Source organism: Paenarthrobacter sp. NPDC089675 (genome assembly GCF_044749185.1).
Lineage (GTDB): Bacteria > Actinomycetota > Actinomycetes > Actinomycetales > Micrococcaceae > Arthrobacter.
On the sequence record NZ_JBIVHM010000001.1, the window covers coordinates 56160 to 112458 of the forward strand.

The window sequence follows — 56299 nt, forward strand, 5'->3', positions numbered from 1 at the left end:
GGCTCATTGGCGAGTGGGAAGGACGCGGCCGCCTCGGCAGCGGTGACGAGGACTCGGAGCACTTCGTCCAGCACGTTTCGTTCACGCACAACGGCTTGCCGTACCTGCAGTACAGGGCCGAGAGCTGGATCAGCGACGACGCCGGCGAAAAGTTGCGTCCGTTGACTGTTGAGACGGGCTTTTGGGCCCTGGAACGCGAAATGCAGGAGGGCGACGGCGGTCCCGGACTTGTGCCGGCGGACATCGTCCCTGTGCTCAAGACGGCGGATGAGGTGGAGGAGCGCAGGAACCAAGACGGTGGCTTCGATATCTCTGTGTCCATTTCCCACCCGGGCGGGATCACGGAGTTGTACTACGGCCAGATCAAGGGCCCGCAGATCCAACTCAGCACGGACATGGTGATGCGCGGCAGCCACTCCAAGGAGTACACCGCAGCCACCCGCATTTTTGGCCTCGTTGACGGCAACCTCCTGTGGCGGTGGGATGTGGCGGCGAACGGCAAGGCGCTCGAAGCCCACGCCTCGGCCTTCTTGCACAAAGTGTCCTGAACCTGTTTCCAGACGCTCGTTCAGGGGGTTCACTTAACGTTCCACACGCAACCGGCAAAGGAGCAGTTCGTGAATCCCAACCCCAAGCCCGGAGGGTACCAAGGCCTTAGGGCCGTGTTCTTCAACGGCACCCTGAAGCCTTCGCCGCAACTGAGCAACACGGACGGCCTGATCAGGATCAGCCGGGACATCATGGAGAAGCAGGGCGTGTCAACGCAGCTGTTCCGGACCGTTGACCATGACATTGCCAGCGGGGTCTATCCGGACATGCGTGAGCACGGTTGGAAGACTGACGAATGGCCCGAGATCTACCCGGCAGTCTCGGCGGCGGACATCGTGGTGGTGGCCGGGCCCATCTGGCTGGGGGACAACTCGTCCCAAACCAAGAAGCTGATCGAGCGGCTGTACGCGCATTCCGGCCAGCTCAACAGCAAAGGCCAATGGGCGTTCTACCCGAAGGTCGGTGGCTGCCTCATCACCGGCAACGAGGACGGCATCAAGCACTGTTCCATGAACGTGCTCTACAGCCTCCAGCACATCGGGTTCACCATCCCGCCCCAAGCGGATGCCGGTTGGATCGGCCCGGTGGGTCCCGGCCCCAGCTACCTGGATGAAGGCTCGGGCGGTCCGGAGAGTGATTTCACCAACAGGAACACCACCTTCATGACCTGGAACCTCCTCCACATGGCCAAGCTCATGAGGGACGCCGGCGGGATTCCTGCGTACGGCAACCTGCCCGAAGAATGGAAGGCCGGCACCCGGTTCGACTTCGAAAACCCCGAATACCGCTGAAGCAGCACCGGCTCTTTAGCCGGGAATACCCCGCAGCCCCAAGGACTTCTACTACATATGACTTACAAGAGCCCTCTGTTGTCGCGCCCTGGCGCAGTCGAGGACACCGGCCTGGACGCCGGAGTTGCCGCCCACTATGGCGAGCCGCTGCGCGAGCAACGCGCACTGGCAACCGGAACCGCCGTCGTCGATCTTTCACACCGTGGCGTAGTCACCGTCACGGGGCCCGACCGGCTCAGCTGGCTTAACACGTTGTCCTCGCAGCAGCTCACCAACCTGCAGCCGAACGTCGCCAGTGAACTGTTGCTGCTCAGTGTCCAGGGCCGCATTGAATTCGATGCGCGGGTGATTGACGACGGCGGCACAACCTGGCTGATCGTCGAGGCGGCGGAAGCGGCGCCGTTGGCCGAATGGCTAAACAAGATGAAGTTCATGCTTCGGGTGGAGATCGCCGACGTTACGGGGGAGTGGGCGGTCCTCGGTGCCACCAAGCCGGTGGAGCAACTATCCGGACGCCTGGTGTGGGAAGACCCGTGGCCGCACGTTGCTCCGGGTGGCTACTCCTACAGCCTGGTGCCGGAGGAGTCCCACCCGGGCCTGGAGCGCCCATGGTTCGAGTACCTCGTTCCCGCAGCGGAACTCGAGGCCGCCGTCGAGGGCCTGCCTCTTGCAGGCGCCATGGCAGCGGACGCCCTGCGCATTGCTGCCTGGCGTCCGCGCCTCGGCGCCGAAACCGATGACAAGACCATTCCCCATGAACTGGACCTGATCCGTACCTCTGTCCACTTGAACAAGGGCTGCTACAAGGGCCAGGAAACCATCGCCCGGGTGCACAACCTCGGGCATCCGCCCCGGCGCCTGGTGTTCCTGCAGCTCGACGGATCGCAGCACACGCTCCCCGCCGTCGGCAGTGTTGTATTGGCCGGGGAACGCAAGGTAGGTACGCTGACATCGGTGGCGCAGCACTTCGAGATGGGCCCTGTGGCGTTGGCGGTGATCAAACGCTCCGTTTCAGCGGAAGAGACGCTGACTGTCATGGATGGCGAGGAACCGTACGTCGCAGCCCAGGAAGTGATCGTCGCCCCCGACGCCGGCCAGGTGGTCGGGCGCCAGACCGGATTCCTGAAGGGACCCCACCGATGACCCAGCCCACCGGCCCGGAGACGACTTCCAACGAGGCCTCCAACCAGGCTGATGACGACACCGTGGCCTTGGCCCACGCATTGTTTGACGCCGCACGCGAGGGCAACAACGACCTCCTGCGCAGCTACCTCAACGCTGGAGCCCCGGCCACGTTGACCAACGCTTCCGGAGACTCCCTGCTTATGCTGGCGGCCTACCACGGCCACGAGGAGACGGTGCAGTTGATCCTCCACCACGGCGCCGACGCGAATGCGGCCAACGACCGTGGGCAGACGCCTTTGGCCGGGGCGGTCTTCAAGGGCTACACGGCAGTGGCCCGCGTTCTCCTGGACGCCGGAGCGGATCCCGACGCCGGAACGCCCAGCGCTCGGGACGCGGCGCAGATGTTCGCACGAACGGACATTCTGGCCCTGCTGGGTTAATTCGGCGCCACGGAAAGCCCTGTTGCCCCCGGGCAGCAGGGCTTTCTTGCATCTGCATATTCCACATGGAATAGTTGTGGTGGAATATTTCCCGTAGAAGGATCCTGCCGTGCCGAAAGCCACTGACCTGACGCCGCTGGGTGTCGCTTCCCTGGCGCTTCTTGCAGAGGGGCCCATGCACCCCTACGAGATGTACCAAGTGCTGATGGCCCGTCATGAGGACCGCTTGGTCAAGGTCCGTCCGGGAACGCTCTACCACGCGGTTGGGCGTTTGGCCGAGAACGGGCTCGTCGAAGCGGTCGGAACCGAGCGGGAAGGGAACCGGCCGGAACGTACCACCTACCGGATAACTCCCGCAGGCCATGCGGCCCTGAACGCGCGGCTGCAGGACATGCTCGCCAAGCCTGTCAATGAGTACCCAACCTTTCCCCATGCCATTGCCGAAGCCCACCATCTTCCGGCGGACGTGGTGGGGAAACTGCTGGAAGAACGCCTGACTGGCCTGGATGCCGATCTCGCGTTCCTGACGAGGGCCGAGGAGGCAGTGACGGCCAAGGGCCTCGAACGCAAATATTGGATAGACGTCACCTATCAACAAACCATGCTTCGAACGGAGATCTCGTGGATCCGCGAACTCCTTGTGGAGTTGCGCAGCGGACAGCTGCCCTGGGACAACCCCCAGCCAACTCCGCCCGAACTTTCCAACAAGCCAAAGGAATCCCTTGGAAAACGTAGCTAAGCCGTGGCCGGCTCTCTGGTCACTCGTGGTTGGCTTCTTCATGATCCTGATCGACACCACCATCGTGTCGGTCGCGAACCCCCGGATCATGGAGGGCCTCAATACGGACATCAACGCCGTCATCTGGGTCACCAGCGCCTACCTTCTGGCCTACGCCGTGCCCCTCTTGATCACTGGCCGGCTTGGTGACCGCTTCGGTCCCAAGAACCTCTACCTGATCGGCCTGGTGGTCTTCACCCTGGCCTCGCTGTGGTGCGGCCTTTCCGGAAACGTCACCATGCTGATCGCCGCCCGCGCAGTGCAGGGTTTCGGTGCCGCGATGATGACACCGCAGACCATGGCCGTGATCACCAGGATCTTCCCGCCGGACCGCCGTGGCGCTGCCATGGGCCTGTGGGGTGCGACGGCAGGCATGGCAGTCCTCGTGGGACCGATCCTCGGCGGCGTATTGGTGGACGGGCTCGGATGGGAGTGGATCTTCTTCGTCAACGTGCCCATCGGCATCGTGGCTTTCATCCTCGTCACGCGCTTCGTGCCCAAGCTGACCACACACAGCCATTCCTTCGACATCCTGGGCGTCGTGCTGTCCGCCGTCGGGATGTTCCTGCTGGTTTTCGGCATCCAGGAAGGCCAGACCTACAAGTGGGGAGTCGTCAACGGCGTCATTACGGTCTGGGGACTGATCACCTCCGGCCTGGTGGTGCTGGCGCTCTTCGTGGTCTGGCAGTGGCAGCTTGAACGGCGAGGCGGCGAACCCCTCCTGCCGCTCGGCCTGTTCAAGGACCGCAATTTCTCCCTGGGCAACTCCACCATCATGGCCGTGGGCTTCACCGTCACTGCTTTCCCGCTGCCCACCATTTTCTACTACCAGGTGGTCCGTGGCCTGACGCCTACCCAGTCGGCGCTGCTCATGATTCCCATGGCCGTCATCTCCGGTGGCCTGGCCCCGTTCGTAGGCAAGCTGATCGATCGGGCCAACCCGCGCTGGTTTGCCGCCTTTGGCCTCGTCTGCCTTTCCGGCGCCCTCTTCTGGACGGCGTCCCTCCTCGGGCCGGATATGCCCATCTGGATGTTCCTCCTGCCCAGCGCACTCCAAGGCGTGGCCAACGCGTTCATTTGGGGACCCGTCTCCAACGCGACCACGCGCAACCTTGAACCCCGCCAGGCAGGTGCGGGCTCGGGCGTCTTCAACACCACGCGCCAGATCGGCGCAGTCCTCGGTTCGGCTGCGATTGCCGCCTTGATCCAGTCACGACTGGCAGCGGAACTTCCCGCTGCACCCGGCGGTGCACCGGTCGGCGAGGCCTCCATGACCGGAGTGCTGCCTGAGTTCCTCCACGCTGGATTCTCGACGGCGATGAGCCAATCGATCCTGCTGCCCGCCTGTGCGATCCTGCTGGGCGCGGTGATCGCGCTGTTCTTCGCCAAGCCGAAGTCCGTGAACGGCTGGGGCGGCAAGCCTGCGTCCGCTGCGGCGGACAGCACGATTCCAGCGGAGGACTCCGCAACGCAGGACGCGCGTCAGTAGTCAGAACGGTTCCGCAGGGCGGGCTTCACCCGAGCAGTACGCTCGCGTGCAGCCCGCCCGTTGCGAATCCAAGGCTCCGTGCCATGGCCAGGGCTCCGGTGTTGCTCACATCGGCCTTCCACTGCAGGGTCAGCCCGGCAGCCAGGGCTTCATGGGCCGCGATGGATGCTGCGAGCTTTCCCACGCCCCGGCGGCGCCATGCGGGGGCTACGAGCACGCCCATGTTGGCCAGCAACCCTTCCCATTCGCCGTACGCTCCGCACGCAACGGGCAGTGATTGTTCTTCCTCCGGGTGCATGATCGTGAAGCGGTGCTCCAGGGATTGGAGCCCCACCTCATTCACGTCGTCCGGCGGGCAGAGGGACTCCAAGGCGATGGCCTCCGGATTTCCGCGTGACACGGTCAAGTCTTCGGAGGGCTGGTTCAAGGGAAGGTCGTCGGCGAAAAACAGCGCCGAAGAACCCAACCCGTGCCCGCCGTGCGAGCGGGTCAGGGTCAGGAGCGTGACGTGCTGGGCGAGTTCGGCATCCGGCAAGACGGCGGCCGCGTCCAATGCCCATTGGGGCCCCACCACCGCGGAAACCCCGAACAGGCGCAGGAAAACCACCGAGCCCGCGGATTCGTCGGGAAAGAGGATTCTGTTGGACGGGTCACCGGGCTCCACGGAAGCGGCGGCGACCCGCGCCGCAGCCTTGGCGAAAGCGTCGTCGTCGAGCCCCAAACGGCGAGCCCACGCCAGCTGGATGATGGCAGCGGACGTGGGCTCAAGGGTCATGGATTCAGCCTAGCCGACTAGCCGAACAACACCGACGCTTCGTCGTAGCGATGCTGCGGCACGGTCTTCAGCTTGCCAAGGGCCTCTTCGAAACCCACGTGGGAGATGTCGGTGCCCTTGAGGGCCACCATGGTTCCCCAGCGTCCATCCACTACCGAGTCGATAGCGGCCATGCCCAGTCGGGTGGCCAACACGCGGTCGTAGGCCGTGGGTACGCCGCCGCGCTGGATGTGGCCGAGGATCGTTGCTCTGGTTTCAATACCGGTGCGTGCTTCGATCTCCGGTGCCAGCTGGTCCGCGATGCCGCCCAGCCGGGGGCGACCGAACGTATCCAGGCCGCGCTCGGAGTGCGGGGACTCCATATGTTCGGGTACAAAGCCTTCGGCCACCACAACCAAGGGCGCACGGCCACGGTCGTGGGCTTCCTGCACCCACTCGGCGATTTGCTCGATGCTGACCTTCTGCTCGGGGATGAGGATGGCGTGCGCGCCCGAAGCCATCCCGGAATGCAGTGCGATCCAGCCGACGTGGCGGCCCATCACCTCGGCGATCATGCACCGGTGGTGGGACTCGCCAGTGGTGCGGAGCCGGTCGATGGCTTCCGTGGCGATTTCGACGGCGGTATCGAACCCGAAGGTGTAGTCGGTGGCGTCGAGGTCGTTGTCCACGGTCTTGGGTACGCCCACGATCTTCAGCCCGGCATCGGTGAGGCGTTTGGCGGCCGCCAGGGTGCCTTCGCCGCCGATGGCGATGATCGCGTCGATGCCAAGGCGTTCCATGTGGTCTTTGATGACCTCGGGACCGCCGCCGTTCTCGAACGGGTTGGTGCGGGAGGTGCCGAGGATGGTGCCGCCCTGTTTGGCGATGCCGCGGACCATGGTGCGGGGAATGTCGATGACATCACCTTCAACCACGCCGCGCCAGCCGTCGCGGAAACCCACGAACTCCTGGCCGTGGATGGCGATGCCCTTGAGGACAGCACCCCGGATCACTGCGTTGAGTCCGGGGCAGTCGCCACCGCTGGTAAGAATGCCAATTTTCATGTTTGCTCACTCATGGCTTGGAGGAATACGTGCCGAGCGCCACGCTGAGCTCCCCACGATTGTAGACGTGCATGTGGGGTGGGACACAAATAGTGACTTTTGGTCCCGGGAGTGCGGTGTTGGAAATCTGCCGGAAAACAAGGAAAATCGCCCCGCCTGATGGCCGAGCGCTTCCCTGTGGATCCCCGAACTCAGCGAGAGCGCTGGTTGATGAAGGATTCCAGCGGAATCTTGCTGTTCTGGTCCGGCAGGATGAGCCAGGCCAGGAGGTAGAACACAATTGCCGGGCCGGGCAACAGGCAGAAGAGCAGGAAAGCAACCCTCACATACGCCACATCCACCCGGAGTGCTGCCGCAATCCCTCCACACACGCCGCCCAACCAGCGCTGCGGTCCACGCTTCAGGCCGAAGCCCCTGACGATGCTGAAGAACTTATCCATGGCTACACACTTCCTTGTTCGTGTTGCTTTGTCACTTGCCGTGGTCCCTTGCGTGCAGCCAACAGGCCGCCGACCACCAGCGCCGCGCCTGCCCCGATCATGAGCCCGATCAGGACGTAGGTCCCGTTGAGCGCGATCCAGCCCATGGACGAGACCAGCAGGAGGGCAGCCAGGGCTATCACGATCAACCCCCACACCACCGTTCCGATGCGCGTCTGCCGGGTCTCGCCGTCGGAATCCGCTTCAACCTTGTAAGTGGGCTCAAGATGGGGCGTCAAGGGAATCTCCCGCAGGCCGGGCGAGGGGAGGGCTTCCGTGGGTCGGGTTTCCCGGGGAAGGGACTCCGTACGGGCTTCCGACGCCGGGACCCGCGGTTCGCCTTGTGCGCCGGGGTTTTCGTTCGGCTGGTTGGTGCTCATCAGTTTCCTTCCTTGATGGTCACGTTGCTGAAGGTTCCATCGATCTTGACCACGAGGTTGGCTCCGGGCTTGCCCGTGTTGTAGAACGTGCTGTCATCCTGGAGCCGGCCGCCCCGGTCCGCGCCGTGTTCGTTGAGGTTGCCGAACGTCATATCGGCTTGGACTTCCACGGGGATGTTGTCCGGGATGATGACGGTGACGTTGCTGGCGGTGGCATCCACCGGCACGGTGACCGCAGTGGTAAGCGGCGGTGTCAGGTTCATTTTCCTCAAGTCAACGGTTCCCCTTCCCCCCGTGACGTTGAGGCCCTGGCGCGCCTGTTCGATGCTGGCCGGAGCCCAGCTGACGTCATGGAAGGTGAAGCGGTCGCCGCCCCGTGGAACGACGTTGAAGATGCCGCCAACCACCAGGGCAGCGATGGCCAGGAAGCCGAGGAAACCGGAGGTCCGACCGCGAAGACCCGCAACCAGGATGCCCAGGCCGAGGACTGCGGCGCCGGCGGCGAAGACCACGGAGTTCGCGGAGCCTCCCAAGTCGATGACGTTGCCCGCGTCGAGGGCCTTCAAGGTGCCGCCTGCCAGCAGTGCTGCGCCGGTTGTGACGGCGATGGTCGCAGCTCCGGGACCCTTGCGCTTGGGACGTGCAGGTTTGGGCTGTCCACCCTGTGGCGGATTTGGACCGTAAGGAGGGCGGGGTCCGGAGGGGTTGTAGGGTCCCGACTGGCTGTAAGGCCCTGATGGGGTACTCGCGCCTACGTTGGCGGCGGAGCCGCCAGGAGAGGAGGCAGATGCTCCGGGCTGGCTGGGCTTACCTTCCGTACCTGCACCGTACACCGGAACGCCGGTGTTGGTGCCGGCAGGCCGCGTAGCCGTGCTTGCCGTGCCCACGCCTCCGTAGCCGGCCGCAGGCGCTGACGGCCCGAATCCCGGCGCGCTGAAGTCCTGCCGGTTCATGGGCTGCGCCGCTTTGTGGTTCTTGTTGCGCTGGACCAGGTAGTAGACGAGGTAGGCCACCGCACCCACCCAGAAAAGCGTCCAGAACAGGCCGGGCAGTCCGTTCCAGCCCCATCCCCAGAAACCGCGGCCCAGGCTGGGCAGGCCAATGATCGTGGTGACCAGGGCTCCGGTCATGCCCCCGGACCAGCGGCCTGCACCGGCCTCCTGGACGTGGATGCGGCCGTCCGGCTCCGGCAGGAGCGCCCATGCGAGGCCGTAGAGGAGCACGCCAACGCCGGCGAACAGCGCCAGGACAATGAAGATGCCGCGGACAATGAGCGGGTCGATGCCAAAACGGTGGGCAACACCGCTCGCGACGCCGCCGATCCAACGGTCCGGCCCACGGCGGATGCCCTGGTTGCGGACCCAGTCGAAGAAGTTCTGCTGTGGCGCGGCAGGACCGCTGCCACCCGGGGTCCAGGACCGCCCGGAGGGGTCCTCGGGTGCGCCGCCGGCGGCACCGTTGCTGGTGTTGGGAGCCGACGCGCCGTTGGTGTTGGCGCTTCCGGAGTTCTCGGGGTTCATGCTGTTCGCGTTCATACTTCGATCGTGCCGTTTGGGCCTCCCTGGCCTCTACTGGGGGATACCCTGAATGATCCCTGAGGGACCCCCGAACAACGCCGGATTCCGGTCCGGGCTACCGGCGATCCGTGTTTGGATTGGTACATGAGCACCGCTGTACAACGCCCGCCGCTGGTCCGCCGAAGCGACCGCATGATCGCGGGCGTCTGCAGCGGACTTGCCGCGCACTTGGGCTGGCCGGTCCAATACGTCCGCGTTGGCATGGTCCTCGCCAGCTTCGCCGGTGGTGCCGGGCTGGCTTTCTACGCCTGGTTATGGATCATGGTCCCCACAGCGGATGAGAACGGCCGCCGCAATGCCAAGCGTCCGGCGTCGCCCATTGCTCCCGCGGTGAGCCAGCCGCCGGCTACCGGGAACCGGGGAATCTACGACGCCGGTCCGGCAACTTCCGGTCCGGCCGCACCGCCGGGGCCTGCTGCTTTCGGTACGCTACCGGCATCTCCTCCTTTCGGCTCCGCTTCAGCGGGTCAGGTGGGACCGCCCACGGGCACGGGTCCGGAATTCGGCAGCCCGACCGGGGGAGCGCCGTGGTTCACCTTCCGGCGGATCCAGTACGGGAAGGAAATCCTGCTGGGCGCGGGCCTGCTCCTTGTCGCGGCCATACTGGTCGCGCGGCAATTCGGCGTGGACCTGCCCTTGGGAACCCTGATCCCGGCCGCAGCGATCCTCGGAGGGGCCGCGATCGCCTGGATGCAGCTCGACGAGACCCGCAGGGCAGGCTTGGTGGATAAGACCAAAGCGGACCAGGCCGGTGGGTGGGTCCGGTTGGCTGCAGGGCTCGCGTTGGTGGTTGCGGGGGTCCTCGTGATGGTTTCCGGCTCCGGATCGTGGGAACAGACATGGTTGGCTTTGCTCGCATCGGTGGCTGTGCTGGGCGGGGTGGCATTGGTTCTTCTGCCCTGGGGCCTGAAGTTCTGGAAGGACCTGGAAGCTGAACGGGCCGGCCGGGTCCGTGAAACGGAGCGCGCGGAGATCGCGGCACACCTGCACGATTCCGTCCTGCAAACACTTGCCCTGATCCAGCGCCGCGCCGGTTCGGAACAGGACGTGGTCCGCCTGGCACGCGCCCAGGAACGTGAACTGCGCGCGTGGCTGTTCAGCGATTCCACCAAGGAATCGGGTCTCCTTGCCGCACGCATCAAGGCCGCCGCCGGCGAGGTGGAGGACGCTCATGGCCAGGCAGTGGAAGTGGTGACCGTAGGGGACACGGAGATGACGGAGAGGCATGAGGCCCTCGTCCAGGCTGCCAGGGAAGCGATGCTGAACGCCGCCCGACACGGTGGAGGGACGGTGTCGGTCTATCTGGAAAGTACGGCTGCCGGGACTGACGTATACGTCAAGGACCGCGGTCCGGGCTTCGACATCGACGCCGTTCCCGAGGACCGCATGGGGGTCAAGGAGTCAATCATTGGCCGCATGAAGAGGCACGGCGGTACTGCGAAGATCATCAGCGGCCCGGACGGCACGGAGGTCCGCTTGGCGCTGCCGGCGGAAAATGCGGAGAACGGCGAACCACGCAATGGAGAGGTCAGGTAATGAACACCAGCACTCAGGACGGTACCGGGCGGAGCGTACGGGTAGTCATCGTGGACGACCACACCATTTTCCGTTCCGGTTTAAAGGCGGACCTTGACCAAAGGATGCATGTGGTGGGCGAGGCCGGTACCGTGGAACAGGCCATTGCGGTCATCGCCGAGACCAGGCCGGAAGTGGTTCTGCTCGATGTGCATCTGCCCGGTGGACTCGGTGGCGGTGGCCGTGAGGTTATCGCCGGTTCCTCGGCCTTGCTGGGGACCACGAGTTTCCTTGCACTCAGCGTTTCTGACGCGGCCGAGGACGTGGTTGCCGTGATTCGTGCAGGCGCACGGGGGTATGTCACCAAGACCATTTCCGGGGCCGAGATCTCCGACGCCGTGGTCCGCGTTGCCGATGGGGACGCCGTCTTTTCGCCGCGGTTGGCAGGCTTTGTGCTGGACGCGTTCGGCACGGCCCCGGCAGATATCGCCGATGATGAGCTGGACAAGCTGTCCGCCCGGGAGCTTGAGGTCATGCGCCTCATTGCCCGCGGCTACAGCTACAAGGAAGTGGCCAAGGAGCTGTTCATCTCCATCAAGACCGTGGAAACCCACGTGTCCGCCGTGCTGAGGAAGCTGCAACTCTCCAGCCGCCACGAACTCACCAAGTGGGCCGCTGAACGCCGCCTCCTCTGACCCCCGGTTCCTCTCTCACATCCCGCCCCGTTTCCCCGGTTCCTCTCTCAAATCCCGCCGCTTATAGCGGAACGCTCCTCCACCCGACCAGGGGTGGAGGAGCGTTCCTGCCCAAAGGGGATGGCTATTTGGCCTTGCCCAGGAATTCCTGGATCCGGCGTACGCCCTCGGCGAGGTCGTCGTCGCCAAGTGCGTAGGACAACCGGACGTAGCCGGAGGGGCCGAAGGCTTCGCCCGGAACCACTGCTACCTCAACCTCGTCCAGGATGAGGGCGGCGAGTTCAGCGGAGGTCGTCGGGCGGACGGGACCGTTGGCAGTCTCGAATTCCTTGCCCAGCAGTCCACGGACGTCCGCGTACACGTAGAAGGCCCCGGTCGGCGTCGGGCATTCAACGCCGTCAATCGCGTTCAGGCCCGCCACGATCGCCTTTCGGCGGCGGTCAAAGGCCACCTTCATCTCGTCGACGGCGGTCAGCGGTCCGGTCAGTGCGGCAGCCGCGGCCACCTGCATGATGTTGGAGACGTTCGACGTCGCGTGGGATTGCAGGTTGGTGGCGGCCTTGATGACATCGGCCGGCCCGATCATCCAACCAACGCGCCAACCGGTCATGGCGTACGTCTTGGCGACGCCGTTGAGGATCACAACCCGATCGCCCAGTTCCGGAGCCGCGGTGGCAATCGAGGTGAACTCCACGCCGTCGTAGGTCAGGTGCTCATAGATTTCATCGGTTACGACCCAAAGACCCTTGGCAGCGGCCCATTTGCCGATTTCCGCAACCTGTTCCGGGCTGTATACGGCACCGGTCGGGTTGGAGGGGGAGACGAACAGCAGGATCTTGGTCTTGTCCGTCACGGCTGCTTCAAGCTGCTCAATGGTGACCAGGTAGCCCTGTTCCGGGCCGGCGAACACCTCAACCGGGACGCCGCCCGCGAGCCGGATGGCCTCCGGGTACGTGGTCCAGAACGGAGTGGGAATGATGACCTCGTCGCCCGGATCGACCAGCGTGGCGAAGGTGTTGTACACAGCCTGCTTGCCGCCGTTGGTCACCAGGACCTGGGACGGATCCACCTTGTAGCCGGAATCGCGGAACGTCTTGTCCGCGATGGCCTTCTTGAGTTCGGGGAGGCCGGAAGCAGGGGAGTAGCGATGGTACTTCGGCTGTCCGGCGGCCTCGATGGCAGCCTGGACGATGTAATCCGGGGTGGGGAAGTCTGGCTCACCGGCGCCAAAGCCAATGACGGGGCGGCCTGCGGCCTTCAGTGCCTTGGCCTTGGCGTCTACGGCAAGGGTGGCGGACTCGGCAATGGCGGAGATTCGTTGTGAAATGCGGGCGGCAGGTGTTCCGGCAGACATCTATGTACCGTTCTTCGCAGGCAGCTCGTGGGCTGGATGATGGGATTCGACGTAAACTACCTTATGCTGTTCTGCGGAGCTCCCGGGTGACTGGAAGGCAATGTGACTGATGTTGCTGGTCACAGCGTTTTCAGGCCGCCGGAGCCCCGGAACCGAGCCGGTTCGACTATCGCGAATTTGTTGCGTAGACTGGTTCACCGGTGTTGAAAAGCACCACAGGCTGTTCTGCGGCCTGAAACATGGATTCGATCCATAGGGTAGTGGCGCAATTGGTAGCGCAGCGGTCTCCAAAACCGCAGGTTGCAGGTTCGAGTCCTGTCTGCCCTGCGCAGGCTGTTCCGGCGGAAACGCCGGGGCAAGCGCAGCAACCGTGGCTCTGATCAGGGCCGGGTCAAACGACTTTGCAAGGTGAGTGAGGACCAGGTGACCGAAACAGCTGCCAGCAGCTCGAAGGGCCGTCCTGCCAAGAAAGCCCAGTCCGGCTTCTTTGCCCGGATTGCACTCTTCGTCCGCCAGGTCATCGGTGAACTGAAGAAAGTCGTTGCTCCGACCCGCAAAGAACTGATCAATTACACGCTCGTGGTGCTGGTGTTCGTCGTCATCATGATGGTCATCGTGACTCTCCTGGACCTTGCTTTCGGCACAGGTGTCAGCTGGGTCTTCGGAGGGTCAGGCGCTACGGACCGCTAAGCGGATCTGTCCGCAAGCTGCGTGAAACCCCTGGAATCAGGGATTTTGCGGGGTTTGCGGAATTGAGCCATTTAAATAGGCATGTTAGGCAATGAGGAAGCAGGAGACCAAGTGTCTGAGCAGGAGCTCGAGGTAAACGAGACTGAGCTGGATGAGGCCAAGGATGTCGCAGCAGAGGCTGCGGATGAGTCCGAGGTTGATTCTGCTGCGCCCGAATCTGCCCATGATGACTCCGAAGATGATTTCGAGTCTGACGTAGACGAAGAGTCGGACGACGCCGCTTCCAGCGACGACGAATCCAGCGACGACGACGGCGAAGAAGAGTCCGGTGCCGACGTGCTGGCAGCCGCTGCCGCCGCCGCTCCGGCCGATCCTGCCGAGGAATTCAAGGCCAAGCTGCGCCGCCAGGAAGGTGACTGGTACGTCATCCACTCCTACGCAGGTTACGAGAACCGCGTGAAGGCCAACCTGGAGACCCGCATCCAGACGCTGGACATGGAAGACTACATCTTCGAAATCCAGGTCCCCATGGAAGAAGTCGTGGAGATCAAGAACGCGCAGCGCAAGGTGATCAACCGCGTGCGCATCCCCGGCTACGTCCTGGTCCGTATGGACCTGACGGACGCTTCCTGGGGCGCCGTCCGCCACACTCCCGGTGTCACCGGCTTCGTTGGCAACGCGCACAACCCGGTACCCCTGCGCCTCGACGAGGTCTTCTCCATGCTCGCCCCGGTCTTCGAAGAAGAGCAGGCTGAGAAGGGCAAGCCCGTCAACAAGCAGCAGCAGGCTCCCGTGGCCGTCGACTTCGAAGTCGGCGAGTCCGTCATCGTCAAGGAAGGTCCGTTCGAGACCCTTCCGGCCACGATCTCCGAAATCAAGCCGGAGTCCCAGACCCTGGTGGTGCTGGTTTCGATCTTCGAGCGCGAAACCCCCGTTACGCTCGCCTTCAACCAGGTCACCAAGATCTAGTTGATTCCAAGATTTCGCTTCCTGCCGCCTGCTTAGCGGTGGGAAAGCGGCCGGTCGCCTTGCCATGGCGGCCACCAACCTGGGACGCGCTCCTGTGTCCCAGGAAGCTATTGAGAGAAGGACCCTACATTGGCTCCCAAGAAGAAGGTCACCGGCCTCATCAAGCTGCAGATCCAGGCAGGTGCCGCCAACCCGGCCCCGCCGATCGGTCCTGCGCTTGGCCAGCACGGTGTCAACATCATGGAATTCTGCAAGGCGTACAACGCTGCAACGGAATCCCAGCGCGGAAACGTTATCCCGGTTGAAATCACGGTCTACGAAGACCGTTCCTTCACCTTCATCACCAAGACCCCGCCGGCTGCAGAGCTCATCAAGAAGGCTGCAGGCGTCGCCAAGGGTTCGGCTACCCCGCACACCGTCAAGGTTGCCAAGCTGACCCAGGCACAGGTTGAGGAAATCGCCACCACCAAGATGGAAGACCTCAACGCCAACGATGTCGCGGCCGCTGCCAAGATCATCGCCGGCACCGCCCGCTCCATGGGCATCACGGTCGAAGGCTAGAACCGCCGAGGGCTAAACAGCCTTCACCGCCGGGCAACCGGCAACTGAAACATTGAAATGTCGCAGGATCCTTGCCGGATCCACGACTGTGGCAGGGCCCAGCGCGGTCCGCAGACCACAACTGCACAAGGAGAAACAAGCAGCATGGCAAAGCGCAGCAAAGCATATGAGGCAGCCGTAGCCAAGATCGAGGCAGACAAGGTCTACGCCCCGTTCGAGGCCATCAACCTCGCGAAGGACACCAACCCTTCCAAGTTCGACGCAACCGTAGAGGTCGCCTTCCGCCTGGGCGTTGACCCCCGCAAGGCCGACCAGATGGTTCGTGGCACCGTCAACCTGCCCCACGGCACCGGTAAGACCGCCCGCGTCCTCGTTTTCGCAACCGGCGACAAGGCTGAAGCAGCAATCGCTGCCGGCGCCGACTTCGTTGGTTCCGATGACCTGATCGAAAAGATCGCAGGCGGCTGGACCGACTTCGACGCAGCCGTTGCCACCCCTGACCTCATGGGCAAGGTTGGCCGCCTCGGTAAGGTCCTCGGCCCGCGTAACCTCATGCCGAACCCGAAGACCGGTACGGTTACCCCGGATGTCACCAAGGCTGTCAACGACATCAAGGGCGGCAAGATCGACTTCCGCGTGGACAAGCACTCGAACCTGCACTTCATCATCGGCAAGGTTTCCTTCGACGCCATCAAGCTGGCCGAGAACTACGCAGCTGCACTGGAAGAGGTGCTTCGTTTGAAGCCGTCCGCTTCCAAGGGCCGCTACATCCAGAAGGCCACCGTTGCCACCACGTTCGGCCCGGGTATCACCGTTGACCCGAACGTCACCAAGGTTCTCACCGAAGCGTAAGCTTCGCAGAGCTTGGCTCTAAAAAGGACCGTCCGGCCTGTGCCGGGCGGTCCTTTTGGTTTAATCGGCTGTTGCCCAGGACCTGGTCTTGTTCCGCGTAAGTGCCGGCCTTAGGCTGTGGGGCGTGGCGTCGTCGTCGAACTTTTCACCGCAGGGCGGGCCGGCGGTCCGGCGTATCAGCGTTCCGGTGGATCCGCGGGCGGACGTTCCCGCCGACTTCCGTGCGTTCCATGATCTGCGCGTTGCCCACGAACTGGCGCTTTGGGGCAATGCCGATCGTGCCGCAACCCTCGCCGAGGACGTCGCCTTCTGGCGAGGCAACGAGTACGAGGAACGTCACGTCTACCTCGCCTGGATGGACGGCAGGATTGTTGGTTGCGGCACGCTGACGCTCCCGTTGAGCGAGAATACGACGACGGCGGGTGTGGACGTCCTGGTCGGCGAAGCTTTCCGTCGGCGAGGTTTTGGGTCGGTGATCCTCAGGACGCTGGAGGGTATGGCCTGCGAGGCATCCCGGGTGTCCTTTGACGGCTATTGCGGAGAACCAATCGCCCCTGTCCTGGCGGGAGCGCCGTTACTCAAGGCCAAGTCGGGCAGCGGAGGAGTTCCTGCGGACAGTCCGTCGACCCGCTTTGCGGTGCACCACGGATATTCCCTGGAGCAGGTTGAGACCAGCAGCGTCCTTGCGCTCCCTTTTGACGCTCAGTTGGTTGCCGCCCTTGAAGCCGATGCCTTGGCGCAGTCTGCCGGGTACGTGCTGGTTTCGTGGGAGAAAAGGTGCCCGGACGGTTTCCTCGATGCATTCGCCAGGCTCAAGAGCCTCATGAGCACCGAGGTGCCGATTGCCGGACTGGGGTGGGAGGGCGAGCAATGGGACGGTGCCAGGGTGCGGCAGGAAGAGGCGGCCTGGCAGGCGGGGGGCGTCGATGCCGTGGTGGCCGCGGCTCAACACCTACAGACGGCTGAACTGGCTGCCTACACGGTACTGATCCACCGCGACGCCGCACCTGGCGTTATCCATCAGGAAGACACCCTGGTTGATCCCGGCCACCGTGGCCACAGGCTTGGCATGCTGGTCAAGATTGCCAACCTCCGTGCCGCCGCGGGCAAATGGCCTGACGCCACGTCGGTTATGACATGGAACGCCAGTGAAAACCAGCATATGCTGGCCATAAATATCGCCGTGGGATTCAAGCCTTCCGGCTTTGAAGGCGAATGGCAGAAACGGCTGGGATGACTGTAGACGAGGCGAACACCGTTCATGTCGAGCAAGTGTGGGTACCGGACAACCTGGACGGGCCCGATGCCAAGGACTTCCTGGATGCCGTTGAAGTCGGCAGGCGCGTCCGGATGCAAACGTGGGGGAGTGATGACCTCGCCTACTCGCCCCTGGAGAAGCTGCTCGAATTTTCGGATCCCTATGAGCGCCAGATCATCCTGGTAGCCAAGGTTGACGGGGAAATCGTGGGCACTGTGGACATTGCCCTGCCCTTGGCGGACAACATGGACCTCGCCGAGTTCACCTTGGACATCCTGCCGGAATTCCAAAGGCAGGGCGTAGGCCGCCAACTGCTGGAAGCAGCCGAGGAGTTGGCACGCGCCGAACGCCGCACGATGATCCTGGTGGACACCAACCATCCGGCGACGTCATTGACCGAGATCCCTGAAGACCAGCTGATTCCCGGCAGTGGCCCCGGGTTCGTGCCTGTCAGCAGCAGGGAAGTGGATTTCGCCCAGCGTGCCGGATATACCCTGCAACACATTGAACAATTCAGTTCCTGCATCCTGCCGCTCGACACCAAGCTCGTGGCTGACCTTCAGGCGGAGGCGGAAGAAGCCAACGCCGGGCGCTACGCACTGCACCACTGGACGGACCGATGCCCGGAGCCCTGGCTGGAGGCTGTAGCGGAATTGGAGAACGCTGCCGGAGAGGTAGTCCACGGTCAGGACGATGATGAGGAGCCGGCGGGTATAGAGCCGGCCGATATGGTCTTCGACGCAGCCGTCCTTCGCGAAACCGAAGACGCCGCCCTGACGCAGGGCCGGCGGACGGTGGTAACCGCCGTCGAACATGTTGCCAGCGGCAAGCTGGTGGGGTTGACAACCATCAGCGTGCTGGCACACCGCCAGGACGTGGTGTTCCAGGACGATACGCTGGTATTGCAGGAGCACCGCGGCAATAAGCTTGGGCTGCTGATCAAGGTGGCCAACATGGAGCGCCTCAGTGAGCAATTCCCGGATGCGAGGGTGATCTACACCTGGAACGCTCCGGAAAACCGCTACCTGCTGACAGTGAACAAGCAGTTGGGATTTACGACGGCGGGCGTCACCGGGCTCTGGCAGAAGGAGCTTCCGCAACGTTCGGCAGGGGCTACGACGTCGGACTAGGGACGCTGCCAGCGCCTCGATTTGGAGATGCGTCCCGCCCTCCCGTACCCTTGAAGTACCAAAGACCGTCGGTTGATGGGAATCCACCCTTTCGAGCAAAGCTCAGCTCTGTAGCCACGCCCGTGAGAACAAGGTGAATTTCTTGACGAAGGACCCTGACATAGGGCGGCCAACGCAGGTGAACGAGTTGAGTCTCCGCAGCTAAGCTGTGTTGAGCCAAGCCCCGTGCATCTGCGCGGGGCGTTTTTAGTTTTAGCTCTCGTGAGCGGGGACCCGGAAGACCGGCTTTATTCCCCGGAAGGAGGGTTATGACAACGCCTAGCAAGGTCTCCGCAGTTGCTGAGATCACCAACGATTTCAAGGAATCGACCGCGGCTGTCCTGACCGAATACCGTGGGCTCTCTGTTGCGCAGCTCAAGGAACTCCGTGTTGCTCTCGGCCAGGACACCAAGTTCTCGGTCGTCAAGAACACCCTGAGCGCCATCGCAGCCAAGGAAGCTGGTGTCGATGCATTCGACGGTCAGCTCTCCGGCCCCACTGCGATCGCCTTCATCAAGGGCGACGCTGTCGCTGCTGCCAAGAGCCTCACGGACTTTGCCAAGGCCAACAAGCAGCTGGTCATCAAGACCGGTCTGTTCGAAGGCAAGGCACTTGACTCCGAGGGTGTCGCCGCACTGGCTGCCCTTGAGTCCCGCGAGTTCCAGCTTGCACGTGTTGCCGGTGTCCTCAAGGCTCCTGCATCCGCTGCTGCACGCATCATCGATGCCCTGCGCCTCAAGCTTGAAGAAGAGGGCGGCGCACCTGCTCCGGCCGCTGAAGAAGCACCGGCAGAAGAGGCTGCAACCGAGGAAGCTCCGGCTGCTGAAGAAGCACCGGCTGCTGCCGAAGCTGCATCCGAAGAGAACTAAGTTCTCCCCCCAATCAAACTCCGGTGCATGGATCGGCACGGTCCGGATCAGCACCAACTAATGGAAGGACGCCACCATGGCGAAGCTCAGCAACGAAGAGCTCATTGAAGCTTTCAAGGAACTGACCATCATCGAGCTCTCCGAGTTCGTCAAGCTCTTCGAAGAGACCTTCGAAGTTACTGCTGCTGCTGTTGCAGTTGCTGGCCCCGCTGCCGGCGGTGCCGCTGAAGCTGCTGAAGAGAAGACCGAATTCGACGTCATCCTCGAAGCTGCCGGCGACAAGAAGATCGCAGTGATCAAGGAAGTTCGCGCCATCACCTCCCTCGGCCTCAAGGAAGCCAAGGACCTGGTTGACGGTGCACCGAAGGCTGTTCTCGAAGGCGCCAACAAGGAAGCCGCAGAGAAGGCAAAGGCTCAGCTCGAAGAAGCTGGCGCAACGGTTACGGTCAAGTAACTCGTATTGCTTCGGGAAGCCCCGTCCGGTTCGCCGGGCGGGGCTTCCTGCTGTTTAAGCACCCTGCTGGGAATGATCAGTTGGGTTCGCTGATGTCCGCCACGGTGGCGTTGAGGGCCGCCGTCAGGGCATCGGCGTCAACAAAGGCGCTGCGCCCGTGGGCCCCTGCGCCCATGGAGATACGCCGCCCCGTGATAGTGGCGTCCGCGTAGACCGGCCAGGCCGTGGTGCTGCCCAGGGGCGTGATGGTTCCGCGTTCGTATCCGGTCGCCTCAAGCGCAACGTCTGCGTGGGGGAGGGACAGCTTGTTCACCCCCACCAGTGCGCGCAGTTTGGGCCAGGAGATTTGCCGGTCGCCAGGAATCAGGGCGAACAGGAAACTGCCGTCCCGATGCTTGACCACCAGTGACTTCACGATGTCCGCGGGGCTGATCCCCAGGATGCCGGCTGCCTCTTCCAGGCTCCGCGCGGCAGGACGTTCGACGACGTCCACGTCAAGTCCGCGCGCGGCGGCATCCGCGAGGAACCGTCGGGCGCCGTCTGTTTGCACTTCAGCCATTCGTCAGGACTCCTCGTTAGTCGCGGTAAAGCAGCAGTGCTTCGCCTTGGCCGCCTCCGCCGCACAAGGACACGGCCGCTTTGCCGGAACCGCGGCGTTTCAACTCATGGGCTGCGTGCAGGGCCAACCGTGCTCCCGACGCACCGATGGGGTGCCCAAGGGCAATGGCCCCGCCGTGGATGTTGCATTTTTCCAGCGGGTACTGAAGGTCCTTGAGGGACTGGACGGCAACTGAACCAAACGCTTCGTTGATCTCCACGAAGTCCAGGTCCTCCGTGGTCCACCCGGCCTTCTTCAGTGCCTGGGCAATTGCGTTGGACGGCTGCGAGTGCAGGGAGTTATCGGGTCCCGCCACTTGGCCGGGCTTGCCCACCACGGCCAGGTACTCCAGGCCGTTGTCCCTTGCGAAGCGGCGACTGGCCAGTACGAGTGCGGAGGCGCCGTCGGACAGGGGTGAGGAGTTGCCCGCTGTAATGGTTCCGTCGGTGGCGAAGGCGGCTTTGAGCGGTGCGAGGGTTTCCACCGTTGTGTTGGGCCGGACGCCTTCGTCCTGGGTGAGCACGATCGGATCGCCCTTGCGCTGCTTGACGCTTACCGGAGCAATTTCGACGTCGAACGTTCCGTCCTGGATCGCGGCGGCGGCACGCTGGTGCGAAGCCGCGGCTACCTCGTCCTGCGCGCGCCGGTCGATGCCAAGGGTCACGTTCTTGGTCTCCGTGGAGAGGCCCATGGACTGCCCGTCGAAGGCGTCCGTCAACCCGTCGTGGGCCGCAACGTCAAGTGCCTGGATGGAGCCGTAGGTCCATCCCTGACGTGAGCCGGGCAGCAGGTGCGGGGCGCGCGTCATGGACTCCTGACCGCCGGCGACCACTACCGTGGCGTCACCGCTGCGGATCATGCGTGCTGCGTCGATCACTGCCGTGAGTCCGGACAGGCAAACCTTATTGATGGTTACGGCGGGGATGTTCCAGCCGACGCCGGCGGCGATTGCACTTTGCCGGGCGGGGTTCTGGCCCGCGCCTGCCTGCAGGACCTGGCCCATGACCACGGCATCCACCTGTTCGGCTTTGACACCGCTGGCCGCCAGGGCGGCGGAGATGGCATGCGCGCCAAGTTCGACGGCGGTAAATCCCGCCAACTGCCCGTTGAGGCGGCCCTGCGGAGTCCGGGAAGCGGCAAGGATGACAACGTCGTTGTCGTCAGGGGAGTGGGTCATGGTCTCTCTTCCAGTCCGGTCGTGTTACTGCAAGGCTATCGCGGGGTGCGTGCAGCGGTACCAGTTCCAACGAATGTCCCGGGCCCGGCATTCCGTGTCATAGGTGCCTGCAGCAACGGTGCTTGCATTCACGGACGATCTGGGGTAGACAGGAAGGCTGCTTTGCCGTATTGTAGATATTTGCGTCTTCCCTGTTAACCTTCAGCCTTCATATAGCGGTGGGCTTTACCTCTCAGCTGCGTCAATTGGCATGCCGTCCAAAGCGTGCAAATGCCTTTTGCGGGGCTGGGTCCGGGTCATATAGCGGAACCGGATTAAGTATGCTGCGGAGCACTCCGCAGGATGCAAACGGGGGAGATCTGAAAACGCCTGAAGGTCTGTGGAAGGATCCCTCTTGGTCGCCTCGAGCACCTCTAATAACGAAACCGCTAACACGGCAAGCACCGATGGTGCCACCCGCCGCCTCTCATTCGCAAAGATTCACGAACCCCTGGATGTTCCGAATCTTCTCGCACTGCAGACAGACAGCTTTGACTGGCTGGTCGGAAACGAACGCTGGCAGGCGCGGGTAGCGAAGGCCGTGGAGGAAGGCGACCTGAGCGTCGCCACCACCTCCGGACTTGCCGATATCTTCGAAGAGATCTCCCCGATCGAGGACTTCCAGGGCACCATGTCCCTGAGCTTCTCCGAGCCGGAGTTCGCTGACCCGAAGTACACCATGGCCGAATGCAAAGACCGTGACGCCACCTACTCGGCTCCCTTGTACGTCAAGGCCGAGTTCATGAACAACAACACGGGCGAAATCAAGCAGCAGACCGTGTTCATGGGCGACTTCCCGCTCATGACCGAAAAGGGAACCTTCGTGGTCAACGGCACCGAGCGTGTCGTTGTTTCCCAGCTGGTCCGTTCGCCCGGCGCCTACTTCGAGCGCGCTGCCGACAAGACCAGTGACAAGGACATCTTCACCGCGAAGATCATCCCGTCCCGTGGTGCCTGGTTCGAGCTCGAGATCGACAAGCGCGACCAGGTCGGCGTTCGCCTCGACCGCAAGCGCAAGCAGTCCGTCACCGTGCTGCTGAAGGCCCTTGGTTGGACCGAAGGCCAGATCCTCGAAGAGTTCGGTCAGTACGACTCCATGCGCGCAACGCTGGAAAAGGACGCCACCGAAACCCGCGAGGATGCCCTTCTGGACATCTACCGCAAGCTGCGCCCGGGCGAGCCGCCCACAGTCGAGGCTGCCCAGTCCCTGCTGGACAACCTGTACTTCAACCCCAAGCGCTACGATCTGGCCAAGGTTGGCCGTTACAAGATCAACCGCAAGCTGGGCATCGACCGCTCCCTTGGCGACAAGGAAGCTTCGGTCCTGCACGTTGAAGACATCGTTGCCATGATCAAGTTCCTCGTCGCGCTGCACGCCGGCGAGAAGACCATCATGGGCAAGCGCGATGGCGAAGACCACGAGCTCCGCGTCGAGATCGATGACATCGACCACTTCGGCAACCGCCGCATCCGCGCCGTAGGCGAACTGATCGAGAACCAGGTCCGCACGGGTCTTTCCCGTATGGAACGCGTGGTCCGCGAACGCATGACCACCCAGGACGTCGAAGCCATCACGCCGCAGACCCTGATCAACATCCGCCCGGTTGTTGCCGCGATCAAGGAGTTCTTCGGAACCTCCCAGCTCTCGCAGTTCATGGACCAGAACAACCCGCTTTCGGGTCTGACCCACAAGCGCCGTCTTTCGGCACTTGGCCCGGGTGGTCTGTCCCGTGACCGTGCAGGCATGGAAGTTCGAGACGTCCACCCGTCCCACTACGGACGTATGTGCCCCATCGAAACTCCTGAAGGCCCGAACATCGGTCTGATCGGTTCGTTGGCTTCCTACGGCCGCATCAACCCGTTCGGCTTCATCGAGACGCCGTACCGCAAGGTTTCCAACGGTGTTGTTTCCGACGACGTTGAGTACCTGACTGCCGACGACGAGGCCGAGGTCCTGATCGCACAGGCCAACGCTCCGCTGGATGCCGACAAGCGCTTCTCCGAAGAGACCGTCCTTGTCCGTGCCCGTGGTGGTGGAGGCGAGCCTGTGCTGGTTCCCGCTGCCGACGTCCAGTTCATGGACGTTTCCCCGCGCCAGATGGTGTCCGTGGCTACCGCCCTGATTCCGTTCCTGGAGCACGACGACGCCAACCGCGCACTCATGGGTGCCAACATGCAGCGCCAGGCTGTGCCGCTGGTCCGTTCCGAGGCTCCGTTCGTGGGCACCGGCATGGAGCGCGCGGCAGCTGTTGACGCCGGCGACGTCGTCATTGCCAAGAAGGCCGGTGTGGTCACCGAGGTTTCCGCCGAGCTCGTTGTCATGCTCAACGACGACGGCACTGAGACCAACTACCGCATCAACAAGTTCGCCCGCTCCAACCAGGGCAACTGCTACAACCACCGTGTCCTGGTCAACGAAGGCCAGCGCCTGGAAGTTGGCGGCATCATCGCCGACGGTCCGGCAACGGACCAGGGTGAACTTGCCCTCGGCAAGAACCTCCTCGTGGCATTCATGTCCTGGGAAGGCCACAACTTCGAGGACGCCATCATCCTGTCCCAGCGCATCGTCGCTGAGGATGTCCTCTCCTCCATCCACATCGAGGAGCACGAGATCGACGCCCGCGACACCAAGCTTGGTGCCGAGGAAATCACCCGTGACATCCCCAACGTGTCCGAGGAAGTCCTGGCGGGCCTGGACGAGCGCGGCATCATCCACATCGGTGCCGAGGTCGAAGCCGGCGACATCCTGGTCGGAAAGGTCACCCCGAAGGGTGAAACCGAACTGACTCCGGAAGAGCGCCTGCTCCGCGCCATCTTTGGTGAGAAGTCCCGCGAAGTGCGCGACACCTCCCTGAAGGTTCCGCACGGCGAGTCCGGCACGGTCATCGGCGTACGCGTCTTCGACCGCGACAACGACGACGAACTGCCCCCGGGCGTGAACCAGCTGGTCCGCGTCTACGTTGCAGCCAAGCGCAAGATCACCGACGGCGACAAGCTCGCCGGCCGTCACGGCAACAAGGGTGTTATCTCCAAGATCCTCCCGGTCGAGGACATGCCCTTCCTTGCAGACGGTACCCCGGTGGACATCGTCCTGAACCCGCTTGGTGTTCCGGGCCGTATGAACGTTGGCCAGGTCCTGGAAACCCACCTCGGTTGGGTTGCCAAGACCGGATGGAAGATCGAAGGCGAGCCGGAGTGGGTCAAGAACCTCCCGAACCTGCCCCGTGAAACCGGCCAGACCACCGTTGCCACCCCGGTGTTCGACGGTGCCCGCGAAGAGGAAATCACGGGCCTGCTCGACTCCACCAACGTGACGCGCGACGGCGACCGCCTGATCGACTCCTCCGGAAAGACCCGTCTGTTCGACGGCCGCTCCGGCGAGCCGTTCCCGGACCCGATCTCGGTCGGTTACATGTACATCCTGAAGCTCCACCACCTGGTGGACGACAAGATCCACGCACGCTCCACCGGTCCGTACTCCATGATCACGCAGCAGCCGCTGGGTGGTAAGGCACAGTTCGGTGGCCAGCGCTTCGGTGAAATGGAAGTGTGGGCGCTCGAAGCATACGGCGCCGCCTACACCCTTCAGGAACTCCTCACGATCAAGTCGGATGACATCCACGGCCGCGTGAAGGTCTACGAAGCCATCGTCAAGGGCGAGAACATCCCTGAGCCTGGCGTTCCGGAGTCCTTCAAGGTCTTGATCAAGGAAATGCAGTCGTTGTGCCTGAACGTGGAAGTCCTTTCCACCGACGGAACAACGATCGAAATGCGTGACTCTGATGACGCAGTCTTCACGGCTGCGGAGGAACTGGGTATCGATCTGTCCCGTGCAGAGCCCAGTTCCGTAGAAGAGGTCTAGCAGCCGTTCCGGCAGGCGGCACCAAAAGGCCGCCTGCCGGGCAGCTCCCTCTTTCCGTAACCAAGACTTCAGAATTTAGAGAACAAGAGAGAACAGGGACCATATGTCCAGCGAATCCTCCTTCGGCCTCATGCAGATCGGCCTCGCCACCGCGGAAGACATCCGTGGTTGGTCGTACGGTGAGGTCAAGAAGCCGGAAACCATCAACTACCGCACTCTCAAGCCTGAGAAGGACGGTCTTTTCTGCGAGAAGATCTTCGGACCTTCCCGCGACTGGGAATGCTACTGCGGCAAGTACAAGCGCGTCCGCTTCAAGGGCATCATCTGCGAGCGTTGTGGCGTTGAGGTCACCCGTGCCAAGGTGCGCCGTGAGCGCATGGGCCACATCGAGCTCGCCGCTCCCGTAACCCACATCTGGTACTTCAAGGGCGTTCCGTCGCGCCTCGGCTACCTTCTGGACCTGGCTCCGAAGGACCTTGAGAAGGTCATCTACTTCGCTGCCTACATGATCACCAGCGTGGACGAGGAAAACCGCCACGCAGAACTGCCGAACCTCCAGGTCGAGCACGACCTCGAGAAGAAGCAGTTGGTCGACAACCGCGACAGCGACATCGCCCAGATCGCCCGCGACCTTGAAGACGAGCTTGCCCGTCTTGAGGGCGAGGGTGCCAAGGGTGCCGACAAGAAGAAGGCCCGCGACTCCGCTGACCGCCAGATGGCGAACGTCCGCAAGCGTGCCGACGCCGACATCGAGCGCCTTGAGCAGGTCTGGGACCGTTTCAAGAACCTCAAGGTCGCCGACCTCGAAGGTGACGAAGGCCTTTACCGCGAACTGCGTGACCGCTACGGCATGTACTTCGAGGGCTCCATGGGTGCAGAAGCCATCAAGAAGCGCCTTGAGACCTTCGACATGCAGGCTGAGGCCGAGTCCTTGCGCGACACCATCCAGAACGGCAAGGGCCAGCGCAAGACGCGTGCCCTGAAGCGCCTGAAGGTTGTCAACGCATTCCTGACCACCAACAACAGCCCGCTCGGCATGGTTCTCGACGCCGTCCCGGTGATCCCGCCGGAACTGCGCCCGATGGTCCAGCTGGACGGTGGCCGCTTCGCGACCTCCGACCTCAACGACCTCTACCGCCGCGTGATCAACCGCAACAACCGACTCAAGCGCCTGCTTGACCTCGGTGCGCCGGAGATCATCGTCAACAACGAGAAGCGCATGCTTCAGGAAGCTGTTGACAGCCTGTTCGACAACGGCCGTCGCGGCCGCCCTGTCACGGGTCCGGGTAACCGTCCCCTGAAGTCCCTGAGCGACATGCTCAAGGGCAAGCAGGGTCGTTTCCGCCAGAACCTGCTCGGCAAGCGTGTTGACTACTCCGGCCGTTCGGTCATCGTCGTCGGCCCGCAGCTGAAGCTGCACCAGTGCGGTCTGCCCAAGCAGATGGCCCTGGAGCTCTTCAAGCCGTTCGTGATGAAGCGCCTGGTTGACCTCAACCACGCGCAGAACATCAAGTCGGCAAAGCGCATGGTCGAGCGCTACCGTCCGCAGGTCTGGGACGTGCTGGAAGAGATCATCACCGAGCACCCGGTATTGCTCAACCGTGCACCTACCCTGCACCGCCTCGGCATCCAGGCCTTCGAACCGCAGCTTGTGGAAGGCAAGGCAATCCAGCTCCACCCGCTGGTTTGTGGCGCCTTCAACGCTGACTTCGACGGCGACCAGATGGCAGTCCACCTGCCGCTGAGCCCGGAAGCCCAGGCCGAAGCCCGCATCCTGATGCTGTCCTCGAACAACATCCTGAAGCCGTCCGATGGCCGTCCGGTGACCCTGCCTTCGCAGGATATGATCATCGGCCTGTACCACCTGACCACCAAGCGCGTCGGTTCCGCCGGCGAGGGTCGCGTGTTCTCCTCGGTCTCGGAAGCCATCATGGCTTTCGATGCCCGTGAGCTGCACCTGAACTCCAAGGTCAAGATCCGTCTGGACGACTTCGTACCCTACGCAGGTTGGGAAGCTCCGGAAGGTTGGGAGCAGGGCCAGCCGGCCCTCGTTGAAACCTCCCTGGGCCAGGTCATCTTCAACCAGACGCTGCCCGAGGACTACCCCTGGGTTGAGAACGTTGCGGACAAGGGCGAGCTGTCCCGGATCGTCAACGACCTCGCGGAGCGCTACCCGAAGGTTGTCACGGCGGCCACGCTGGACAACCTGAAGGACGCCGGTTTCTACTGGGCTACCCGCTCGGGCGTCACTGTCGCCATCTCCGACATCGAGGTTCCGGACTCCAAGCCGGGCATCCTTGCCGGTTACGAGAACATGGCTGCAAAGATCCAGGGCCAGTACGACAAGGGCCTGATCGACGACGACGAGCGTCGCCAGGAACTGATCGAGATCTGGAACAAGGCAACCAACGAGATCGCCCAGGCGATGCGCGACAGCCTGTCCCCGATGAACACGATCAACCGCATGGTGTCCTCCGGTGCACGTGGTAACTGGATGCAGGTCCGTCAGATCGCGGGTATCCGTGGCCTGGTGGCCAACCCGAAGGGTGAGATCATCCCGCGCCCGATCAAGTCCTCCTACCGCGAGGGCCTGTCGGTGCTGGAATACTTCATCGCCACGCACGGTGCACGTAAGGGTCTGGCCGATACCGCTCTGCGTACCGCCAACTCGGGTTACCTGACCCGTCGTCTGGTGGACGTCTCGCAGGACGTCATCGTCCGCGAAGAGGACTGCGGCACCGAGCGCGGCCTGGTCACGCCGATCGCCGTTCCGGACTCCAACGGTGAGTTGGTCCTGGACGAGAACGTCGAGAACAGCGCCTATGCACGTACGCTGGCCGTCGACGTCGTCGATGCCCAGGGCAACGTCCTGGCACCGGCAGGCACCGACTGCGGCGACGTCGTTATCGACCAGCTGCTGAATGCAGGCATCACCGAGGTCAAGGTCCGCTCCGTACTCACTTGTGAGTCCAAGGTCGGCACCTGTGCACTTTGCTACGGCCGTTCACTGGCCACCGGCAAGACCGTGGACATCGGCGAGGCCGTGGGCATCATCGCCGCACAGTCCATCGGTGAGCCCGGTACCCAGCTGACCATGCGTACGTTCCACACCGGTGGTGCTGTTTCCGCGGGTGGTGGCGATGACATCACCCAGGGTCTGCCCCGTATCCAGGAACTGTTCGAAGCCCGTACTCCGAAGGGTGTTGCACCGATTGCAGAAGCAGCCGGCCGCATCACCATCGAAGAGTCCGAGCGCCAGATGCGCCTGGTGATTACTCCGGACGATGGCTCCGAAGAGATCGCCTACCCGGTACTGCGCCGGTCCCGCCTCCTGATCGAGGACGGCGACCACGTCAGCGTCGGCCAGAAGCTGATCAACGGTCCGGTGGACCCGAAGCAGGTTCTGCGCATCATGGGTCCGCGTGCCGCACAGAAGTTCCTCGTGGACGAAGTGCAGGGCGTTTACCGCAGCCAGGGTATTGGTATCCACGACAAGCACGTCGAGGTTATCGTCCGCCAGATGCTGCGCCGCGTAACCGTCATCGAGTCCGGCGACTCCGACCTGCTCCCGGGTGAGCTGGCAGAGCGCGCCCGCTTCGAGGACGAGAACCGTCGCGTCGTATCCGAGGGCAAGGCACCGGCTTCCGGCCGTCCGGAACTCATGGGTATCACCAAGGCTTCCTTGGCTACCGAGTCCTGGCTGTCGGCAGCTTCCTTCCAGGAGACCACCCGCGTCCTGACGCAGGCGGCCATGGAAGGCAAGAGCGACCCCCTGCTCGGCCTCAAGGAAAACGTCATCATCGGTAAGCTCATCCCGGCCGGCACGGGTCTCCCGCGCTACACCCAGGTCACTGTGGAGCCGACGGAAGAAGCGAAGGCAAGCCTGTTCACGGGCCCCAGCGCTTTCACCGACTTCTCCTACGACGCCCTGGGCGGCGACGGAGCTCCCGAGTTCCACGCCATCCCGCTGGATGACTACGACCTCGGCAACGACTTCCGCTGACCCGTTCGGCAGTAGTCATTGACTGAAGGCCAGGCCCCGCATTCATCGAGTGCGGGGCCTGGCCCGTTAAAGTTTTGGTCCGCCCGATGAGGCGGGGGAGTGAACCACGACGGCGGCAGCCCCCTTCCGCCGTCGTCCTCCATACACCCGATTAAGGTGCTGGATCAAGCCGTGCTAGACTTTTGGTAATTGTTCTGTGTGGCAGTGGATGAAGGCCGCCGCAACATCATTTTGGTTTTGTTCTCATGATGTTGGGTGGAGCCTGTTTCCGGGTTGCGGGCAACTTGCGCAACGAATGCCGCACTTTTGCACGCCTATCGGAAGTTCCGGCCGGCCGCATGAGCAACGCCAAAGTTCCCACTGAGCACAGGCTGGCGCCAGTGTGTGGGGGCAGAGATCAAACAACGGAGAACACGAAAGTGCCTACGATTAACCAGCTGGTCCGCAAGGGCCGCACGCCGAAGGTCTCCAAGACCAAGGCTCCCGCGCTGAAGGGCAGCCCGATGCGCCGCGGTGTTTGCACCCGCGTTTACACCACCACCCCGAAGAAGCCGAACTCGGCCCTTCGTAAGGTTGCACGTGTGCGCCTTAACGGTGGTGTTGAAGTTACCGCCTACATCCCCGGTGTTGGCCACAACCTGCAGGAGCACTCCATCGTGCTCGTCCGTGGTGGTCGTGTGAAGGACCTCCCGGGTGTCCGTTACAAGATCGTCCGCGGCGCCCTCGACACCCAGGGTGTCAAGAACCGCAAGCAGGCCCGCAGCCGCTACGGCGCAAAGATGGAGAAGAAGTAATATGCCTCGCAAGGGTCCGGCCCCCAAGCGGCCGCTCGTTTCAGATCCCGTCTACGGCTCCCCGTTGGTCACCCAGCTGATCAACAAGGTCCTCATCGACGGCAAGAAGTCCACTGCAGAGCGCATCGTTTACGGTGCTCTTGAAGGTGCCCGCGCCAAGACGGGCGGCGACCCCGTCGCAGCCCTGAAGAAGGCCATGGACAACGTCAAGCCTTCCCTCGAGGTGCGCTCCCGCCGTGTTGGTGGCGCCACCTACCAGGTTCCGGTTGAGGTCAAGCCGGGTCGCTCCACCGCCCTCGCCCTGCGTTGGCTCGTGGGCTACTCCAAGGCCCGCCGCGAAAAGACGATGACCGAGCGCCTCCAGAACGAGATCCTGGATGCCTCGAACGGTCTCGGTGCCGCTGTCAAGCGTCGCGAAGACACCCACAAGATGGCCGAGTCCAACAAGGCCTTCGCACACTACCGCTGGTAAAACTTCCCGGACGCCGCCGGCTCTACCGAGCCGGCGGCGAACGTGTAGTCCATCCGAAAGGGAGACCCCGTGGCACAGGACGTGCTTACCGACCTTAACAAGGTCCGCAATATCGGCATCATGGCCCACATCGATGCCGGCAAGACCACCACTACCGAGCGCATCCTGTTCTACACGGGTGTGAACCACAAGATCGGCGAAACGCACGACGGCGCTTCGACGACCGACTGGATGGAGCAGGAAAAGGAACGCGGCATCACCATCACGTCCGCGGCCGTGACCTGTTTCTGGAACAAGAACCAGATCAACATCATCGACACCCCGGGCCACGTGGACTTCACGGTTGAGGTTGAGCGCTCCCTGCGCGTCCTCGACGGTGCAGTCGCAGTGTTCGACGGCAAGGAAGGCGTGGAGCCGCAGTCCGAGACTGTTTGGCGCCAGGCTGACAAGTACAACGTTCCGCGTATCTGCTTCGTCAACAAGATGGACAAGCTCGGCGCTGACTTCTACTTCACCGTTGACACCATCGTCTCCCGCCTCGGCGCCAAGCCGCTGGTCATGCAGCTGCCGATTGGTTCCGAGAACGACTTCGTCGGCGTCGTGGACCTCCTTGAAATGCGTGCGCTGGTTTGGCCCGGCGACGCCAAGGGCGACGTGACCATGGGTGCTTCCTACGAAGTCCAGGAAATTCCTGCCGACCTCAAGGAAAAGGCCGAGGAATACCGTGCGCAGCTCGTTGAGACTGTTGCAGAGGCTTCCGAGGAACTCATGGAGAAGTACCTCGAAGGTGAAGAACTCACCCTCGAAGAGCTCAAGGCCGGCATCCGCAAGATGACCATCAACTCCGAGCTCTACCCGGTCTTCTGTGGTTCTGCCTTCAAGAACCGCGGTGTCCAGCCGATGCTTGACGCTGTTGTGGACTTCCTGCCGAACCCGCTGGATGTTCCCGCGATGATCGGCCACGATCCCCGCGACGAAGAGAAGGAACTGACCCGTAAGCCTGCCGCTGACGAGCCGTTCTCCGCTCTTGCGTTCAAGATCGCCGCGCACCCCTTCTTCGGCCAGCTCACCTTCATCCGCGTGTACTCCGGTCACGTCGATTCGGGTGCTCAGGTGGTCAACTCCACCAAGGGCAAGAAGGAGCGCATCGGCAAGCTCTTCCAGATGCACGCCAACAAGGAAATGCCCGTTGAGGGCGCTACCGCCGGCCACATCTACGCTGCGATCGGCCTGAAGGACACCACCACCGGTGACACCCTCTGCGATCCGGCCAACCAGATCGTCCTCGAGTCCATGAGCTTCCCGGAGCCCGTGATCTCGGTTGCGATCGAGCCGAACACCAAGGGTGACCAGGAGAAGCTCTCCACGGCTATCCAGAAGCTCTCCGCTGAGGACCCGACCTTCCAGGTCTCCCTCAACGAAGAAACCGGCCAGACCGTTATCGCGGGTATGGGTGAACTCCACCTCGACATCCTCGTTGACCGTATGCGCCGCGAATTCAAGGTCGAGGCCAACGTCGGCAAGCCGCAGGTTGCTTACCGCGAAACCATCAAGCGCGCTGTGGAAAAGGTCGACTACACCCACAAGAAGCAGACTGGTGGTTCGGGCCAGTTCGCAAAGGTCCAGGTCTCCTTCGAGCCGCTGGAAACCACGGACGGTACCTTCTACGAGTTCGAAAACAAGGTCACCGGTGGCCGTATTCCGCGTGAATACATCCCCTCCGTTGACGCTGGTATCCAGGACGCAATGCAGTTCGGTATCCTTGCCGGCTACCCGATGGTGGGCGTCAAGGCGAGCCTGATCGATGGTGCTTACCACGATGTTGACTCCTCGGAAATGGCGTTCAAGATTGCCGGTTCCCAGGTGTTCAAGGAAGGTGCCCGCAAGGCCAACCCCGTCCTGCTCGAACCGCTGATGGCCGTCGAGGTGCGTACCCCTGAGGAATACATGGGCGACGTCATCGGTGACCTCAACTCCCGCCGTGGCATGATCCAGTCGATGGAAGATGCCGCAGGCGTGAAGGTGGTCCGTGCGAACGTGCCGCTGTCCGAAATGTTCGGCTACATCGGTGACCTCCGGTCCAAGACCCAGGGTCGCGCCGTGTACTCGATGACGTTCGACAGCTACGCGGAGGTCCCGAAGGCTGTTGCCGACGAGATCATCCAGAAGACCCGCGGCGAGTAATCCCCCGGTAACGGATGCAATTCCGGTTCCGGGAAGGCATCCCAGCGTGTGTGGCGGGGCCACGGCGAGAGCTGTGGCCCGGCCCCCTGCGCGAACAGACTCGAGGAACTAAGATTGGTTCCTGAATCTGAAATTTCACCAAAACCAAGCCCCCAAGTAGACTTGCTAGAGTTTCTGCCGCGAAAAGCGCGGCCGAGGAGCACGTCACTTGAAATCGTTCTAGGAGGAACCTGTGGCAAAGGCAAAGTTCGAGCGGACTAAGCCGCACGTCAACATCGGCACCATCGGTCACGTTGACCACGGTAAGACGACGCTGACTGCCGCCATTTCCAAGGTGCTGTACGACCAGTACCCGGATCTCAACGAGCAGCGCGACTTCGCGTCGATCGACTCCGCTCCGGAAGAGCGCCAGCGCGGTATTACGATCAACATCTCCCACGTGGAGTACCAGACCGAGAAGCGTCACTACGCACACGTTGACGCCCCGGGTCACGCTGACTACATCAAGAACATGATCACCGGTGCTGCCCAGATGGACGGCGCAATCCTCGTGGTTGCCGCAACCGATGGTCCGATGGCCCAGACCCGTGAGCACGTTCTGCTCGCCCGCCAGGTTGGTGTTCCCTACCTGCTGGTCGCACTGAACAAGTCGGACATGGTTGAGGACGAGGAACTCCTCGACCTCGTTGAAATGGAAGTTCGTGAGCTCCTGAGCTCGCAGGGCTTCGACGGTGACGACGCTCCCGTCGTTCGCGTTTCCGGTCTGAAGGCTCTGGAAGGCGACCCGGTTTGGGTCAAGTCCGTCCAGGACCTCATGGCAGCTGTCGACGAGTCCGTTCCGGACCCCGTACGTGACCGCGACAAGCCGTTCCTGATGCCGATCGAAGACGTCTTCACCATCACCGGCCGTGGCACCGTTGTTACGGGCCGCGCCGAGCGTGGTACCCTCGCCATCAACTCCGAGGTTGAGATCGTTGGCATCCGCCCGATCCAGAAGACCACGGTTACCGGTATCGAGATGTTCCACAAGCAGCTCGACGAAGCATGGGCCGGCGAGAACTGTGGCCTGCTGCTCCGTGGCCTCAAGCGCGACGATGTCGAGCGTGGCCAGGTTGTCGTCAAGCCGGGTTCCATCACCCCGCACACCGACTTCGAGGCAAACGTCTACATCCTTTCCAAGGATGAAGGCGGACGTCACAACCCGTTCTACTCGAACTACCGCCCGCAGTTCTACTTCCGTACGACGGACGTTACCGGCGTTATCACCCTGCCCGAGGGCACGGAAATGGTTATGCCCGGCGACAACACTGAGATGACCGTTGAGCTCATCCAGCCGATCGCAATGGAAGAGGGCCTCGGCTTCGCAATCCGTGAAGGTGGCCGCACCGTTGGTTCGGGACGTGTTACCAAGATCATCAAGTAGTTTCTGCTTGTAGATCGGGAAGTTTCCGGTTCCGGAAGCAACCCAAAGAAGAACCCCATCGCCTCGGCGGTGGGGTTCTTCTTTGTTCCTGCTGGCGCTTCCGTCCACCTGCCTGTAGGCAGGCGGTGACGACGGCGGTGGATCTCACGCCACGGACGGCGTCGGATAATGTTGCTTCAGAGAGAGGAGCAACCATGGAATTCCTGATTTTCCTTGTCATCATTGCAGCCCTTGGCGGCGGCGTCGTTTGGGGCCGAAAGTACTTCCGCAACGAGATCGATCGTGCCAAGCGAATCAACCGCGCCAACAAGAACAAGTAAGGCTTGGAACTGATTTAACCCGGCCGGGCTACGCCTGCCGCCGTCGGGCGCGTTCCAAGGCCCGGAGCCAGTAAAAGGACTCCTTGGGCGTCCGCTCCAAGGAGTCGAAGTCCACGTGCACCAACCCGAACCTCTGGGAGTAGCCCGCGGCCCACTCGAAGTTGTCCAGCAATGTCCAGACGTAATAGCCGCGGAGATCCACGCCTTCGGCTTGCCCGCCCGGTCCTGTGGCCGTCAGTGCGTGGCCCAGGTGTTCGGCCAGGTAGGTGATCCGGTTGGTGTCCTGGATGGGGCCGGTGACGTGTTCCGGTTCGGGGAAACTCGCCCCGCCTTCGGTGATGTACACCGGCGGTAGGCGGTCTCCGTAGCGTTCGTGCATTTCCTGCAGCAACACTGCCAGTTGTTCCGGCGCCTCAGGCCATCCGAAACCGGTGGTTTCATACTCCTGGTAAGCGGCCAGATGGAACGGAACGTTGACCATCTCCTCCGCCTGGCCGGTGGGGATCTCGGCAGGACCGCGGCCGGATGCAACCTTGAGCGGGTAGTAGTAGTTCAGGCCATAGAAATCCAGGGGCTGGCTGATGGTCTCGAGGTCGCCGTCCAGTACCGGCCCCAAGGAGCGGAACCAGGGCCACAACGGAAGTGACGGCTTGGGGTATTGCCCCAAGAGCACTGCGTCGGCGTAGATGCGGTTGAGGATCAGGTCCAGCGCCTCAGCCATCAGGCGGTCCGAGAGGCGATTGCTTGCCGGACGCACCGGCGAATGCATGTTGGACAGGCCGATCGCTCCTTTGACCCCTTCTGCCCTGAGTGCTTTTACGGCCAGGCCATGGCCCAGCAGTTGGTGATGGGCGGCGGGGAGGCAGTCGAACAGCAGTTCGCGGCCAGGGGCGTGTGCTCCCAGCGCATAGCCCTGCAGGGTCACTGAGACGGGTTCGTTCACGGTGACCCATCGGTCGACGCGGTCGCCGAAGTGACGGGCGGCGATGGCGGCGTACTCGGCAAAACGAAGGGCCGTTTCCCGGTTCATCCACCCGCCGGCATGTTCAAGGGGGAGCGGCGTGTCCCAGTGGTAGACCGTAACCATGGGTGCGATGCCAGCGGCCAGGAGCTTGTCAATCAGGCGGTCGTAGAAATCCAGTCCTCGCTGGTTCACGGCTCCCTGTCCATCAGGCTGGATCCGTGGCCAGGACAAGGAGAACCGGTAGGAATCAACACCGAGTTCCTGCATCAGCGCTATGTCCTCGTCCGCGCGGTTGTAGTGGTCGCAGGCAATGGCGGGGGAGCCGCCGTCGACAATTGCTCCCGGCTTTTCGGCGAAGGCATCCCACCCTGACGGACCCCGGCCGTCAGCCGTCAGGGAGCCTTCGATCTGGAAAGCGGCGGAGGCGACGCCGAGCGTGAATCCTGGACGGAGCCGGGCGGCCAGATCTTCCACGGAACCCGTATCCTGGACTGTCATGCTCCATCATCCATACGGGATGGCGGGGCTGGCAATGGCTTGGGCAGGCCCGATTGGCCTTTGGCTTCTATTTCCGGCATACTGGATGAGTTGTTCAAGCGCTTCTTCGCGTCCCGATCCGGATAATGCCGGATGCCAGGGTCCAGGCTGAAGCCCAAACATAACCCTGAACCCCATGGAATGCGGTCGAGTTTGCGTGAAAATCGCGACACGCCCGACCGCGGGGGTCGGTGCGCCGGCAGGTTGAGGAACCCGGAAGTTTCCGGATTCAGCTTGTGCGGCGTGTGGTGGTAAATCCTCAAACGCTTCGGCGGCCACAAGAACAGGTAAGTAAACAGAGCAGCCCTAACTAGAGCAGCACTAGCTGAAAGAGAGTCAGGCGACATGGCGGGACAAAAAATCCGCATCCGGCTGAAGTCATATGACCACGAGGTCATTGATGTTTCAGCGCGGAAGATCGTTGAGACGGTCACGCGCGCAGGCGCAACGGTAGTCGGCCCGGTGCCGCTGCCCACGGAGAAGAACGTTTACTGCGTTATTCGCTCTCCTCACAAGTACAAGGACAGCCGTGAGCACTTCGAAATGCGTACTCACAAGCGTCTGATCGACATCATCGACCCCACGCCGAAGGCCGTTGACTCGCTTATGCGTCTCGACCTGCCTGCAGACGTGAACATCGAAATCAAGCTCTAGGGAGGTGCTGAGAGACTATGACCGCAACCCGTAACGTAAAGGGCCTGCTGGGCACGAAGCTCGGCATGACCCAGGTCTGGGACGAGAACAACAAGCTCATCCCGGTAACTGTCGTCCAGGCTGACTCCAACGTCATCACCCAGCTGCGCAACGCAGAGGTCGATGGCTATGTCGCCGTCCAGATCGGCTACGGCCAGATCGATCCCCGCAAGGTCACCAAGCCGCTGGCTGGTCACTTTGAGAAGGCAGGCGTAACTCCTCGCCGCCACGTCGTCGAACTGCGTACCGCAGACGCCGCATCCTACGAGCTGGGCCAGGAGCTCTCTGTTGAGATCTTCGAAGCCGGCCAGAAGATCGACGTCGTCGGCACCTCCAAGGGTAAGGGCTTTGCCGGTGTTATGAAGCGTCACGGCTTCTCCGGTGTCGGCGCTTCCCACGGTGCCCACAAGAACCACCGTAAGCCTGGCTCCATCGGTGGCGCATCCACCCCGAGCCGCGTCTTCAAGGGTCTGAAAATGGCCGGCCGCATGGGCGCCGAGCGTCACACCACGCTGAACCTCACGGTTCACGCTGTTGACGTTGAGAAGTCGCTGCTCCTTATCAAGGGTGCCGTCCCCGGTGCCCGCGGCCAGGTCGTACTCGTACGTTCCGCCGTGAAGGGAGCCTAGTTAAATGACTAGCACTGTCAAGGTTGACCTGCCTGCAGAGATTTTCGACGTCCAGACCAACGTGCCGCTGCTGCACCAGGTCGTCGTCGCACAGCTCGCTGCTGCCCGCCAGGGAACCCACAAGACCAAGACCCGCGCCGAGGTTTCCGGTGCAGGTCGCAAGCCGTTCAAGCAGAAGGGCACCGGCCGCGCCCGTCAGGGTTCCATCCGTGCTCCGCACATGACCGGCGGTGGCATTGTCCACGGTCCGACCCCGCGCGACTACAGCCAGCGGACCCCCAAGAAGATGAAGGCTGCTGCTCTCCGTGGCGCCCTCTCTGACCGCGCCCGTAACGACCGCATCCACGTTATTGAAGCCCTGGTTGCCGGCACCAAGCCGTCCGCCAAGGAAGCACTGGCGTCGCTGCGTGCAGTCTCGGAGCGCAAGAACCTGCTCGTCGTAATCGAGCGCACCGAAGACGTTGCAGCACTGTCCGTGCGCAACCTCGCAGATGTTCACGTTCTGTACGCAGACCAGCTGAACACCTACGACGTGCTCATCTCCGACGACGTGGTCTTCACCAAGGCTGCTTTCGATGCGTTCGTCGCTGACAAGGCAAAGAACGAGGAGGCCTCCAAGTGAGCGTAACCACCATCAAGGACCCGCGCGACGTCGTGCTTGCACCCGTCGTTTCGGAAAAGAGCTACGGTCTGATCGACGAAGGCAAGTACACCTTCCTGGTGGACCCCCGCTCGAACAAGACCGAGATCAAGCTGGCCGTGGAGAAGATCTTCTCCGTCAAGGTCGATTCGATCAACACCATCAACCGTGCCGGTAAGCGCAAGCGCACCAAATTCGGCTGGGGACAGCGCAAGAGCACCAAGCGTGCAATTGTCACCCTCAAAGAAGGCACAATCGACATCTTCGGCGGTCCGCTCGCGTAGCGGAGACCACTTTAACGAGGAAATAAATTATGGGAATCCGTAAATACAAGCCGACTACCCCGGGCCGTCGTGGCTCGAGCGTAGCCGACTTTGCTGAAATCACGCGGTCGACTCCGGAAAAGTCGTTGCTGCGTCCGCTGCACAAGACCGGCGGCCGTAACAACACCGGTAAGATCACCACCCGTCACAAGGGTGGCGGACACAAGCGCCAGTACCGTCTGATCGACTTCCGTCGTCACGACAAGGACGGCATCAACGCCCGCGTTGCCGAAATCGAGTACGATCCGAACCGCACGGCTCGCATCGCCCTCCTGCACTACGTTGATGGCACCAAGCGTTACATCATCGCTCCGAACAAGCTGTCCCAGGGTGACTTCGTCGAGGCTGGTCCCGACGCTGACATCAAGCCGGGCAACAACCTGCCGCTGCGCAACATCCCCGTCGGTACCGTTATCCACGCAGTTGAACTGCGTCCGGGTGGCGGCGCCAAGATGGCCCGCTCCGCAGGTGCTTCGGTCCAGCTCGTTGCCAAGGAAGGCCGTTTCGCCCAGCTGCGTCTGCCTTCCGGTGAAATCCGCAACGTTGACGTGCGCTGCCGCGCAACCGTCGGCGAGGTCGGCAACGCCGAGCAGTCGAACATCAACTGGGGCAAGGCCGGCCGTATGCGCTGGAAGGGCGTCCGCCCGACCGTCCGTGGTGTAGCCATGAACCCGGTTGACCACCCGCACGGTGGTGGTGAAGGTAAGACTTCCGGTGGTCGTCACCCGGTCAACCCGAACGGCAAGCCCGAGGGCCGTACCCGCCGTCCGAACAAAGAGAGCGACAAGCTTATTGTTCGTCGCCGCCGTACTGGCAAGAACAAGCGATAGGAGCCTGGACACATGCCACGCAGCCTGAAAAAAGGTCCTTTCGTTGACCAGCACCTCTTTGTGAAGGTCGCACGGGAAAACGATAAGGGCACCAAGAACGTCATCAAGACCTGGTCCCGCCGTTCGATGATCATCCCCGACATGCTCGGGCACACGATCGCCGTACACGACGGACGCAAGCACATTCCGGTGTTTGTCACTGAGTCGATGGTCGGGCACAAGCTCGGCGAATTCGCTCCCACGCGGACATTCCGCGGCCATGTTAAGGACGACCGTAAGGGCAAGCGCCGCTAAGGCGCCTGACTTTACGTCTTAGACGAGAGAAGGAAAGCAATGGAAGCCAAGGCAATTGCGCGTCACATCCGCGTAACGCCTATGAAGGCCCGGCGCGTCGTCAACCTTGTTCGTGGCAAGCAAGCGAATGAGGCTCTGGCAATTCTGAAGTTTGCCCCGCAGGCAGCTTCGGAGCCGGTATTCAAGGTACTTCAGTCGGCAATGGCCAACGCACGCGTCCTCGCGGACCGTGACGGCGTTGCATTCGACGACAGCGACCTCTTCATCAGCGAAGCATTCGTTGATGAGGGCCCCACCATGAAGCGGTTCCAGCCGCGTGCCCAGGGCCGCGCGTACCGCATCAAGAAGCGGACCAGCCACATCACCGTGGTCGTCGCAACCCCGGAGAAAGAGGAGGCTCGCTAAGTGGGACAGAAAGTAAACCCGCACGGGTTCCGACTCGGCATCACCAGCGACCACGTTTCGCACTGGTTCGCTGACAGCAACAAGCCCGGACAGCGCTACAAGGACTTCGTCCGCGAGGACATCAAGATCCGCCAGCTCATGTCCACGGGCATGGAGCGCGCCGGCATCGCCAAGGTCGAGATCGAGCGCACCCGCGACCGCGTCCGCGTGGACATCCACACGGCACGTCCGGGTATCGTTATCGGCCGCCGCGGCGCTGAAGCAGACCGCATCCGCGGCGAGCTCGAAAAGCTCACCGGCAAGCAGGTCCAGCTGAACATCCTCGAGGTCAAGAACCCGGAGATCGAAGCACAGCTCGTTGCCCAGGGCATCGCAGAGCAGCTGACTTCCCGCGTGGCTTTCCGCCGTGCAATGAAGAAGGCCATGCAGTCCGCACAGCGCGCAGGTGCCAAGGGCATCCGTGTTGCTTGCTCGGGCCGTCTGGGTGGCGCAGAAATGTCGCGCTCGGAGTTCTACCGCGAAGGCCGTGTGCCCCTGCACACCCTCCGCGCGAACATCGACTACGGCTTCTACGAAGCCAAGACCACCTTCGGCCGCATCGGCGTGAAGGTCTGGATCTACAAGGGTGACGTCACTGCCAAGGAACTGGCTCAGCAGGCTGCTGCTGCTCCGTCCCGTGGCCGTGGAGGAGACCGTCCGGGCCGCCCGGGTGGCGACCGCCGTCGTCGTAACGACCGCCCGGCAGCTGAGGCAGCGACTGCTGCCGTTGAAGCACCGGCCGCTGAAGCTGCTGCTCCTGCAGCAGAAGGAGGACAGGCTTAAATGCTTATCCCACGTCGAGTCAAGCACCGTAAGCAGCACCACCCGGGTCGTTCCGGCGCTGCTACGGGTGGCACCAAGGTCACTTTCGGTGAGTACGGCATCCAGGCCCTGAGCCCGGCATACGTCACCAACCGTCAGATCGAGTCCGCCCGTATCGCGATGACCCGCCACATCAAGCGTGGCGGTAAGGTCTGGATCAACATCTACCCGGACCGTCCACTGACCAAGAAGCCTGCCGAAACCCGTATGGGTTCCGGTAAGGGTTCGCCGGAATGGTGGGTCGCAAACGTCAAGCCGGGCCGGGTTCTCTTCGAACTCTCCGGTGTCAATGAAGAGGTAGCTCGCGAGGCCCTGCGCCTGGCAATCCACAAGCTGCCGTTGAAGGCACGCATTGTGCGTCGCGAAGGTGGTGAATAGAAATGGCAGTAGGGTCGAAGGATCTCGCACCCGCACAGCTGGACGGTTTCGACAACGAGCGTCTCGTTGAAGAACTCCGCAAGTCCAAGGAAGAGCTGTTCAACCTGCGTTTCCAGTCCGCCACCGGCCAGCTGGAGAACCACGGTCGTCTGCGCGCGGTAAAGAAGGACATCGCACGCATCTACACCGTTCTCCGTGAGCGCGAGCTGGGCATTCGTGCCGAGGTTGCCGCACCGGTTGTGGAAGCCAAGGAAGAAAAGAAGTCCAAGAAGGCTGCCAAGGCAGAAGCTGCCGAGGTTGAGGCTGGAGAGGACGCCAAGTGAGCGAGAAGGAAAACGTGACGGAAGCAGCAGCCAGCGCTGAACAGCGCGGTTACCGTAAGACGCGTCGCGGCTACGTAGTCTCCGACAAGATGGAAAAGACCATCGTTGTTGAGGTTGAAGACCGCGTGAAGCACGCTCTGTACGGCAAGGTTATTCGCCGCACCTCGAAGATCAAGGCTCACGACGAGCAGAACACCGCCGGCATCGGCGACCTCGTTCTGATCGCCGAGACCCGCCCGCTGTCCGCTACCAAGCGGTTCCGCCTGGTGGAGATCCTCGAAAAGGCCAAGTAAATCCGACGCCGGCATGTCCGGCATGGGTTACTGGAAGGGCCCGCGTTCCGTATGGAGCGCGGGCCCTTCCGCTTTCTGGCCCGGTTATGGTATGGCCCTAAAGCATGCTAAGATTTTGAGTTTGTATGGCGCCATTTGTGCGTCATCAACCACCTCGTAAACAATCGTGCCACTGCATACTGCCCCGCGCAGGGTTTTCCTGCAAGGGAAGCTGATGCTCGTGGCACGGGCGTTTAGGCCTGTTCTGGCAAAATCCAGGCAGGTCCAGAGACACCCCGATCAACCGTTCCGCAAGGCTCATTCCGTATGCATGTTTTCGGTCTGAGAACCAGCGCGACGCAAGGAGTAAAAATTGATTCAGCAGGAGTCGCGACTCAAGGTCGCCGACAACACGGGTGCTAAGGAAATCCTTACCATTCGCGTTCTCGGTGGATCCGGCCGTCGCTACGCAGGCATTGGCGACGTCATCGTCGCAACCGTCAAGGACGCTATCCCTGGCGGCAACGTAAAGAAGGGTGACGTCGTCAAGGCTGTCATCGTTCGTACCAAGAAGGAACGCCGCCGTGCGGATGGTTCCTACATCAAGTTTGACGAGAACGCAGCTGTGATCCTGAAGAACGACGGCGACCCCCGCGGTACCCGTATCTTCGGCCCGGTTGGTCGTGAACTTCGCGACAAGAAGTTCATGAAGATCGTTTCGCTGGCCCCGGAGGTGCTTTAGTCCATGGCTAAGATCAAGAAGGGTGACCTGGTTCAGGTCATCACCGGCGCCAAGCAGGAACGCGGCGGCGACCGCGGCAAGCAGGGCAAGGTCCTGCGCGTATTCCCGGCTACCAACCGCGTGCTGGTAGAAGGAATCAACCGCGTCACCAAGCACACCAAGGTCGGACAGTCGCAGCGCGGCACCAAGACCGGAGGCATCGAGGTTGTCGAAGCCCCGATCCACGTTTCCAACGTCGCTCTGGTAGACCCGTCGACCAAGAAGCCGACCCGCGTTGGTTTCCGTCTCGACACCGTTGAGAAGGACGGCCGCACCAAGACCGTTCGTATCCGCGTGTCCAAGGCCACCGGGAAGGACATCTAATGACTGAGACTCTCGAGACTCCGGTGAAGATCGTTCCTCGTCTGAAGACGAAGTACGCAGAGACCATCAAGAAGTCGCTGCAGGACGAATTCAACTACGTGAACGTGAACCAGGTTCCCCGCCTGGTGAAGGTTGTTGTGAACATGGGTGTTGGAGATGCCGCCAAGGACTCCAAGCTGATCGACGGCGCTGTCCGCGACCTCACCCTGATCACCGGCCAGAAGCCGCAGGTAACCAAGGCCCGCAAGTCGATCGCACAGTTCAAGCTGCGCGAAGGCATGCCGATCGGTGCACACGCAACCCTGCGTGGCGACCGCATGTGGGAATTCGTGGACCGTCTGGTATCGCTGGCTCTGCCGCGTATCCGTGACTTCCGCGGCCTCAACGGCAAGCAGTTCGATGGCAACGGCAACTACACCTTCGGTCTGACCGAGCAGGTTATGTTCCACGAAATCGACCAGGACTCCATCGACCGCGTTCGCGGTATGGACATCACGGTTGTCACCACTGCCAAGACCGACGACGAAGGCCGCGCGCTGCTCAAGGCGCTTGGTTTCCCGTTCAAGACCGAAAACTAACTACGTGACAGGTCCGTAAGCGATGCCTCGCAAGAGCAAGCGCAGCGGAAACCGTTACGAGGAAGGGCTATAGCCCACAATGACTATGACAGATCCTGTCGCAGACATGCTTACGCGTCTGCGCAATGCAAACTCGGCATACCACGACTCCGTGACCATGCCGTACAGCAAGCTGAAGGCACGCGTTGCCGACATCCTGAAGGCAGAAGGCTTCATCGCTGGCTGGAAGGAAGAAGAAGCCGAGGTCGGCAAGAAGCTGACCATCGACCTCAAGTTCGGTCCTAACCGCGAGCGTTCGATCGCTGGTGTCCGCCGCATCTCCAAGCCGGGTCTCCGCGTTTACGCGAAGTCCACCAACCTGCCTCACGTGCTGGGTGGCCTGGGTATCGCAATCCTGTCCACCTCTTCCGGCCTCCTGACTGACAAGCAGGCCGGCAAGAAGGGCGTGGGCGGCGAAGTCCTCGCTTACGTCTGGTAACGGGAAAGGAAGAGAATAATGTCACGTATTGGACGTCTCCCCATCACCGTTCCTGCCGGCGTTGAGGTCAAGCTCGATGGCTCGGTCATCAGCGTCAAGGGTGCCAAGGGCGAGCTGAGCCACACGGTTGCCAGCCCGATCGAGGTCTCCCTCGAGGAGAACACCCTCACGGTCACCCGCCCGAACGACGAGCGCAACTCGCGTTCGCTGCACGGCCTGACCCGCACCCTGATCGCCAACATGATCCAGGGCGTCACCGAGGGCTACGAGAAGAAGCTTGAAATCGTCGGTACCGGTTACCGCGTTCAGGCCAAGGGCGCTGACCTGGAGTTCGCTCTGGGCTACAGCCACCCGGTCAACGTCTCGGCTCCCGAGGGCATCACCTTCGCTGTGGAGGGCCCCACCAAGCTCTCTGTTTCGGGTATCTCCAAGCAGCAGGTCGGCGAGGTTGCTGCCAACATTCGCAAGCTGCGCAAGCCCGACCCCTACAAGGGCAAGGGTGTCCGTTACGCCGGCGAAGTCATCCGCCGCAAGGTCGGAAAGGCTGGTAAGTAAACCATGGCCATCGCAATTAACAAGAAGCGTTCGAACAAGAGCAAGTCTGCTGCACGCAGCCGTCGCCAGCTTCGTATCCGCAAGCGCATTTCGGGCACGGCTGTACGTCCCCGCCTGATCGTCAACCGCTCGGCACGTCACGTGTTCGTCCAGGTTGTCGATGACAGCAAGGGCGTCACCGTGGCTTCTGCTTCCACCCTGGAAGCGGACCTGCGCGCACTCGACGGAGACAAGACTGCAAAGGCCAAGCGCGTTGGTGAGCTCGTTGCCGAGCGCGCCAAGGCTGCAGGCATCGAAGCTGTTGTCTTCGACCGTGGCGGTAACAAGTACCACGGCCGCATCGCCGCCGTCGCTGACGGTGCACGCGAAGGTGGGCTGGCACTGTGACCGCTGAAAACAACGAAAAGGACATTCAGGTGACTGAAGCTGCAGCTGCTGAAGCAACTGAGACCGCTGCCGCTACCGACGACCGCCGCGGCGGACGTCGTGGCGAGCGCGGCGAGCGTGGCCAGGGCCGCGGCGACCGTGGTGGCCGTGGTGGCCGCGACGGCGGCCGTGAGGCCGAGAAGAGCCAGTTCGTAGAGCGCGTTGTAACCATCAACCGCGTTGCCAAGGTCGTCAAGGGTGGTCGTCGCTTCAGCTTCACCGCTCTCGTCGTCGTGGGCGACGGTAACGGCATGGTTGGCGTTGGCTACGGCAAGGCCAAGGAAGTTCCTGCTGCTATCGCAAAGGGCGTAGAAGAGGCCAAGAAGTCCTTCTTCCGCGTTCCCCGCGTTGGCAACACCATCCCGCACCGTGTGCAGGGTGAGGCTGCTGCAGGCGTTGTCCTGCTGCGTCCGGCTTCCGCTGGTACCGGTGTTATCGCCGGTGGTCCGGTCCGTGCAGTACTGGAGTGCGTGGGTATCCACGACATCCTCTCCAAGTCGCTCGGTTCCTCCAACGCGATCAACATCGTTCACGCGACCGTTGACGCCCTGAAGCAGCTCGAAGAGCCCGCTTCCGTGGCTGCCCGCCGTGGCCTGCCGCTGGACGAGGTTGCTCCGGTTGCCCTGGTGCGTGCGCTCCAGAACCAGAAGGCAGGTGTTTAGTCATGGCTAAGAACCTGACTCCTTCCGACGCAAAGTTGGAAATCACCCAGATCAAGGGCGTCATCGGCGCCAAGCAGAACCAGCGCGACACCCTTCGGTCCCTCGGCCTGAAGCGCATCGGACACACCGTTGTCCGTGACGCCGACGCCGTGACCGTTGGCATGCTCAACACGGTTCCGCACCTCGTGAATGTTGAGGAGGCGAAGTAATGGCAGAGAACAAGACCGCCGCAGAGGCTGCTGAGAAGCAGAACGCTCTGAAGGTCCACCACCTGCGTCCCGCCCCGGGTGCCAAGACCGCCAAGACCCGTGTTGGTCGTGGTGAAGGCTCCAAGGGTAAGACCGCTGGTCGCGGTACCAAGGGTACGAAGGCCCGCTACCAGGTGAAGGCTGGCTTTGCCGGCGGCCAGTTGCCGCTGCACATGCGCCTGCCGAAGCTGCGCGGCTTCAAGAACCCGTTCCGGGTTGAGTTCCAGGTTGTAAACCTGGAGAAGCTCAACGAGCTGTTCCCGGAAGGTGGCGCTGTCACCGTTGAGTCCCTGGTTGAGAAGGGTGCCGTTCGCAAGAACCAGCCCGTCAAGGTGCTGGGCACCGGCGACATCACCGTCAAGGTTGACGTCACCGCCCACGCTTTCTCTTCCAGCGCGGCTGAAAAGATTGCAGCAGCAGGCGGAAGCACCACCGCTCTCTAAGAGCTGGCGGGGCAACAGCCCGTTGTAAAAGGATCCCGGTATGCGGGGCTTCGGCCCCACATACCGGGATTTTTGCGTGGTTGTGGTCTCTCGATTATTACGACGGCGTCACAAGCAGCTAGACTCGGTTGTTGGGTTTCAATGTGCCCAACCACATCCTTGTACTTAAACTCAGGAGGACGCTTGCTCAGCGCATTCGGACGGGCGTTTCGGACGCCCGATTTGCGACGCAAGTTGTTGTTCACGCTGGGAATCATCACAATCTTCCGCTTGGGAGCTTTCATCCCCTCGCCTGGTGTGAACTACCAGAATGTCCAGCAATGCTTGAATACCGGTGACACCTCGCAGGGCATTTACCAACTGGTGAACCTGTTCAGCGGCGGTGCGCTGCTGCAGGTTTCGATCTTCGCCCTCGGCATCATGCCTTACATCACGGCGAGCATTATTGTGCAGCTGCTCCGGGTGGTCATTCCCCGGTTCCAGCAGCTCTACGAAGAGGGTTCCTCCGGTCAGTCAAAGCTGACCCAGTACACCCGGTACCTGACCATCGCGCTGGGCCTTTTGAACGCCACCACGTTGGTGTCCCTGGCCCGCTCCGGGCAGTTGCTCCCCGGCTGCAACCTGCCGATCATTCCCGATAACAGCATCATCACCACGATCCTGATCATCATCACCCTGACGGCCGGTACCGGCCTCATCATGTGGATGGGCGAACTGGTCACGGAAAAGGGCGTGGGCAACGGCATGTCGCTGCTCATCTTCACTTCCATCGCCGCCGGCTTCCCGCGTTCCCTCGGAGCCATCTGGGAGTCCAAGGGCCCCGGGACGTTCTTCGTCGTCCTGGTTATCGGTCTGGTCACTGTTGCCTTGGTTGTGTTCGTGGAACAGTCGCAGCGCCGTGTTCCGGTGCAATACGCCAAGCGCATGATTGGCCGCCGGACCGTGGGCGGTACCAGCACCTACATTCCGATCAAGGTGAACATGGCCGGCGTCGTGCCTGTCATCTTCGCTTCCTCCATGCTTTACCTGCCGGGCCTGATTGCGCAGTTCAACCAGCCCAAGGCCGGGGAGCAGATGGCGCCATGGGTTGAATGGATCAACAACAACCTCACGCGTGGCGACCACCCCATTTACATGGCGCTCTACTTTGCCATGATCGTGTTCTTCACCTACTTCTACGTGGCCATCACCTTCAACCCTGAAGAAGTGTCGGACAACATGAAGAAGTACGGCGGGTTCATTCCGGGCATCCGGGCGGGTAAACCGACCGCGGACTACCTGCAGTACGTGCTCTCCAGGATCACTTTGCCTGGAGCCCTCTACCTGGGCTTCGTGGCGCTGATCCCGTTGGTTGCACTCGTCCTGATCAACGCCAACCAGAACTTCCCGTTTGGTGGCACGTCAATCCTGATCATGGTGGGTGTGGGCCTGGAGACCGTCAAGCAGATTGATGCGCAGCTACAACAACGTCACTACGAAGGGCTTTTGCGATGACGAGAATGCTGATCATTGGACCTCCGGGTTCGGGCAAGGGTACGCAGGCTGAGCGGATTTCCGAGCGCCTCGGCGTAGTCGCTATCTCCACCGGCGATATTTTCCGTGCCAACGTCAAGGGCGAGACCCCGCTGGGTATCGAGGCCAAGAAGTACATGGACGCGGGCGACTTCGTTCCGGACAGTGTGACCAACAAGATGGTCCGCGATCGCCTGGGCGAGAGCGACGTGGAGAACGGCTTCCTGCTGGATGGCTATCCGCGCACTACGGCGCAGGTTGACTACCTTGACCACATCCTTGCTGAGGGCGAGCAGGAGCTCGACGTCGTGCTCCAGCTGACTGCCGATGACGAGGAACTGGTTGCCCGCCTTCTGGGACGCGCCAAGGAAACCGGCCGGTCTGACGACAATGAGGCCGTCATCCGTCACCGCCTTGACCTTTACCACGAGCAAACCGAAGCTGTGGTGGCAAAGTACGCCGAGCGTGGCATCCTGACACAGGTTGACGGCATCGGCGGTATCGATGAGGTTACCGACCGCGTGTTGACGGCTATCGAATCGGCGAAGGCCGTCTAAGACCGATCTCCACATAGCCGTATCAACGGCTCCGGAGTCAAAGGGTGTGTCCCGTACGATAAGTGCGGGACACACCTTTTTCCTTTTCGCGGCAGTCTTTGGGGGAACCGCATGCCCGGGTTTACAGCAGGCCACAGTCGGATCGCAGGTTTGGAAATCTACCTGCCTCCAGCTCGCCTTGACACGGCCGCAGTTGAGCGCCGGATTGCCGAGTCCAGTCCCGGATTCCGTGTGCCGAGGGGGCTGATTGCCCGGGTCACCGGGATCCGGTCGCGGAGTGTGATGGCGGATTCGGAGCAGGCTTCCGATTTGGCGGTGAACGCAGCGGCGAAAGTCCTTGCCGGCTGCGGACTCCAGGCGCCGGACGTCGACCTGCTGATTTTTGCTTCGGCCAGCCAGGACATGGTGGAGCCGGCCACGGGACATATGGCTGCAGCCAAGCTTGGCCTGGGGTGCCCGGTGATGGACGTGAAGAATGCCTGCAACAGTTTCCTCAACGGCCTTGAAGTTGCCGACTCCTTGATTACCGCGGGCCGGTATTCACGTGTGTTGGTGGTGACGGGTGAATCGCCGTCCCGGGCCGTCAGGTGGACAGTTCCGGACTTTGCCACTTTTGCCAGCAGCTTCCCGGGTTACACCATGAGTGACGCCGGCGCGGCAGTCCTGCTGGAACGGGCAGAGGCCGGAGAAGCTGAAGCCGCCGCCCACACTTCCGAGGGCATTCTGGCCACAGCCTTCACGGCGCAAAGCAGGCACTGGTCGGTAGGTACGCTGGCAGCGGGCGGGTCTGCATATCCCCGCGATCCTGAGGCGAGCTATTTCACCATGGATGGGGAAAAGCTCAAGGACGCTTTCCTTGATCTCGGCTGCGGGATACTCCACAGCACGTTGGCTGGACTCAACCTTGAATGGTCCGATTTCGCGGTGGTCTGCGTCCATCAGGTCAGCGCTCCGTACCGGGATATCTTCGCCGAACGGGCAGGTGTGCCCAAGGAGTTGCTCGTCCCGACCGTGGAGGACTTTGGCAACCTTGCGTCAGCGAGTTTGCCCCTCCAGTTGAAGCTCGCCGTGGATGCCGGGCGCTGCGGACCCGGCGACCTCGTGGCTTTGGTGGGCCTCGCCGGCGGGGTCAGCCTGGGAATGGTGGTGGTCAGGCTGTGAGTACTTCCAACACAAGATCAGGAGGCCTGGGCAGTGCCGCCCCCACGCGGCGCCTGTCCATTGCGGTGCCGATGCTCAACGAGGAAAAGCTTGTCCGGCAGTCCCTGGAATCGCTCGCAGCCCAGGAGTACGCGGACTTCACAGTGGTGGTAGTGGATAACGGGTCCACTGATCGCAGCTGCCGGATCGTGTCAGCCTTCGCCGCTGAGCATCCGGAGATGGACATCAGGCTCCTTCACGAGGCTGAGAAGGGCACCGGCGCGGCGGCCGATACGGGGATGCGTTTCGGCGCGGAGCACGGCGCAACCTGGTTGGCGCGGACCGATGCCGACTGCTTGGCCGCGAAGGACTGGACGGCGCGGATCGTGGCGGGTTTCCGCGACGGACTTGAGCTGATAGCCGGACAGCTGGTTCCCCGGCACGACGAAGGGATTACGCGCGGCGAACGGAGGATGATGCTCCTCGCCGTGGAGGTGGCCTCGTTCTTCGGCAGGATCCGGCCCGGCAACAAGGGCGAAGGCTACTTGGGGCCCTACCAGATGCTGCCCGGCTGCAATATGGCGATCACGGCGGACATGTACGTGCGTTCCGGTGGTTTCCCGCGTACACGGATCGAGGATCTTCACGAGGACCGGGCGCTGTCCAACCAAGTCCGGAAGCTGACGCGCAACTACGCGTTGCGCAGGGATGTGGTGGTTTACGGATCTTCCCGGCGGGTCAAGGCGTGGGGGCTGAAGAATACCTTGGCCTGGTACGCGGACCACCGATACCGTCCTGAACACGTGGATATCCGGTGAGTACCGGCATGGCGATGGACGTGGCCGGGGCGGAACGCTGGGAGCGACGGGTTCATTTGGGTGCCCATCCGGTGTTGTATCCCATGATCCGCGGGCTGGGTGCACTGCAACCTGTCGTCCGGCTTCCGGGCCTGGGCGTCCTGGTCAGCGAAGCAGGGTTGGTGCGCGAGGTGCTCCTGGACGGAGAACGCTTCGTCAAGAACGGCCCCTCTGCCTCGGGTGGATTGTGGACGCCCGTGGTGGGGCCGCGGGCGCTGGTGAATATGGATGGCGCGGAACACCGGGAACTCAGGCGCAAGCTCGCCGACCTCTTCACCCCCGGAGCCGTTGCCGAAATCGTCCACCCGGCGTCGGATGCGCTGCGTGTCCGTGTGGACGCTGAGCTGGACGCTGCGGGTTGCGTCGACTTGGTGGACTGCGTCAAAGAGCTGGCCGGGGGAGTGATCTCCCGGTTGCTCGGAGTCCCCGAAGATGCGCCGGGACGGCTGCCGAACAAGGAACTCTTCAACCTCGGTTCGTCCATTTCGTCCCTTGTGCGCTTGGGCCGCCCAAGCCTGACGCAGCGCCAGGCGGAGAAGGGGAGGGGCGCCGTCGAAGTTTTGGCCGGACCATCCCGTGCCGCGTTTAGGGCGGGCGATCCGGATACGTTTCCGGGCAGGCTCCGTAACCTCGGCCTGACGGAGGAAGAAGCCATGGGGATCATCAGTGCCTTTGTCATGGTAGGCACCGAAACGCTGGTTTCCTTCGTGCCCAGGCTGGTAGCGCTCCTTGCTGACACCGGCATGGTTGAGGGCTTGGTGGCCAGCCGCTCGGGCATGGATGCGGCCATCAACGAGGCATTGAGGTTCACGGTCCCTTCCCCCATGATGCTGAGGAACGCCGTGACGGAGGCGAGAATCGGAGGCAAACCGGTCCAGCCCGGGGACCGGATCCTCCTTTCAACAGTCCACGCGGCCAAGAGCCTGGGCGGTTTCGACCCCGCAAACGCAACTCCTGCGCAGGCACGCCAGCTCTGGTTCGGTGCCGGACCGCATTTCTGCATTGGGATGCCGCTCGCCATGGCTGAAATCAGGGCCACCATGGAGGTCGTGCTGGACAGGTACGCCCGCAAGCCGTGGGTTGTCGGGTCCAGGCAGGTCAGCAAGGGTGTGCTGATTCCGGGCTACAAGAAGCTGGAGCTTGCCGATGCGCACTGATGCCTTCGCCGAGCCCCACACCACGGACCTCATCGCTGCCGTCTATGCAGCGGCCGAACGTGTCCCGGACAAGCCGGCCATCACCGCGCCGGGAAAGAAGACCAAACTTGGAGCCGGGGGCCCTGCTCCGGGAAAAACCATCACTTACAAGGAACTGGTGGCTGGCATTGAGGCCACGGCCACGCGGCTCAAGGACGACGGATTTGGTGCCGGTGAGCGGATGCTGTTCTCCGTCAGGCCCAGCCCGGCAGCCTTCATCCTGGCCCTTGGGGCGGTGCGGGCCGGCGGCTCGGTGGTTTTCATCGATCCGGGCATGGGCCCCTCGCTCTTCCGTGACCGGGCGGAGCTTGCTGCTCCCGGCTGGGCAGCGGCGGAGTCGCTCCTGTACGCGCTCAGCACCAGGAGCCCGCTGCGGCCGGTGGCCCGACGCCGGGGGCTGTTGCTCCCGGATTATGGCGCCATGAAAGTCCGGCACTACTACGCCGGGCCTTGGTTGCCGGGCGTGCCGGCGGGAGCCACCCCAGTGGGATGGCTGAAACGGCCTCTCCGCCCCAACGAACGGATCCCGGAGCAGCCGGGGAGCCAGGCGTCCCAGGAAGCAGTCATCATCTTCACCTCCGGGACAACGGGCACACCCAAGGGTGTGGTCCATACCCGGGGATCATTGGCTGCAGGCTTTCAGCAACTGACGGAGCGGTGTACTTTCGGTCAAGGTGACCGGATCCATTCGGAGCAATTGATGATGGGGTTGCCGGCACTGATTGCCGGGGCGCACTGGACCATGCCGTCCTACGGCTTTTCGGCGCATATCGACCCCCTCCGCTTGGCAAGCGAACTTGGTCCCGTGGCCGGCAGGAAAACAGCGTACGACGGCGCGACGCACCTTTTCCTTGTACCCTCCCAGCTCGCGCCCATCCTGGATGCCGTGGAGCGGGGTGAAGTCCAACTGCCGGAAACCCTCCGAACAATAATGCTGGGCGCGGCGCCCGTCTTGGCTCCCTTCCTTCAACGGGCCATGGGGCTCCTGCCGGGAGTGGGCTTCAAGCTCATTTATGGCATGACTGAACTCTTGCCGATCGCCATCGCCGACGGAAAAGAGAAGTTGGCCTTTGCTTCGGGAGGCAACGCCGAGCACCGTACGCCGGATGGCAGGGGTGAAGGTGATTTCCTGGGCGAGCCGCTGCCCGGCGTCCACGTCCGTGTAGGGGAGGACCACGAGTTGATCGCCAAGGGTCCCAACATGTGCCTCGGTTACCTTGGGGAAGACCCCATGACGGAGCACGCCACGGGAGACCTCGTGCGGCTGGACCATGGCACGGATGCAGCGGAGCCGCGGGCCCGGCTGGTGATGATCGGGCGTAAGAAGGACATGATCATCCGTGGCAAGACCAACATCTACCCCGCACTGTATGAACCGGTGATAACCGGAGTGGAGGGCGTAGCCCAGGCGGTCATGGTGGGCGTGCCGGACAGCATAGGAGACGAGAAGGTATGGCTGGCCGTAGTACCGCTGCCCGGGTACGAGCCAACAGCGGTGAAAGCCCGGCTCGCCAAGGTGCTGCCCGCCTTGATCGATGAATCGGCCCTCCCGGACCACTTTGAGGTGCTGGAGGGCATTCCAGTGAGTGGGCGGCACAGGAAACCCGACAGGCAGGCGCTGCGTGCGCTGCTCAGTGGCCGCGCTGCAGGAGACACCTCGCAGGACGTGCCGCAGGCATGAAGATTGCTGTCACCGGTGCAACCGGCTTTGTGGGCGGCGCGATCGCAGAAGCGGCAGAAGCCCGCGGGTGGGACGTCGTCCGTTTCGCTAGACAACGGGGCCAAGGCCTAACGTACTGGGACCTCTCGGGACTTCCGCCGGCCCGCCTGCCTGAGGTTGACGCCGTCGTGCATGCCGCTGCGCATGTCGCCGACTGGGGCGGCGCCTGGCTGTTCCACAGCGTCAACGTACTAGGTACCCGGGCTGTGGCGGAGGCGTATCCCCGGGCCCGGCTGGTCCACGTCTCAAGTTCCAGCGTCTACCCATGGTGGGAACCGTGCCTGAACCGCGGGGAGGATGAGGTGGCCACCAAGCACCTTAACGCCTACGGGCGCAGCAAGGCGCTCGCGGATGTTGAGGCCAGGAGGCACGGCAATGCCTTGGTGCTCCGGCCCCACGGCGTTTATGGCCCCGGGGACCGGACCTTGCTGCCGAGACTCATCAGCAACATCCGCCACGGTCAACTCCTGAACGTGGGCAGCCCGGGCGTGCGGCATCAGCTCACAAACATCGGGACGCTTGTTGAGGCTGCCCTGGCGGCTTGCCTGTGCGGACGGCGTGGTGCCGTGAATGTGGCGGACGCCGCACCGGTGGAACTCGGGACGGTACTCCGGCAGGTACTGGATGTCACAGGCCATGAAGGCACGCGCATCCGCTACGTGCCCACGGCCGCTGCGATGGCGTTGGCCGGCCTTTCGGAAGCCGCTTCTGTCGCCACCCGGAGGCCACCCAAGTTGACACGGTACGCGGTCAGCCAGCTGGGGCGTGAGAGGACCTACCGCCTCGACCGGCTCCGCGAGTGGCTCGGAACAGAGCCAATTTCGACCAATCTCGCGGATGCTGGAAAATGGTTGGAGCAAGGGGCTTGATCAGCTCCCACAGCATTACTTTCCAGAGGAGAACATGGCGTTCGGTCAGCCCCGTATTGAATACAAGTCCAACGAGCAGATGCGCAAGATGCACGAGGCCGGGCTGGTGCTCAGCCGTGCCCTCGACGCGGCAGTTGCGGCAGCCAAGCCGGGCGTCACCACCAAGGACCTGGACCAGGTCTTCGCAGCCGTGCTCAATGACGCCGGCGCCAAATCGAACTTCCTTGGTTATCACGGGTTCCCTGCCACCATCTGCACTTCCGTCAACGAGGAAGTAGTCCACGGAATCCCGGGTGGCCGCGTATTGCAGGACGGCGACATCATCTCCATTGACGGCGGCTGCATTGTTGACGGCTGGCACTCGGACTCCGCCCGGACGGTGATCGTTGGCACTGCCGACCCCGAAGATCAGCGCCTTTCGGATGTCACGGAGGCTGCCATGTGGCGGGGCATTGCGGCCTTGGCCAAGGGCAAGTTCGTGGGAGACATCGGAAACGCCATTGACGACTACGTCTCGTCCGTTCCGGGCAAGCCCCTGGGCATTCTCGAGGACTACGTCGGCCACGGCATCGGTTCGGAGATGCACATGGCACCGGACGTCCTGAACTACCGCACCAACCACCGGGGTCCCAAGATCCGTTCAGGCCTTTGCCTCGCCATCGAGCCTATGCTGGTGCGTGGCGGGATTGAAACCGCGACGCTGGATGACGACTGGACAGTGGTGACCACTGACGGCAAGCGCTCCTGCCAGTGGGAGCACTCCGTGGCTGTCCACGAAAAGGGCATCTGGGTCTTGTCCTCGCCCGACGGCGGCGCAAGCAAACTGGTGCCGCTCGGCGTCGTCCCGGTTCCGATTCCGTAAGGGACCGGTTAGGGGACCGGAATCAATCCCCTTAAGAACAGAGAAGCGCGGGGCTGCCAAGCAACCCCGCGCTTCATTCATGCTCCTACAAGCTAAGCCTTCAGCTTCGGCTTCACGTCTTTGGTGTAGATGCCCTCGAGGGTCTTCTTGAGTTCGCCCATGGTTGCCTTGACATCGCCCTGCTGGGTGAGGATCTTGGCTGCGGCCTTGGCCATCTCCTGGTCGGCGCCGGGCAGGAACACGCGGGCGTTGTCCTGGACGCGGGTAACTGCGAGCTGGTCCATGGCGGTCTTGATCTGCGGCGTGGCGGCCAGGACCGAGGACACGTCCGCGGAAAGCCGCGTAGGCATGTAGCCGGTTGCGGCGGAGAACGCGGCCGTGTTCTCCGGTTCGGTCATGAACTTAAGGAAGGTCGCAGCGGCAAGCTGTTCCTCCTTGGTGATGCCGCTGGGGATGCCGAGTCCGGCGCCGCCCGTCGGGCAGACTCCGGTGGTGGCTTCCGGGCCGCCGGGCAGGAATCCGACGCCGACGTTGAACTTCGCGGCCTTCAGCACACCAAGCAAGGAACCCGTGGAAGAGATGGTTGCCGAGGTGATTCCGGCGGCGAAGTCGTCGGCGGCTTCCTTGGAGGAAACACCCGCCCAGCCATCTTTGTAAATGGAATCCTGGGCCCACTGCAGGGCGGCCACGGACTTGTCCGAATCGCACGTGATGTCCCAGTCCTTGGACCAGCCGCCGCCCCAACCCCACAGGTTGTTTTGCAGGGTCCACCCGGCGTAGCCCGCCAGGGCAGGATAGATATAGGCGTACTGGGCGCCCGAGGTGGCTTTGAGCTTGGCGGCCCACTCGGCGAATTCCTGCCATGTGGCAGGAGCACGGTCCGGAAGCCCGGCCGCCTTGAAGTGGTCCTTGTTGTAGTAGAACAGCGGGGTGGACCGGCCGTAGGGGAGGGCCCACTGCTGGTTGTCGTACTTGTAGTCGTCAACCAGGGACTTCTGGAAGTCGTCCAGCTTGATGTCCAGTTGCTTCACCAGGTTATCGATGGGGATGATGCTGCCGTTGGAGAAATACCGGAACCACCACACATCGGAAAGGACAACGAGGCCCGGGAGCCCGGTCTTGGCTGCCTGGGATGTCTGGAACTTCTGGGCAATTTCTTCGTAGTTGGCGCCGGCGGTCACCATGTTCACCTTGATGTCCGGGAACTTTGCGTGGAACTTGTCGATGATGGACTTCTCCACGTCCTGGGACTTGCCCG

Annotated in this window: 61 protein-coding genes and 1 tRNA gene (2 of these 62 only partly in view); 52 read left to right on the plus strand and 10 right to left on the minus strand. The window is 62.6% G+C overall.

The genetic code is table 11. The features are described from left to right. From ACIPY2_RS00290 to ACIPY2_RS00315, 6 genes are all read left to right on the plus strand, one after another. On the plus strand, window positions 1-548 hold the 3' portion of the coding sequence (locus tag ACIPY2_RS00290) for an FABP family protein (protein WP_400264429.1). 52 nt of this gene lie to the left of the window's left edge; 548 of the gene's 600 nt are visible here — the last part of the coding sequence; the start codon falls outside the window, past its left edge; the stop codon is at window positions 546-548. Window positions 549-617: 69 nt separating this feature from the next. Further along, window positions 618-1340 carry a flavodoxin family protein gene (locus ACIPY2_RS00295; protein WP_400264430.1) on the plus strand — a complete coding sequence of 241 codons (723 nt, stop codon included), beginning with the start codon at window positions 618-620 and terminating at the stop codon, window positions 1338-1340. A 57-nt stretch (window positions 1341-1397) separates the two neighbouring features. Beyond that, window positions 1398-2483 carry a YgfZ/GcvT domain-containing protein gene (locus ACIPY2_RS00300; RefSeq protein WP_400264431.1) on the plus strand — a complete coding sequence of 362 codons (1086 nt, stop codon included), beginning with the start codon at window positions 1398-1400 and terminating at the stop codon, window positions 2481-2483. Then, a complete protein-coding gene (locus ACIPY2_RS00305) occupies window positions 2480-2905 on the plus strand; it encodes an ankyrin repeat domain-containing protein (RefSeq protein ID WP_400264432.1) in 426 nt (141 codons plus the stop codon). The genes ACIPY2_RS00300 and ACIPY2_RS00305 overlap by 4 nt, the downstream gene beginning before the upstream one ends. 109 nt (window positions 2906-3014) lie before the next feature. Continuing rightward, window positions 3015-3644, plus strand: coding sequence for a PadR family transcriptional regulator (locus tag ACIPY2_RS00310; protein ID WP_400264433.1), 630 nt, complete (start codon window positions 3015-3017; stop codon window positions 3642-3644). Next, a complete protein-coding gene (locus ACIPY2_RS00315) occupies window positions 3628-5172 on the plus strand; it encodes a DHA2 family efflux MFS transporter permease subunit (protein WP_400264434.1) in 1545 nt (514 codons plus the stop codon). The genes ACIPY2_RS00310 and ACIPY2_RS00315 overlap by 17 nt, the downstream gene beginning before the upstream one ends. A gap of 25 nt (window positions 5173-5197) precedes the next feature. On the opposite strand, the gene ACIPY2_RS00320 is transcribed toward ACIPY2_RS00315, so the two are convergent. The 5 genes from ACIPY2_RS00320 to ACIPY2_RS00340 form a co-directional block, all read right to left on the minus strand. Then, entirely contained in the window at window positions 5198-5947 is a 750-nt protein-coding gene (locus tag ACIPY2_RS00320) for a GNAT family N-acetyltransferase (RefSeq protein WP_400264435.1), read from the minus strand. 17 nt (window positions 5948-5964) lie between these two features. Next, window positions 5965-6990 (minus strand): 6-phosphofructokinase, encoded by a 1026-nt coding sequence (locus tag ACIPY2_RS00325; RefSeq protein WP_400264436.1) that lies wholly within the window; start codon window positions 6988-6990, stop codon window positions 5965-5967. Between the two features lie 191 nt (window positions 6991-7181). Next, on the minus strand, window positions 7182-7430 hold the full coding sequence (locus ACIPY2_RS00330) for a PspC domain-containing protein (RefSeq protein ID WP_400264437.1): 249 nt from the start codon (window positions 7428-7430) through the stop codon (window positions 7182-7184). A gap of 2 nt (window positions 7431-7432) precedes the next feature. Beyond that, window positions 7433-7849: a hypothetical protein gene (locus ACIPY2_RS00335; RefSeq protein WP_400264438.1), complete on the minus strand. Its 417-nt coding sequence runs from the start codon at window positions 7847-7849 to the stop codon at window positions 7433-7435. Then, window positions 7849-9384: a PspC domain-containing protein gene (locus ACIPY2_RS00340; protein ID WP_400264439.1), complete on the minus strand. Its 1536-nt coding sequence runs from the start codon at window positions 9382-9384 to the stop codon at window positions 7849-7851. The genes ACIPY2_RS00335 and ACIPY2_RS00340 overlap by 1 nt, the downstream gene beginning before the upstream one ends. Window positions 9385-9510: 126 nt before the next feature. On the opposite strand from ACIPY2_RS00340, the gene ACIPY2_RS00345 reads away from it, so the two are divergent. Further along, window positions 9511-10962, plus strand: coding sequence for a PspC domain-containing protein (locus ACIPY2_RS00345; protein ID WP_400264440.1), 1452 nt, complete (start codon window positions 9511-9513; stop codon window positions 10960-10962). Then, entirely contained in the window at window positions 10962-11636 is a 675-nt protein-coding gene (locus tag ACIPY2_RS00350; RefSeq protein WP_400264441.1) for a LuxR C-terminal-related transcriptional regulator, read from the plus strand. The genes ACIPY2_RS00345 and ACIPY2_RS00350 overlap by 1 nt, the downstream gene beginning before the upstream one ends. Window positions 11637-11760: 124 nt before the next feature. Here the strand turns inward: ACIPY2_RS00350 and ACIPY2_RS00355 are convergent, their stop codons facing one another. Then, complete coding sequence (locus ACIPY2_RS00355) at window positions 11761-12990, minus strand: pyridoxal phosphate-dependent aminotransferase (protein ID WP_400264442.1); 1230 nt, start codon at window positions 12988-12990, stop codon at window positions 11761-11763. 254 nt (window positions 12991-13244) lie between these two features. Here ACIPY2_RS00355 and ACIPY2_RS00360 point away from each other — a divergent pair. The 9 genes from ACIPY2_RS00360 to rplL all read left to right on the plus strand — a co-directional run bounded on the left by ACIPY2_RS00360 (window position 13245) and on the right by rplL (window position 19812). Beyond that, window positions 13245-13317: transfer RNA gene (locus ACIPY2_RS00360), tRNA-Trp, on the plus strand. An 81-nt stretch (window positions 13318-13398) separates the two neighbouring features. Next, window positions 13399-13680 (plus strand): preprotein translocase subunit SecE, encoded by a 282-nt coding sequence (secE, locus tag ACIPY2_RS00365; RefSeq protein WP_347108089.1) that lies wholly within the window; start codon window positions 13399-13401, stop codon window positions 13678-13680. A gap of 111 nt (window positions 13681-13791) precedes the next feature. Continuing rightward, window positions 13792-14649 carry a transcription termination/antitermination protein NusG gene (gene nusG / locus ACIPY2_RS00370; protein WP_400264443.1) on the plus strand — a complete coding sequence of 286 codons (858 nt, stop codon included), beginning with the start codon at window positions 13792-13794 and terminating at the stop codon, window positions 14647-14649. A 129-nt stretch (window positions 14650-14778) separates the two neighbouring features. Further along, window positions 14779-15210, plus strand: a complete 432-nt coding sequence (rplK, locus tag ACIPY2_RS00375; RefSeq protein ID WP_144659403.1) for a 50S ribosomal protein L11 — start codon at window positions 14779-14781, stop codon at window positions 15208-15210. 144 nt (window positions 15211-15354) lie between these two features. Then, a complete protein-coding gene (gene rplA, locus ACIPY2_RS00380; RefSeq protein ID WP_400264444.1) occupies window positions 15355-16062 on the plus strand; it encodes a 50S ribosomal protein L1 in 708 nt (235 codons plus the stop codon). A gap of 124 nt (window positions 16063-16186) precedes the next feature. Further along, on the plus strand, window positions 16187-17299 hold the full coding sequence (locus tag ACIPY2_RS00385) for a GNAT family N-acetyltransferase (protein ID WP_400264445.1): 1113 nt from the start codon (window positions 16187-16189) through the stop codon (window positions 17297-17299). After that, window positions 17278-18450, plus strand: a complete 1173-nt coding sequence (locus ACIPY2_RS00390; protein WP_400264446.1) for a GNAT family N-acetyltransferase — start codon at window positions 17278-17280, stop codon at window positions 18448-18450. The genes ACIPY2_RS00385 and ACIPY2_RS00390 overlap by 22 nt, the downstream gene beginning before the upstream one ends. Window positions 18451-18758: 308 nt before the next feature. Beyond that, window positions 18759-19358: a 50S ribosomal protein L10 gene (gene rplJ, locus ACIPY2_RS00395; RefSeq protein WP_400264447.1), complete on the plus strand. Its 600-nt coding sequence runs from the start codon at window positions 18759-18761 to the stop codon at window positions 19356-19358. Between the two features lie 76 nt (window positions 19359-19434). Further along, a complete protein-coding gene (gene rplL / locus ACIPY2_RS00400) occupies window positions 19435-19812 on the plus strand; it encodes a 50S ribosomal protein L7/L12 (protein WP_400264448.1) in 378 nt (125 codons plus the stop codon). 76 nt (window positions 19813-19888) lie between these two features. Here the strand turns inward: rplL and ACIPY2_RS00405 are convergent, their stop codons facing one another. Next, window positions 19889-20371: an aminoacyl-tRNA deacylase gene (locus ACIPY2_RS00405; protein WP_400264449.1), complete on the minus strand. Its 483-nt coding sequence runs from the start codon at window positions 20369-20371 to the stop codon at window positions 19889-19891. A gap of 16 nt (window positions 20372-20387) precedes the next feature. Further along, window positions 20388-21587 (minus strand): acetyl-CoA C-acetyltransferase, encoded by a 1200-nt coding sequence (locus ACIPY2_RS00410; RefSeq protein ID WP_400264450.1) that lies wholly within the window; start codon window positions 21585-21587, stop codon window positions 20388-20390. Between the two features lie 394 nt (window positions 21588-21981). On the opposite strand from ACIPY2_RS00410, the gene rpoB reads away from it, so the two are divergent. The 7 genes from rpoB to ACIPY2_RS00445 all read left to right on the plus strand — a co-directional run bounded on the left by rpoB (window position 21982) and on the right by ACIPY2_RS00445 (window position 34684). Next, window positions 21982-25488, plus strand: coding sequence for a DNA-directed RNA polymerase subunit beta (gene rpoB / locus ACIPY2_RS00415; protein WP_400264451.1), 3507 nt, complete (start codon window positions 21982-21984; stop codon window positions 25486-25488). Window positions 25489-25591: 103 nt separating this feature from the next. Beyond that, window positions 25592-29491 (plus strand): DNA-directed RNA polymerase subunit beta', encoded by a 3900-nt coding sequence (locus tag ACIPY2_RS00420; RefSeq protein WP_400264452.1) that lies wholly within the window; start codon window positions 25592-25594, stop codon window positions 29489-29491. A gap of 419 nt (window positions 29492-29910) precedes the next feature. Beyond that, window positions 29911-30285, plus strand: a complete 375-nt coding sequence (gene rpsL, locus ACIPY2_RS00425) for a 30S ribosomal protein S12 (protein WP_009358312.1) — start codon at window positions 29911-29913, stop codon at window positions 30283-30285. Window position 30286: 1 nt separating this feature from the next. Next, on the plus strand, window positions 30287-30757 hold the full coding sequence (rpsG, locus tag ACIPY2_RS00430) for a 30S ribosomal protein S7 (RefSeq protein ID WP_021472399.1): 471 nt from the start codon (window positions 30287-30289) through the stop codon (window positions 30755-30757). Window positions 30758-30826: 69 nt separating this feature from the next. Then, a complete protein-coding gene (gene fusA / locus ACIPY2_RS00435; protein ID WP_364159905.1) occupies window positions 30827-32941 on the plus strand; it encodes an elongation factor G in 2115 nt (704 codons plus the stop codon). A gap of 232 nt (window positions 32942-33173) precedes the next feature. Next, entirely contained in the window at window positions 33174-34364 is a 1191-nt protein-coding gene (tuf, locus tag ACIPY2_RS00440; RefSeq protein WP_021472401.1) for an elongation factor Tu, read from the plus strand. Window positions 34365-34558: 194 nt separating this feature from the next. After that, window positions 34559-34684, plus strand: a complete 126-nt coding sequence (locus ACIPY2_RS00445; RefSeq protein WP_400264453.1) for a hypothetical protein — start codon at window positions 34559-34561, stop codon at window positions 34682-34684. Window positions 34685-34712: 28 nt separating this feature from the next. Here the strand turns inward: ACIPY2_RS00445 and ACIPY2_RS00450 are convergent, their stop codons facing one another. Beyond that, the gene (locus ACIPY2_RS00450) at window positions 34713-36146 is read right to left on the minus strand and encodes a GH1 family beta-glucosidase (RefSeq protein ID WP_400264454.1); all 1434 of its coding nucleotides are present in this window, start codon (window positions 36144-36146) and stop codon (window positions 34713-34715) included. Between the two features lie 384 nt (window positions 36147-36530). On the opposite strand from ACIPY2_RS00450, the gene rpsJ reads away from it, so the two are divergent. The 28 genes from rpsJ to map all read left to right on the plus strand — a co-directional run bounded on the left by rpsJ (window position 36531) and on the right by map (window position 55041). Further along, window positions 36531-36839: a 30S ribosomal protein S10 gene (rpsJ, locus tag ACIPY2_RS00455; RefSeq protein WP_003803825.1), complete on the plus strand. Its 309-nt coding sequence runs from the start codon at window positions 36531-36533 to the stop codon at window positions 36837-36839. Between the two features lie 17 nt (window positions 36840-36856). Further along, entirely contained in the window at window positions 36857-37507 is a 651-nt protein-coding gene (gene rplC / locus ACIPY2_RS00460) for a 50S ribosomal protein L3 (RefSeq protein WP_387435061.1), read from the plus strand. 4 nt (window positions 37508-37511) lie between these two features. Continuing rightward, window positions 37512-38129 carry a 50S ribosomal protein L4 gene (gene rplD, locus ACIPY2_RS00465; protein ID WP_400264455.1) on the plus strand — a complete coding sequence of 206 codons (618 nt, stop codon included), beginning with the start codon at window positions 37512-37514 and terminating at the stop codon, window positions 38127-38129. Further along, on the plus strand, window positions 38126-38431 hold the full coding sequence (gene rplW, locus ACIPY2_RS00470) for a 50S ribosomal protein L23 (protein WP_011775593.1): 306 nt from the start codon (window positions 38126-38128) through the stop codon (window positions 38429-38431). The genes rplD and rplW overlap by 4 nt, the downstream gene beginning before the upstream one ends. A 29-nt stretch (window positions 38432-38460) precedes the next feature. After that, window positions 38461-39300, plus strand: coding sequence for a 50S ribosomal protein L2 (gene rplB / locus ACIPY2_RS00475; RefSeq protein ID WP_021472409.1), 840 nt, complete (start codon window positions 38461-38463; stop codon window positions 39298-39300). 12 nt (window positions 39301-39312) lie between these two features. Further along, entirely contained in the window at window positions 39313-39594 is a 282-nt protein-coding gene (rpsS, locus tag ACIPY2_RS00480) for a 30S ribosomal protein S19 (RefSeq protein WP_011775591.1), read from the plus strand. Window positions 39595-39633: 39 nt separating this feature from the next. Continuing rightward, the gene (gene rplV, locus ACIPY2_RS00485; RefSeq protein ID WP_021472410.1) at window positions 39634-39999 is read left to right on the plus strand and encodes a 50S ribosomal protein L22; all 366 of its coding nucleotides are present in this window, start codon (window positions 39634-39636) and stop codon (window positions 39997-39999) included. Next, window positions 40000-40821 (plus strand): 30S ribosomal protein S3, encoded by an 822-nt coding sequence (rpsC, locus tag ACIPY2_RS00490; protein WP_400264456.1) that lies wholly within the window; start codon window positions 40000-40002, stop codon window positions 40819-40821. After that, window positions 40822-41238: a 50S ribosomal protein L16 gene (gene rplP / locus ACIPY2_RS00495; protein ID WP_021472412.1), complete on the plus strand. Its 417-nt coding sequence runs from the start codon at window positions 40822-40824 to the stop codon at window positions 41236-41238. A gap of 2 nt (window positions 41239-41240) precedes the next feature. Further along, on the plus strand, window positions 41241-41561 hold the full coding sequence (gene rpmC / locus ACIPY2_RS00500; protein ID WP_347108074.1) for a 50S ribosomal protein L29: 321 nt from the start codon (window positions 41241-41243) through the stop codon (window positions 41559-41561). Then, window positions 41558-41854 (plus strand): 30S ribosomal protein S17, encoded by a 297-nt coding sequence (gene rpsQ / locus ACIPY2_RS00505; RefSeq protein WP_144659419.1) that lies wholly within the window; start codon window positions 41558-41560, stop codon window positions 41852-41854. The genes rpmC and rpsQ overlap by 4 nt, the downstream gene beginning before the upstream one ends. A 352-nt stretch (window positions 41855-42206) precedes the next feature. Continuing rightward, window positions 42207-42575 carry a 50S ribosomal protein L14 gene (gene rplN / locus ACIPY2_RS00510; protein WP_003803789.1) on the plus strand — a complete coding sequence of 123 codons (369 nt, stop codon included), beginning with the start codon at window positions 42207-42209 and terminating at the stop codon, window positions 42573-42575. A 3-nt stretch (window positions 42576-42578) separates the two neighbouring features. Beyond that, window positions 42579-42938, plus strand: a complete 360-nt coding sequence (rplX, locus tag ACIPY2_RS00515; protein WP_347108073.1) for a 50S ribosomal protein L24 — start codon at window positions 42579-42581, stop codon at window positions 42936-42938. Further along, window positions 42938-43516: a 50S ribosomal protein L5 gene (gene rplE / locus ACIPY2_RS00520; RefSeq protein ID WP_400264457.1), complete on the plus strand. Its 579-nt coding sequence runs from the start codon at window positions 42938-42940 to the stop codon at window positions 43514-43516. The genes rplX and rplE overlap by 1 nt, the downstream gene beginning before the upstream one ends. Before the next feature lie 79 nt (window positions 43517-43595). Continuing rightward, the gene (gene rpsH, locus ACIPY2_RS00525; protein WP_397325848.1) at window positions 43596-43994 is read left to right on the plus strand and encodes a 30S ribosomal protein S8; all 399 of its coding nucleotides are present in this window, start codon (window positions 43596-43598) and stop codon (window positions 43992-43994) included. 18 nt (window positions 43995-44012) lie between these two features. Continuing rightward, window positions 44013-44549, plus strand: a complete 537-nt coding sequence (gene rplF / locus ACIPY2_RS00530) for a 50S ribosomal protein L6 (protein WP_347108069.1) — start codon at window positions 44013-44015, stop codon at window positions 44547-44549. A gap of 3 nt (window positions 44550-44552) precedes the next feature. Beyond that, window positions 44553-44936, plus strand: coding sequence for a 50S ribosomal protein L18 (gene rplR / locus ACIPY2_RS00535; protein ID WP_400264458.1), 384 nt, complete (start codon window positions 44553-44555; stop codon window positions 44934-44936). A gap of 29 nt (window positions 44937-44965) precedes the next feature. Then, window positions 44966-45637, plus strand: coding sequence for a 30S ribosomal protein S5 (gene rpsE / locus ACIPY2_RS00540; RefSeq protein WP_400264459.1), 672 nt, complete (start codon window positions 44966-44968; stop codon window positions 45635-45637). A gap of 2 nt (window positions 45638-45639) precedes the next feature. Next, the gene (gene rpmD, locus ACIPY2_RS00545; RefSeq protein ID WP_347108066.1) at window positions 45640-45846 is read left to right on the plus strand and encodes a 50S ribosomal protein L30; all 207 of its coding nucleotides are present in this window, start codon (window positions 45640-45642) and stop codon (window positions 45844-45846) included. Beyond that, the gene (gene rplO, locus ACIPY2_RS00550) at window positions 45846-46328 is read left to right on the plus strand and encodes a 50S ribosomal protein L15 (protein WP_347108065.1); all 483 of its coding nucleotides are present in this window, start codon (window positions 45846-45848) and stop codon (window positions 46326-46328) included. The genes rpmD and rplO overlap by 1 nt, the downstream gene beginning before the upstream one ends. Window positions 46329-46511: 183 nt before the next feature. Then, entirely contained in the window at window positions 46512-47822 is a 1311-nt protein-coding gene (gene secY, locus ACIPY2_RS00555) for a preprotein translocase subunit SecY (RefSeq protein WP_400264460.1), read from the plus strand. 5 nt (window positions 47823-47827) lie between these two features. Further along, complete coding sequence (locus tag ACIPY2_RS00560) at window positions 47828-48397, plus strand: adenylate kinase (RefSeq protein ID WP_400265079.1); 570 nt, start codon at window positions 47828-47830, stop codon at window positions 48395-48397. A gap of 111 nt (window positions 48398-48508) precedes the next feature. Then, window positions 48509-49558 (plus strand): 3-oxoacyl-ACP synthase III family protein, encoded by a 1050-nt coding sequence (locus tag ACIPY2_RS00565; protein ID WP_400264461.1) that lies wholly within the window; start codon window positions 48509-48511, stop codon window positions 49556-49558. Continuing rightward, on the plus strand, window positions 49555-50355 hold the full coding sequence (locus ACIPY2_RS00570; protein WP_400264462.1) for a glycosyltransferase: 801 nt from the start codon (window positions 49555-49557) through the stop codon (window positions 50353-50355). Before ACIPY2_RS00565 ends, ACIPY2_RS00570 begins: the two co-directional genes overlap by 4 nt. Further along, window positions 50352-51551: a cytochrome P450 gene (locus ACIPY2_RS00575; protein WP_400264463.1), complete on the plus strand. Its 1200-nt coding sequence runs from the start codon at window positions 50352-50354 to the stop codon at window positions 51549-51551. The genes ACIPY2_RS00570 and ACIPY2_RS00575 overlap by 4 nt, the downstream gene beginning before the upstream one ends. Continuing rightward, window positions 51541-53271 (plus strand): class I adenylate-forming enzyme family protein, encoded by a 1731-nt coding sequence (locus tag ACIPY2_RS00580; RefSeq protein WP_400264464.1) that lies wholly within the window; start codon window positions 51541-51543, stop codon window positions 53269-53271. The genes ACIPY2_RS00575 and ACIPY2_RS00580 overlap by 11 nt, the downstream gene beginning before the upstream one ends. Beyond that, window positions 53268-54179, plus strand: a complete 912-nt coding sequence (locus ACIPY2_RS00585; RefSeq protein WP_400264465.1) for an NAD-dependent epimerase/dehydratase family protein — start codon at window positions 53268-53270, stop codon at window positions 54177-54179. Before ACIPY2_RS00580 ends, ACIPY2_RS00585 begins: the two co-directional genes overlap by 4 nt. Window positions 54180-54213: 34 nt before the next feature. Beyond that, window positions 54214-55041 carry a type I methionyl aminopeptidase gene (map, locus tag ACIPY2_RS00590; protein ID WP_400264466.1) on the plus strand — a complete coding sequence of 276 codons (828 nt, stop codon included), beginning with the start codon at window positions 54214-54216 and terminating at the stop codon, window positions 55039-55041. Between the two features lie 92 nt (window positions 55042-55133). Here the strand turns inward: map and ACIPY2_RS00595 are convergent, their stop codons facing one another. Next, window positions 55134-56299 carry the 3' portion of an ABC transporter substrate-binding protein gene (locus ACIPY2_RS00595; RefSeq protein WP_400264467.1) on the minus strand. The gene runs 181 nt beyond the window's last position, so only the last 1166 of its 1347 coding nucleotides appear in the window; its start codon lies off the right edge, out of view — the gene reads right to left on this strand; the stop codon is at window positions 55134-55136.

Excerpts from the sequence above, each read along its gene's own strand:
- rplP (WP_021472412.1), top strand. The coding sequence starts at position 40,822 with ATGCTTATCCCACGTCGAGTCAAGCACCGTAAGCAGCACCACCCGGGT.
- rplV (WP_021472410.1), top strand. The coding sequence starts at position 39,634 with ATGGAAGCCAAGGCAATTGCGCGTCACATCCGCGTAACGCCTATGAAG.
- rpsJ (WP_003803825.1), top strand. The coding sequence starts at position 36,531 with ATGGCGGGACAAAAAATCCGCATCCGGCTGAAGTCATATGACCACGAG.
- ACIPY2_RS00325 (WP_400264436.1), bottom strand. The coding sequence starts at position 6,990 with ATGAAAATTGGCATTCTTACCAGCGGTGGCGACTGCCCCGGACTCAAC.
- rpmC (WP_347108074.1), top strand. The coding sequence starts at position 41,241 with ATGGCAGTAGGGTCGAAGGATCTCGCACCCGCACAGCTGGACGGTTTC.
- ACIPY2_RS00300 (WP_400264431.1), top strand. The coding sequence starts at position 1,398 with ATGACTTACAAGAGCCCTCTGTTGTCGCGCCCTGGCGCAGTCGAGGAC.
- rplL (WP_400264448.1), top strand. The coding sequence starts at position 19,435 with ATGGCGAAGCTCAGCAACGAAGAGCTCATTGAAGCTTTCAAGGAACTG.
- ACIPY2_RS00560 (WP_400265079.1), top strand. The coding sequence starts at position 47,828 with ATGCTGATCATTGGACCTCCGGGTTCGGGCAAGGGTACGCAGGCTGAG.
- ACIPY2_RS00565 (WP_400264461.1), top strand. The coding sequence starts at position 48,509 with ATGCCCGGGTTTACAGCAGGCCACAGTCGGATCGCAGGTTTGGAAATC.
- ACIPY2_RS00445 (WP_400264453.1), top strand. The coding sequence starts at position 34,559 with ATGGAATTCCTGATTTTCCTTGTCATCATTGCAGCCCTTGGCGGCGGC.
- ACIPY2_RS00410 (WP_400264450.1), bottom strand. The coding sequence starts at position 21,587 with ATGACCCACTCCCCTGACGACAACGACGTTGTCATCCTTGCCGCTTCC.
- rpsS (WP_011775591.1), top strand. The coding sequence starts at position 39,313 with ATGCCACGCAGCCTGAAAAAAGGTCCTTTCGTTGACCAGCACCTCTTT.
- ACIPY2_RS00340 (WP_400264439.1), bottom strand. The coding sequence starts at position 9,384 with ATGAACGCGAACAGCATGAACCCCGAGAACTCCGGAAGCGCCAACACC.
- rplC (WP_387435061.1), top strand. The coding sequence starts at position 36,857 with ATGACCGCAACCCGTAACGTAAAGGGCCTGCTGGGCACGAAGCTCGGC.
- ACIPY2_RS00335 (WP_400264438.1), bottom strand. The coding sequence starts at position 7,849 with ATGAGCACCAACCAGCCGAACGAAAACCCCGGCGCACAAGGCGAACCG.
- rplF (WP_347108069.1), top strand. The coding sequence starts at position 44,013 with ATGTCACGTATTGGACGTCTCCCCATCACCGTTCCTGCCGGCGTTGAG.
- rplE (WP_400264457.1), top strand. The coding sequence starts at position 42,938 with ATGACTGAGACTCTCGAGACTCCGGTGAAGATCGTTCCTCGTCTGAAG.
- rplX (WP_347108073.1), top strand. The coding sequence starts at position 42,579 with ATGGCTAAGATCAAGAAGGGTGACCTGGTTCAGGTCATCACCGGCGCC.
- ACIPY2_RS00330 (WP_400264437.1), bottom strand. The coding sequence starts at position 7,430 with ATGGATAAGTTCTTCAGCATCGTCAGGGGCTTCGGCCTGAAGCGTGGA.
- map (WP_400264466.1), top strand. The coding sequence starts at position 54,214 with ATGGCGTTCGGTCAGCCCCGTATTGAATACAAGTCCAACGAGCAGATG.
- ACIPY2_RS00585 (WP_400264465.1), top strand. The coding sequence starts at position 53,268 with ATGAAGATTGCTGTCACCGGTGCAACCGGCTTTGTGGGCGGCGCGATC.
- ACIPY2_RS00320 (WP_400264435.1), bottom strand. The coding sequence starts at position 5,947 with ATGACCCTTGAGCCCACGTCCGCTGCCATCATCCAGCTGGCGTGGGCT.
- ACIPY2_RS00405 (WP_400264449.1), bottom strand. The coding sequence starts at position 20,371 with ATGGCTGAAGTGCAAACAGACGGCGCCCGACGGTTCCTCGCGGATGCC.
- rplR (WP_400264458.1), top strand. The coding sequence starts at position 44,553 with ATGGCCATCGCAATTAACAAGAAGCGTTCGAACAAGAGCAAGTCTGCT.
- ACIPY2_RS00350 (WP_400264441.1), top strand. The coding sequence starts at position 10,962 with ATGAACACCAGCACTCAGGACGGTACCGGGCGGAGCGTACGGGTAGTC.
- ACIPY2_RS00580 (WP_400264464.1), top strand. The coding sequence starts at position 51,541 with ATGCGCACTGATGCCTTCGCCGAGCCCCACACCACGGACCTCATCGCT.
- rplD (WP_400264455.1), top strand. The coding sequence starts at position 37,512 with ATGACTAGCACTGTCAAGGTTGACCTGCCTGCAGAGATTTTCGACGTC.
- ACIPY2_RS00420 (WP_400264452.1), top strand. The coding sequence starts at position 25,592 with ATGTCCAGCGAATCCTCCTTCGGCCTCATGCAGATCGGCCTCGCCACC.
- rplA (WP_400264444.1), top strand. The coding sequence starts at position 15,355 with ATGGCAAAGCGCAGCAAAGCATATGAGGCAGCCGTAGCCAAGATCGAG.
- rpsH (WP_397325848.1), top strand. The coding sequence starts at position 43,596 with ATGACTATGACAGATCCTGTCGCAGACATGCTTACGCGTCTGCGCAAT.
- ACIPY2_RS00305 (WP_400264432.1), top strand. The coding sequence starts at position 2,480 with ATGACCCAGCCCACCGGCCCGGAGACGACTTCCAACGAGGCCTCCAAC.
- ACIPY2_RS00355 (WP_400264442.1), bottom strand. The coding sequence starts at position 12,990 with ATGTCTGCCGGAACACCTGCCGCCCGCATTTCACAACGAATCTCCGCC.
- rplJ (WP_400264447.1), top strand. The coding sequence starts at position 18,759 with ATGACAACGCCTAGCAAGGTCTCCGCAGTTGCTGAGATCACCAACGAT.
- ACIPY2_RS00390 (WP_400264446.1), top strand. The coding sequence starts at position 17,278 with ATGGCAGAAACGGCTGGGATGACTGTAGACGAGGCGAACACCGTTCAT.
- rplB (WP_021472409.1), top strand. The coding sequence starts at position 38,461 with ATGGGAATCCGTAAATACAAGCCGACTACCCCGGGCCGTCGTGGCTCG.
- ACIPY2_RS00450 (WP_400264454.1), bottom strand. The coding sequence starts at position 36,146 with ATGACAGTCCAGGATACGGGTTCCGTGGAAGATCTGGCCGCCCGGCTC.
- rpmD (WP_347108066.1), top strand. The coding sequence starts at position 45,640 with ATGGCTAAGAACCTGACTCCTTCCGACGCAAAGTTGGAAATCACCCAG.
- rpsG (WP_021472399.1), top strand. The coding sequence starts at position 30,287 with ATGCCTCGCAAGGGTCCGGCCCCCAAGCGGCCGCTCGTTTCAGATCCC.
- ACIPY2_RS00345 (WP_400264440.1), top strand. The coding sequence starts at position 9,511 with ATGAGCACCGCTGTACAACGCCCGCCGCTGGTCCGCCGAAGCGACCGC.
- rplO (WP_347108065.1), top strand. The coding sequence starts at position 45,846 with ATGGCAGAGAACAAGACCGCCGCAGAGGCTGCTGAGAAGCAGAACGCT.